The sequence below is a fragment of the Rhodopila sp. genome (genome assembly GCF_035548095.1).
Lineage (GTDB): Bacteria > Pseudomonadota > Alphaproteobacteria > Acetobacterales > Acetobacteraceae > Rhodopila.
The window spans coordinates 228017-283714 of sequence record NZ_DASZUV010000004.1; the positions used below are offsets into that span (position 1 = coordinate 228017).

Annotated in this window: 57 protein-coding genes and 2 tRNA genes (2 of these 59 only partly in view); 28 read left to right on the forward strand and 31 right to left on the reverse strand. The window is 67.5% G+C overall.

Annotated features, from left to right (window positions below; genetic code table 11):
- Positions 1-519 carry the 3' portion of an ADP-forming succinate--CoA ligase subunit beta gene (gene sucC, locus VHC04_RS05315; protein WP_325678756.1) on the forward strand. 678 nt of this gene lie to the left of the window's left edge, so the window shows 519 of its 1197 coding nt (coding positions 679-1197); the start codon falls outside the window, past its left edge; the stop codon is at positions 517-519.
- Entirely contained in the window at positions 520-1395 is an 876-nt protein-coding gene (gene sucD / locus VHC04_RS05320) for a succinate--CoA ligase subunit alpha (protein ID WP_325678758.1), read from the forward strand.
- On the opposite strand, the gene VHC04_RS05325 is transcribed toward sucD, so the two are convergent.
- Entirely contained in the window at positions 1396-1671 is a 276-nt protein-coding gene (locus VHC04_RS05325) for a hypothetical protein (protein WP_325678760.1), read from the reverse strand. It lies immediately after the preceding gene.
- Complete coding sequence (locus VHC04_RS05330; protein ID WP_325678762.1) at positions 1671-1943, reverse strand: GNAT family N-acetyltransferase; 273 nt, start codon at positions 1941-1943, stop codon at positions 1671-1673. Before VHC04_RS05330 ends, VHC04_RS05325 begins: the two co-directional genes overlap by 1 nt.
- A 138-nt stretch (positions 1944-2081) precedes the next feature.
- Here VHC04_RS05330 and VHC04_RS05335 point away from each other — a divergent pair, with 138 nt between their 5' ends.
- Positions 2082-2816 (forward strand): RibD family protein, encoded by a 735-nt coding sequence (locus tag VHC04_RS05335; protein ID WP_325678764.1) that lies wholly within the window; start codon positions 2082-2084, stop codon positions 2814-2816.
- Between the two features lie 144 nt (positions 2817-2960).
- Positions 2961-4301, forward strand: coding sequence for a sulfotransferase (locus VHC04_RS05340; protein WP_325678766.1), 1341 nt, complete (start codon positions 2961-2963; stop codon positions 4299-4301).
- A gap of 196 nt (positions 4302-4497) precedes the next feature.
- Here VHC04_RS05340 and VHC04_RS05345 read toward each other — a convergent pair whose 3' ends face one another.
- Positions 4498-5751 carry an ABC transporter substrate-binding protein gene (locus VHC04_RS05345; protein WP_325678768.1) on the reverse strand — a complete coding sequence of 418 codons (1254 nt, stop codon included), beginning with the start codon at positions 5749-5751 and terminating at the stop codon, positions 4498-4500.
- A 210-nt stretch (positions 5752-5961) separates the two neighbouring features.
- On the opposite strand from VHC04_RS05345, the gene VHC04_RS05350 reads away from it, so the two are divergent.
- Both VHC04_RS05350 and VHC04_RS05355 read left to right on the forward strand, forming a co-directional pair.
- Positions 5962-6336 carry a nuclear transport factor 2 family protein gene (locus VHC04_RS05350; protein ID WP_325678770.1) on the forward strand — a complete coding sequence of 125 codons (375 nt, stop codon included), beginning with the start codon at positions 5962-5964 and terminating at the stop codon, positions 6334-6336.
- 51 nt (positions 6337-6387) lie between these two features.
- Positions 6388-7752, forward strand: a complete 1365-nt coding sequence (locus tag VHC04_RS05355) for an MmgE/PrpD family protein (RefSeq protein WP_325678772.1) — start codon at positions 6388-6390, stop codon at positions 7750-7752.
- 34 nt (positions 7753-7786) lie between these two features.
- Here VHC04_RS05355 and VHC04_RS05360 read toward each other — a convergent pair whose 3' ends face one another.
- Together VHC04_RS05360 and VHC04_RS05365 are read right to left on the reverse strand one after the other, a co-directional pair.
- Entirely contained in the window at positions 7787-8194 is a 408-nt protein-coding gene (locus VHC04_RS05360) for a 6-pyruvoyl trahydropterin synthase family protein (protein ID WP_325678775.1), read from the reverse strand.
- A 106-nt stretch (positions 8195-8300) separates the two neighbouring features.
- Entirely contained in the window at positions 8301-9296 is a 996-nt protein-coding gene (locus VHC04_RS05365; RefSeq protein WP_325678777.1) for a zinc-dependent alcohol dehydrogenase, read from the reverse strand.
- Between the two features lie 36 nt (positions 9297-9332).
- On the opposite strand from VHC04_RS05365, the gene mdoH reads away from it, so the two are divergent.
- Together mdoH and VHC04_RS05375 are read left to right on the forward strand one after the other, a co-directional pair.
- Complete coding sequence (gene mdoH / locus VHC04_RS05370) at positions 9333-11081, forward strand: glucans biosynthesis glucosyltransferase MdoH (RefSeq protein WP_325678779.1); 1749 nt, start codon at positions 9333-9335, stop codon at positions 11079-11081.
- 162 nt (positions 11082-11243) lie between these two features.
- Positions 11244-12659: an MDR family MFS transporter gene (locus VHC04_RS05375; RefSeq protein ID WP_325678781.1), complete on the forward strand. Its 1416-nt coding sequence runs from the start codon at positions 11244-11246 to the stop codon at positions 12657-12659.
- Positions 12660-12765: 106 nt separating this feature from the next.
- On the opposite strand, the gene VHC04_RS05380 is transcribed toward VHC04_RS05375, so the two are convergent.
- Positions 12766-13341 carry an HdeD family acid-resistance protein gene (locus VHC04_RS05380; RefSeq protein ID WP_325678782.1) on the reverse strand — a complete coding sequence of 192 codons (576 nt, stop codon included), beginning with the start codon at positions 13339-13341 and terminating at the stop codon, positions 12766-12768.
- A gap of 235 nt (positions 13342-13576) precedes the next feature.
- On the opposite strand from VHC04_RS05380, the gene VHC04_RS05385 reads away from it, so the two are divergent.
- Positions 13577-14905 carry a globin-coupled sensor protein gene (locus VHC04_RS05385; RefSeq protein ID WP_325678783.1) on the forward strand — a complete coding sequence of 443 codons (1329 nt, stop codon included), beginning with the start codon at positions 13577-13579 and terminating at the stop codon, positions 14903-14905.
- A gap of 7 nt (positions 14906-14912) precedes the next feature.
- Here the strand turns inward: VHC04_RS05385 and VHC04_RS05390 are convergent, their stop codons facing one another.
- The 5 genes from VHC04_RS05390 to VHC04_RS05410 all read right to left on the reverse strand — a co-directional run bounded on the left by VHC04_RS05390 (position 14913) and on the right by VHC04_RS05410 (position 20436).
- Positions 14913-15863, reverse strand: a complete 951-nt coding sequence (locus tag VHC04_RS05390; RefSeq protein ID WP_325678785.1) for a DMT family transporter — start codon at positions 15861-15863, stop codon at positions 14913-14915.
- Positions 15847-16263 carry a hypothetical protein gene (locus VHC04_RS05395; RefSeq protein ID WP_325678787.1) on the reverse strand — a complete coding sequence of 139 codons (417 nt, stop codon included), beginning with the start codon at positions 16261-16263 and terminating at the stop codon, positions 15847-15849. The genes VHC04_RS05390 and VHC04_RS05395 overlap by 17 nt, the downstream gene beginning before the upstream one ends.
- Positions 16260-17024 (reverse strand): aldolase, encoded by a 765-nt coding sequence (locus tag VHC04_RS05400; RefSeq protein ID WP_325678789.1) that lies wholly within the window; start codon positions 17022-17024, stop codon positions 16260-16262. Before VHC04_RS05400 ends, VHC04_RS05395 begins: the two co-directional genes overlap by 4 nt.
- Positions 17025-17330: 306 nt before the next feature.
- Entirely contained in the window at positions 17331-18368 is a 1038-nt protein-coding gene (locus tag VHC04_RS05405) for an amino acid ABC transporter substrate-binding protein (RefSeq protein ID WP_325678791.1), read from the reverse strand.
- 22 nt (positions 18369-18390) lie between these two features.
- Positions 18391-20436, reverse strand: a complete 2046-nt coding sequence (locus VHC04_RS05410; protein WP_325678793.1) for a tetratricopeptide repeat protein — start codon at positions 20434-20436, stop codon at positions 18391-18393.
- A gap of 392 nt (positions 20437-20828) precedes the next feature.
- On the opposite strand from VHC04_RS05410, the gene VHC04_RS05415 reads away from it, so the two are divergent.
- Positions 20829-21839, forward strand: a complete 1011-nt coding sequence (locus VHC04_RS05415; protein ID WP_325678795.1) for a YeiH family protein — start codon at positions 20829-20831, stop codon at positions 21837-21839.
- A 136-nt stretch (positions 21840-21975) separates the two neighbouring features.
- Here the strand turns inward: VHC04_RS05415 and VHC04_RS05420 are convergent, their stop codons facing one another.
- From VHC04_RS05420 to VHC04_RS05435, 4 genes are all read right to left on the reverse strand, one after another.
- Positions 21976-22446 carry a hypothetical protein gene (locus tag VHC04_RS05420; protein ID WP_325678797.1) on the reverse strand — a complete coding sequence of 157 codons (471 nt, stop codon included), beginning with the start codon at positions 22444-22446 and terminating at the stop codon, positions 21976-21978.
- A 193-nt stretch (positions 22447-22639) separates the two neighbouring features.
- On the reverse strand, positions 22640-23545 hold the full coding sequence (locus VHC04_RS05425; protein ID WP_325678799.1) for an SH3 domain-containing protein: 906 nt from the start codon (positions 23543-23545) through the stop codon (positions 22640-22642).
- Between the two features lie 256 nt (positions 23546-23801).
- Positions 23802-24212, reverse strand: a complete 411-nt coding sequence (locus VHC04_RS05430) for a DsrE/DsrF/DrsH-like family protein (RefSeq protein WP_325678801.1) — start codon at positions 24210-24212, stop codon at positions 23802-23804.
- Positions 24202-25020, reverse strand: a complete 819-nt coding sequence (locus VHC04_RS05435) for a HesA/MoeB/ThiF family protein (RefSeq protein ID WP_325678803.1) — start codon at positions 25018-25020, stop codon at positions 24202-24204. The genes VHC04_RS05430 and VHC04_RS05435 overlap by 11 nt, the downstream gene beginning before the upstream one ends.
- A gap of 255 nt (positions 25021-25275) precedes the next feature.
- Between VHC04_RS05435 and VHC04_RS05440 the strand changes: the two genes are divergently transcribed.
- Entirely contained in the window at positions 25276-25638 is a 363-nt protein-coding gene (locus VHC04_RS05440) for a Rap1a/Tai family immunity protein (protein WP_325678806.1), read from the forward strand.
- A 41-nt stretch (positions 25639-25679) separates the two neighbouring features.
- On the opposite strand, the gene VHC04_RS05445 is transcribed toward VHC04_RS05440, so the two are convergent.
- The gene (locus VHC04_RS05445; protein WP_325678808.1) at positions 25680-26840 is read right to left on the reverse strand and encodes a deoxyguanosinetriphosphate triphosphohydrolase; all 1161 of its coding nucleotides are present in this window, start codon (positions 26838-26840) and stop codon (positions 25680-25682) included.
- A 65-nt stretch (positions 26841-26905) separates the two neighbouring features.
- On the opposite strand from VHC04_RS05445, the gene erpA reads away from it, so the two are divergent.
- Entirely contained in the window at positions 26906-27238 is a 333-nt protein-coding gene (erpA, locus tag VHC04_RS05450) for an iron-sulfur cluster insertion protein ErpA (protein WP_325678810.1), read from the forward strand.
- A gap of 276 nt (positions 27239-27514) precedes the next feature.
- Here the strand turns inward: erpA and VHC04_RS05455 are convergent, their stop codons facing one another.
- Complete coding sequence (locus VHC04_RS05455; protein WP_325678812.1) at positions 27515-28075, reverse strand: nitroreductase family protein; 561 nt, start codon at positions 28073-28075, stop codon at positions 27515-27517.
- Positions 28076-28226: 151 nt separating this feature from the next.
- Here VHC04_RS05455 and VHC04_RS05460 point away from each other — a divergent pair, with 151 nt between their 5' ends.
- From VHC04_RS05460 to VHC04_RS05480, 5 genes are read left to right on the forward strand one after another with little or no spacing between them, the layout of a single operon-like run.
- The gene (locus VHC04_RS05460; RefSeq protein WP_325678814.1) at positions 28227-28799 is read left to right on the forward strand and encodes a hypothetical protein; all 573 of its coding nucleotides are present in this window, start codon (positions 28227-28229) and stop codon (positions 28797-28799) included.
- The gene (locus VHC04_RS05465) at positions 28796-29209 is read left to right on the forward strand and encodes a hypothetical protein (protein WP_325678816.1); all 414 of its coding nucleotides are present in this window, start codon (positions 28796-28798) and stop codon (positions 29207-29209) included. The genes VHC04_RS05460 and VHC04_RS05465 overlap by 4 nt, the downstream gene beginning before the upstream one ends.
- 11 nt (positions 29210-29220) lie before the next feature.
- The gene (locus VHC04_RS05470; protein WP_325678818.1) at positions 29221-30501 is read left to right on the forward strand and encodes an MFS transporter; all 1281 of its coding nucleotides are present in this window, start codon (positions 29221-29223) and stop codon (positions 30499-30501) included.
- An 18-nt stretch (positions 30502-30519) separates the two neighbouring features.
- A complete protein-coding gene (locus VHC04_RS05475) occupies positions 30520-31716 on the forward strand; it encodes a pyridoxal phosphate-dependent aminotransferase (protein WP_325678819.1) in 1197 nt (398 codons plus the stop codon).
- Positions 31713-32411, forward strand: a complete 699-nt coding sequence (locus tag VHC04_RS05480; protein WP_325678821.1) for a hypothetical protein — start codon at positions 31713-31715, stop codon at positions 32409-32411. Before VHC04_RS05475 ends, VHC04_RS05480 begins: the two co-directional genes overlap by 4 nt.
- A 111-nt stretch (positions 32412-32522) precedes the next feature.
- On the opposite strand, the gene VHC04_RS05485 is transcribed toward VHC04_RS05480, so the two are convergent.
- The 3 genes from VHC04_RS05485 to VHC04_RS05495 all read right to left on the reverse strand — a co-directional run bounded on the left by VHC04_RS05485 (position 32523) and on the right by VHC04_RS05495 (position 34020).
- Positions 32523-32780, reverse strand: a complete 258-nt coding sequence (locus VHC04_RS05485; protein ID WP_325678823.1) for a hypothetical protein — start codon at positions 32778-32780, stop codon at positions 32523-32525.
- Between the two features lie 118 nt (positions 32781-32898).
- Positions 32899-33861 (reverse strand): hydroxymethylbilane synthase, encoded by a 963-nt coding sequence (gene hemC, locus VHC04_RS05490; RefSeq protein ID WP_325678825.1) that lies wholly within the window; start codon positions 33859-33861, stop codon positions 32899-32901.
- Between the two features lie 83 nt (positions 33862-33944).
- Positions 33945-34020, reverse strand: a tRNA-Thr gene (locus tag VHC04_RS05495).
- A gap of 199 nt (positions 34021-34219) precedes the next feature.
- On the opposite strand from VHC04_RS05495, the gene VHC04_RS05500 reads away from it, so the two are divergent.
- The 7 genes from VHC04_RS05500 (at position 34220) to VHC04_RS05530 (ending at position 43626) form a co-directional block, all read left to right on the forward strand.
- Positions 34220-34654 (forward strand): nucleoside deaminase, encoded by a 435-nt coding sequence (locus VHC04_RS05500; RefSeq protein WP_325678827.1) that lies wholly within the window; start codon positions 34220-34222, stop codon positions 34652-34654.
- Between the two features lie 10 nt (positions 34655-34664).
- Positions 34665-36725, forward strand: a complete 2061-nt coding sequence (locus tag VHC04_RS05505; RefSeq protein ID WP_325678829.1) for an FUSC family protein — start codon at positions 34665-34667, stop codon at positions 36723-36725.
- A 320-nt stretch (positions 36726-37045) separates the two neighbouring features.
- Positions 37046-38980 (forward strand): proton-conducting transporter membrane subunit, encoded by a 1935-nt coding sequence (locus VHC04_RS05510; RefSeq protein WP_325678831.1) that lies wholly within the window; start codon positions 37046-37048, stop codon positions 38978-38980.
- Positions 38980-39897 (forward strand): NADH-quinone oxidoreductase subunit H, encoded by a 918-nt coding sequence (locus VHC04_RS05515; protein WP_325678833.1) that lies wholly within the window; start codon positions 38980-38982, stop codon positions 39895-39897. Before VHC04_RS05510 ends, VHC04_RS05515 begins: the two co-directional genes overlap by 1 nt.
- Entirely contained in the window at positions 39897-41486 is a 1590-nt protein-coding gene (locus VHC04_RS05520; protein WP_325678835.1) for a hypothetical protein, read from the forward strand. The genes VHC04_RS05515 and VHC04_RS05520 overlap by 1 nt, the downstream gene beginning before the upstream one ends.
- Positions 41486-43105 carry a nickel-dependent hydrogenase large subunit gene (locus VHC04_RS05525; protein ID WP_325678837.1) on the forward strand — a complete coding sequence of 540 codons (1620 nt, stop codon included), beginning with the start codon at positions 41486-41488 and terminating at the stop codon, positions 43103-43105. Before VHC04_RS05520 ends, VHC04_RS05525 begins: the two co-directional genes overlap by 1 nt.
- Positions 43105-43626, forward strand: coding sequence for an NADH-quinone oxidoreductase subunit B family protein (locus VHC04_RS05530; RefSeq protein ID WP_325678839.1), 522 nt, complete (start codon positions 43105-43107; stop codon positions 43624-43626). Before VHC04_RS05525 ends, VHC04_RS05530 begins: the two co-directional genes overlap by 1 nt.
- Before the next feature lie 39 nt (positions 43627-43665).
- On the opposite strand, the gene VHC04_RS05535 is transcribed toward VHC04_RS05530, so the two are convergent.
- The 5 genes from VHC04_RS05535 to hpnA form a co-directional block, all read right to left on the reverse strand.
- A complete protein-coding gene (locus VHC04_RS05535) occupies positions 43666-43851 on the reverse strand; it encodes a hypothetical protein (RefSeq protein WP_325678841.1) in 186 nt (61 codons plus the stop codon).
- Between the two features lie 138 nt (positions 43852-43989).
- On the reverse strand, positions 43990-44826 hold the full coding sequence (hpnD, locus tag VHC04_RS05540) for a presqualene diphosphate synthase HpnD (protein ID WP_325678843.1): 837 nt from the start codon (positions 44824-44826) through the stop codon (positions 43990-43992).
- 17 nt (positions 44827-44843) lie between these two features.
- The gene (gene hpnC / locus VHC04_RS05545) at positions 44844-45686 is read right to left on the reverse strand and encodes a squalene synthase HpnC (protein WP_325678845.1); all 843 of its coding nucleotides are present in this window, start codon (positions 45684-45686) and stop codon (positions 44844-44846) included.
- Positions 45683-46798: a glycosyltransferase gene (locus tag VHC04_RS05550; protein ID WP_325678847.1), complete on the reverse strand. Its 1116-nt coding sequence runs from the start codon at positions 46796-46798 to the stop codon at positions 45683-45685. The genes hpnC and VHC04_RS05550 overlap by 4 nt, the downstream gene beginning before the upstream one ends.
- 11 nt (positions 46799-46809) lie before the next feature.
- Positions 46810-47853, reverse strand: coding sequence for a hopanoid-associated sugar epimerase (hpnA, locus tag VHC04_RS05555; RefSeq protein WP_325678849.1), 1044 nt, complete (start codon positions 47851-47853; stop codon positions 46810-46812).
- A 153-nt stretch (positions 47854-48006) separates the two neighbouring features.
- On the opposite strand from hpnA, the gene VHC04_RS05560 reads away from it, so the two are divergent.
- Positions 48007-48996, forward strand: coding sequence for a lysylphosphatidylglycerol synthase domain-containing protein (locus VHC04_RS05560; RefSeq protein WP_325678851.1), 990 nt, complete (start codon positions 48007-48009; stop codon positions 48994-48996).
- Between the two features lie 41 nt (positions 48997-49037).
- On the opposite strand, the gene VHC04_RS05565 is transcribed toward VHC04_RS05560, so the two are convergent.
- Positions 49038-49784, reverse strand: a complete 747-nt coding sequence (locus VHC04_RS05565) for a class I SAM-dependent methyltransferase (protein WP_325678853.1) — start codon at positions 49782-49784, stop codon at positions 49038-49040.
- 176 nt (positions 49785-49960) lie between these two features.
- Positions 49961-50470 (reverse strand): eCIS core domain-containing protein, encoded by a 510-nt coding sequence (locus VHC04_RS05570; protein ID WP_325678855.1) that lies wholly within the window; start codon positions 50468-50470, stop codon positions 49961-49963.
- A 358-nt stretch (positions 50471-50828) separates the two neighbouring features.
- On the opposite strand from VHC04_RS05570, the gene VHC04_RS05575 reads away from it, so the two are divergent.
- Positions 50829-51227, forward strand: a complete 399-nt coding sequence (locus VHC04_RS05575; RefSeq protein WP_325678857.1) for a VOC family protein — start codon at positions 50829-50831, stop codon at positions 51225-51227.
- 266 nt (positions 51228-51493) lie between these two features.
- Here VHC04_RS05575 and VHC04_RS05580 read toward each other — a convergent pair.
- Positions 51494-51569: transfer RNA gene (locus tag VHC04_RS05580), tRNA-Glu, on the reverse strand.
- A 107-nt stretch (positions 51570-51676) separates the two neighbouring features.
- On the reverse strand, positions 51677-51988 hold the full coding sequence (locus VHC04_RS05585) for a hypothetical protein (protein WP_325678859.1): 312 nt from the start codon (positions 51986-51988) through the stop codon (positions 51677-51679).
- A gap of 39 nt (positions 51989-52027) precedes the next feature.
- On the opposite strand from VHC04_RS05585, the gene VHC04_RS05590 reads away from it, so the two are divergent.
- Together VHC04_RS05590 and rpoH are read left to right on the forward strand one after the other, a co-directional pair.
- On the forward strand, positions 52028-53023 hold the full coding sequence (locus VHC04_RS05590; protein WP_325678861.1) for an RluA family pseudouridine synthase: 996 nt from the start codon (positions 52028-52030) through the stop codon (positions 53021-53023).
- A gap of 237 nt (positions 53024-53260) precedes the next feature.
- Positions 53261-54169, forward strand: coding sequence for an RNA polymerase sigma factor RpoH (gene rpoH / locus VHC04_RS05595; protein WP_325678863.1), 909 nt, complete (start codon positions 53261-53263; stop codon positions 54167-54169).
- Between the two features lie 83 nt (positions 54170-54252).
- Here rpoH and VHC04_RS05600 read toward each other — a convergent pair whose 3' ends face one another.
- Both VHC04_RS05600 and VHC04_RS05605 read right to left on the reverse strand, forming a co-directional pair.
- Positions 54253-54684 carry a hypothetical protein gene (locus VHC04_RS05600; RefSeq protein ID WP_325678865.1) on the reverse strand — a complete coding sequence of 144 codons (432 nt, stop codon included), beginning with the start codon at positions 54682-54684 and terminating at the stop codon, positions 54253-54255.
- A 49-nt stretch (positions 54685-54733) separates the two neighbouring features.
- Positions 54734-55698, reverse strand: the 3' portion of a protein-coding gene (locus VHC04_RS05605) for a hypothetical protein (RefSeq protein ID WP_325678867.1). It continues 1009 nt past the right edge of the window; 965 of the gene's 1974 nt are visible here — the last part of the coding sequence; the start codon falls outside the window, past its right edge; its stop codon occupies positions 54734-54736.

A 55698-nucleotide genomic window follows, 5' to 3' on the forward strand; every position in this document is an offset into this window, starting at 1 on the left:
TTCGACGACAATGCCCTGTTCCGCCATCCGGAGCTGGAAAAGCTGCGTGATGAGAGCGAGGAAGACCCCAAGGAGCTGGAAGCGGCGAAGTTCGAGCTGAACTACGTGGCTCTGGACGGCAATATCGGCTGCATGGTCAACGGCGCCGGCCTCGCCATGGCGACGATGGACATCATCAAGCTGTACGGCATGGCGCCGGCCAACTTCCTGGACGTGGGCGGCAGCGCGACGAAGGAACGGGTGACCGCGGCCTTCAAGATCATCCTGTCCGACCCAAACGTGGAAGGCATCCTGGTCAATATTTTTGGCGGCATCATGCGCTGCGACATCATCGCCGACGGCGTCGTCTCCGCCGCGCGCGATGTGCAGTTGTCGGTCCCTCTCGTGGTCCGGCTCGCCGGCACCAATGTGGAGCTGGGCAAGCAGATCCTCGCCCAGTCCAACCTGCCGATCGTCGCCGCCGACAATCTGGAGGACGCCGCCGAAAAGATCGTCAAGGCCGTGAAGGAGGCCGCCTAGATGTCCGTCCTCGTCAACCGCGACACCAAGGTGATCTGCCAGGGCTTTACCGGCGCACAGGGCACCTACCATTCGGAACAGGCAATTACCTACGGCACGAAAATGGTCGGCGGCGTGACCCCTGGGAAAGGCGGCACCACCCACCTGGGCCTGCCGGTCTTCGACACGGTGTATGAGTGCCGGGAAAAGACCGGCGCCGATGCTTCGGTGATCTACGTGCCGCCGCCCTTCGCCGCCGACGCGATCCTGGAAGCGATCGATGCCGAATTCCCGCTGATCGTCTGCATCACCGAAGGCATTCCGGTGCTGGACATGGTGCGGGTGAAGCGGGCGCTGTCGGGCTCAAGGTCACGCCTGATCGGGCCGAATTGCCCGGGCGTCATCACGCCGGACGAATGCAAGATCGGCATCATGCCGGGTCACATCCACAAACGCGGCACGGTCGGCATCGTCTCCCGCTCCGGCACGCTGACCTATGAGGCGGTGGCCCAGACCACCGCGGCCGGCCTGGGCCAGACCAGCTGCGTGGGCATCGGCGGCGATCCGGTGAAGGGCACCGATTTTATCGAGGTACTGGAAATGTTCCTGGCCGACCCCGAGACGAAGCAGATCGTGATGATCGGCGAGATCGGCGGCCAGAGCGAGATCGATGCCGCCGAATTCCTGGCGAGGAACAGCGTGAAGAAGCCGACGGTCGGTTTCATCGCCGGCGCCGCCGCCCCGCCCGGCCGCCGCATGGGCCATGCCGGCGCCGTCATCAGCGGCGGCAAGGACACCGCGGCCGCGAAGATGGAGGCCATGCGCGCGGCCGGTATCCATGTCGCCGACAGTCCCGCCGCCTTGGGCAGCACGATGCTGGCGGTGCTGAAGGGCTGATCAGCCGTCTTTGAGGGCGCGCACAGCGGCCACACCCTGGGGTGTCAGCTCCAGGTGCCAGTGGCACTGCAGCGCGCCCTCGGGCAGACGGACCGGGTCATAGACCAGCCCCGCGGCGACCGCGCTAGCAACACTGCCGCGCCAGTCCTCTGGCGTGGCCGCCACATCGGCGGCCTCGGCCATCAGCAGGCTCATACCACTGTCAGCATCCGGTGCGAGCAGCCTCCGGCGAAACGCCGTGCGCAGCACCACCTCGGTCAGCGGAGAGATCGCCATCACGCAACCAGCCCGGCGTAAGCCGGATTGCGCTTGATGAACGCAGCGATGAATTCGCACGCCGGAGTCAGACGCAGCCCGCGAGCCCGGATATCATCCAGCACCGATCGCGCCAGGGCGGTCCCGATTCCCCGACCGGCCAGGGCCGGCGGCACTTCGGTGTGCATCAAGCTGATGTGATTGCCCTGTCGCACATAGGTGACGAAGGCCGTGACCCCATCCACAACCATCTCATATCGATTGCGAGCGGGATTATCGGTTGCGTCGGGCATGGATGATACTCCTCTCTTGCCGAACCGGCCTGGATGGCAATCTCCCAGGCGCGCCGTCTCTTTCGGTAAATCGGTGCGCCGCTCGCCGGTGCAACTACCCTCTGGAGGCACCTCCTTGCCCGTAAAGCGTCACCGCGCATGAGCCGGCCCAGCCTGATGGAACTGGCACTCAGCACCGTTCGCGACGCGCCGCCGGACCGCCCTTTCGTGGTCGCCCAGCTCGGCCAATCGCTGGATGGACGCATCGCCACCGTCTCCGGCGACAGCCGCGGCATCAACGGGTCCGATGCACTGGATCACCTGCACGCGCTGCGGGCGTCGGTCGACGCCGTGGTGGTCGGCGTCGGCACCGTGATCGCCGACGATCCGCAGTTGACAGTGCGCCGGGTCAGCGGCCGTCATCCGGCGCGGGTGGTGATCGACCCGGCCGGACGCGCTCCCGCGCACTCACGTTGCTTCCAGGCGGGCGCCGAGCGGTTTCACGTCACCACGCCGGGAACCGAAGCGGAGACCGATGCCAATCCGATCATGCTGCAAAGCACCGGCTCCGGCATACCGCCGCGGCGGATCGTCGATCACCTGTTTGGCCTTGGCTTACGGCGTATCCTGGTGGAGGGCGGCGCCGACACGCTGTCCCGCTTTCTGAACGCCGGCATGGTGGACCGCCTTCATATCCTGATGGCACCCGTGATCCTGGGCTCCGGCAAGGCCGGCATGACGATGGCGCCTGTCGCCACCGTGGCACAGGCGCTTCGCCCCGCCACCCGGACCCATGTCTTTCCGGACGGCGATGTATTGTTCGACTGCGACCTGCGTACGGCGGGAGGTCAGGGCTCCAGTGTCGGCATTAAGTCACAACTGCGTGAAATATGACGAAGGCGACAGTCCACATTACGGCCACGACACCAGGACTTGCCTGACAGTCCGGTGCCGCCTGGCAGTCTTTGTGTCACATGCGGCACGCAGGGTTACAAATCGGTACGCCACCCGTCACGCGGATGAGGTGGATATCCGGCCATGTTGTTTGGATGGATTCGGGTGCCGCCTGCCGGCACGATCACTGGCCTGGCGCAGGCGGAGCTACGTATCTGGAAAGCAGCGTGCCTATCCCGGTCGTCGCTCCCTAGTCTCGTTCCGCTACTGGCCGCATTGGGCTACATGCTCGGCCCGTGGGACATCATCCCAGCGCATGTTCGGTATGTCGGCCATCTGGATGAGGTCTCGATCGTCGTAGCGGGCCTGCTGACCGCTCGCGTGTGTCTTGCGCCGGACCTGGTCATGGCTGCCTTCGGCGGCGCCACGGACGCAACCGCTTCGGGCTTCCTGATTGCGTGTCTGCGAACGCGCCGCCGCGCGATCCGCCTGGTGGATCACACCCGGTTTTGCCTCCGCCGCGTCGGGGCCCGGCTGGCCCGGGCACTGCGGCAGCGACGTGCCGGCACGATCCTGTTCGAGGCATTGGGCTATCGGATCTGGTGGCGGCTGCGTTCCGTCGGGCGTCGCGCTGTCTCTGAAAGCGACGCTCTGGTGGTGGTCGGCGGTTCCCCGCGCAGCGGCACCACCTTGTTGCGCACGATGCTCGGGCGGCACTCGATGATCGTATCGTCACCTGAAACGACCGTCTTTCTGCCACGCGTCACGTCGCCCGACGATCTGGCCGAGCGGCTGGGCTGGGACGCTCGTGAGATTGCGACGTGGCAACGTGAAAGCCGGTCACAGACCGAGTTCATCATCCGGTTCCAGACCGCCATGCTGGAGCGGTCCGGCAAGGCCGTCTGGCTGGAGAAGACGCCTCGCAACGTATCCCGCTTCCGCTTTGTCCGGCGTCATTTTCCGCGCGCCAAGCTGATCCACATTGTGCGCGACGGGCGCGATGTCGTCTGCTCGCTGCGGCGCACGCCATTCGCACGACTGGATCATGCGGCGCCGGACAGCGTTGCCGCCGCGATCCGTTGCGCAGTGCAATGGCGCGGCTTCGTGGAAGCCGGGCTGCGAATGCGCGGTGATCCCGGATATCACGAGCTGCGCTACGAGGACCTGGTGACATATCCGGAGCGGACACTGCGCGCGCTGCTGGCATTTCTGGGCCTGCCCTGGGAAGAGACAGTCCTGTCCGGACGCTCCGACATCGGCGCGACCCCTGACGCGGTCGCCGCGGGCGGCGCGATCTTTGATTCGTCATTCGGCCGCTGGCGGCACGACCTGTCGACCGAGGACAGGCGGGCGCTGGGGGTGCTGATCGGCGCCACGCTGGTGGAGTTGGGCTATGAGCGGGGGCTCGATTGGTGCGGCACTTCATCGGACCGCCAGAATGACCGCTTTGCCGCGCCGGCCGCCGACCGCGCGGCGAGTGCCTGAAGCATGACAGGGTCAGGTTGACCCTGTCTTCAACACTTTGATTCAACAGCGCGATTTACGCCTTCTCACCGCCGGCTTCAGGCGATCGCGCTCCCAGGTCACCATGGGTTCATAGGGCCCCGCCGCGGGCTGGCATTTCGAAGCGAAGCAAGACGCGGACGCACCGGCGAAACCGCTGATGCGCCCGCCTCGTGGTTCAGCTGTGGATCAGCGGGCAACCGCCGGCGTTCAGCGGACGGAAGCCTTCGTCGGCCGGCGTGATATGCAACAACTTATAGTAGTCCCAGGCATATTTGCTTTCGGACGGCTTCTTCACCTCATACAGATAGACCGGGTGCAGCGCGCGCCCGTCCTCACGGATCCTGCCGGTACCAAACGCGTCATCGTCGGTCGGCATTGACTTCATCTTCGCGACCGTGGCGGCACCGCTCTTCTTCGCGTCGGCGATGCCCATGGCGGCCACCGCCTTCAGGTAGTGATACACACCGGCATAGCAGCCGGCCTGGCCCATGCCGGGCTTCATACCGCCGATATGCGGCTGCAGGCGCTTGGTGAAGGCGCGCGTTCCGTCATCCCGGTCCCAATAGAATGTGTTGGACACCACGATCCCCTGCGCGGCCTGCAGGCCCAGCGCGTGCACATCACTGATGAACAACAGCAAGCCGGCCAGCTTCACACCTTTTTGCGCAATGCCGAACTCGCCGGCCTGCTTGATGCAGTTCACCGTGTCGGATCCCGCGTTTGCCAGCCCGATCACCTTGGCCCCGCTGGATTGCGCCTGGATCAGGAAAGAAGAGAAATCCGCGGTCTGCAGCGGGGCCAGCGCATTGCCCAACACCTTGCCGCCGGCCTCCTTGACGAAGTTGCTGGTATCCCGCTGCAGCGCATGGCCGAAGGCATAGTCAGCCGTGATGAAGAACCAGGAATCGCCGCCGGCCTTCACCATCGCGCCCCCGGTGGAATGCGCCAGCATCCACGTGTCCATCGTCCAATGAATGGTCGTCGGCGCGCATTGGGAGCCGGTCAGGTCGGCGGTCGCGGCGGGGGAGTTGATGTAGACTTTATTCATCTCCTTGCAGACCGACGCCACGGCCAGCGCGACGGCGCTGTTCGGCACATCGACGATGCAGTCGACGCCATCCCGCTCGATCCACTGCCGAACCAGCGCCGCGCCGATATCGGGCTTGTTCTGGTGATCCCCGCTGATCACCGACGCCGGGATGTCGCGCCCGGCGGCCTTGCTGTCGGTGATCGCGAGCTTGACCGCCTCGATAGCCACCGGTCCGCTCAGATCACGGTAGATGCCGGACTGATCACCCAGCACGCCGATCTTGAGGGAGGAATTCTGCGCCCGCGCCGAGCGCCAGGGCACGGTCGCCGCCAGGGGGACGATCGCCGCCAGGGGGGCGGCCGCCGAGGCAACGAGCAGATGGCGTCGGGTCGGGCTCATTCGTTTGCTCCTTCGTAAATGTCGGCCGCGTAACCCAGTCCGAATTCAGCGGCAAGTGACGCTCATACAAAGAAGGGGGATATCCCGGCGAGGGGGCGACCGGCCGGGCGCAAGGGCAGGCCTCGTCCGGCCGGCACCGCCTGTATCCGCGCGTTGTCGCCCGCGCGCACAGGCGGTACGCTAGGCCGCAACAGTTCAGGGAGAGCCGGGATGACCGCAAGGACGGATGATTACGACGCGATCGTGCGCACTGTTCAGCTTTACGTCGATGCCTTCAACGACAACGACATCGCCAAGCTGCGACAGGCGTTTGACGAGGATGCCTGGATCTACTTCGTCGACGCCGCAGGCCGTCTGCACAAGAGCCGCATCTCGGACAATTTCGAACGATGGGCATCGCCACCCAGTGCCAATGTGGTAGGTCGTTTCATTTCCGTCACACAGGTCGGCGACGCGGCGTCGGTGCAGCTCAGTTTCGATTCCTTATCAAACCCGTCACAGGGTTGGATCGATTTTCATTCCCTTCTGCGCGTCGACGGCGTCTGGAAGATCACCAACAAGACCGCGACGCATTGCAGCCGCTGACCTCGACGGCTCGCCGCCCCGGCTCTACAGAGGCGGGCAAGGAGGAACCGCATGACCACCAAGGCACTCGCCGATTTCGTTGCCGGGCTGCGCTATGACGACCTGCCGCAGCCAGTCGTCACCCAGGCCTGCCGCCTGATCCTGGACGCGGTCGGCTGCGCCATTGCCGCCTGGACCGAGGATCCGGCCAAATCGCGCCTCGCCCGGGACATTGCGGCCCTGTATCCGGGCTCGCCAGGCGCCGGCGTGATCGGCATTGACGGCATTGCCGCCCAGCCGGCCTTCGCCGCACTGGCCAATGGCATCCTGGCCAACGCCGCCGATAATGACGACACGCATAAGCGGGCTCTGCTGCATGTCGGGTCTGTCGTTGTCCCGACCGTGCTGGCCCTGGCACAGACGGAACGATTGAGCGGGCGGGAGACGATCCTGGCCCTGGTCGCCGGCTATGAGGTCGCGGTGCGCGTCGGCATGGCGGTGATGCCGACACATTACCGCTTCTGGCATTCCACCGCGACCAACGGAACGTTCGGTGCCGCCGCCAGCGCCGCCAAGGCGTTCGGACTGGATGCCGACGGCTGCCGCCGCACGCTGGGCCTGGCCGGAACCCAGGCAGCCGGCCTGAATACGTTCTTCGAATCCGGCGACATGACCAAGAGCATCCACCCCGGCAAGGCCGCCCTGAACGGCATCCTGTCGGCACAGCTCGCCCGCCTCGGCGCCACCAGCCCGCCCGGGATCCTGGAACATCCCAAGGGTTACCTGGCCGCCTTCTCCCTGGAACCGAAGCCGGAGGCCCTGGTGGCCGGCCTGGGCACCGAATGGGAAATCCTGCAGAACGGCTTCAAGTATTTCCCGTCGATCCTGGCCAGCCATTCGCCGATCCAGGCGACACTTGCGCTGGTAAACCGTCACCCGATCGACCCGAACCGGATCGTCCGCATCACCAACGAAACCTATCGGACCGTGACGACCCATTTCTCCAGCAAGGAGGTCGGCTCGGTGATGGCCGCTCGCGTGTCCGTCCCTTATTGCATCGCCATCAGCGCGGTCGACCGGGTGCTGGGCCAGGCGCAATTCGCGCCGGCACGCATCGACGATCCGCTGGTGCGGCAAGTACTGGCGCGGACCGAGGTGATCGCGGACGAAGCCTTGGACAAGCTCTATCCTGCGAACTTCCCTGCCCGCGTGACGATCACCCTGGACAACGGGGAGTCCTTCACCGAAACGGTCTTGCTGCCAAAAGGCGACCCTGGTGCGCCGCTGACCGATCAGGAACTGGCCGACAAGTTCCGCGACAACTGCAAGGGAATGCTGCCGGGGGATCGCGTGGAGCAGCTGCGCGAGGCGATCATGCGGCTGCCGGATGCGGCTTCGGTCACCGAGCTGATGCGGCTGGCGACACCTGCCGGATAGGGTCCGTGAGGCGCTGGAGCCTGGATATGCGCCGTCAGGCTCCGCTCAGCGCCGCCTCGTACCATGCGCGGGCCAGCGGCGTCTCACCCAGAGTGACCCGAATGCCGCTCAGGGCCTCGGCGCCATCGCCCAGCTCGCCACGGCGGATCGCGGCACATATCTCATGGTGTATATGGCGGCATAGAAACTCGGTCGTCGTCAGCACACCGGCGAATTGTGGCAGCACATCCAGGTCCTGGTAGTGCAGCGGTGCCAGCACCGCCTTCAGCACCGCCTGCGCGCGACCAATATCCACCACCACGTTGTGGCGGGACAGCGCCGGGCCCAGAAAGGCTACGTCCACGACGAAGGTCGCGCCATGCTTGTTCGCGGCCGGTCCGAAGAACGAATCGGGCAGTGAATGGGCCACCATGATCGATTCACGCACCTCGACGGCGAACATGCGGACCTCCCGGTTCGGTGCGCGATCCGCCGAGGCCAACAGCCGGCCGGCGTGACCGCGCGAAAGACGTGACGCATGGCGCCCCGCATGGCGCCCCTCGGCGGGGTCAGGCCGGCCCCGTCGCCGCCTCGCTGGCACCTGGGTAGCGGATGACCGGGGCGAGGCCAAGCGCGCCCTGGGCCAGCACGGCCGGCAGGCGCCGAGGCGCATCGCCGAATTCGATCGTGCCACGCGTCAGCACATCCAGCCGCGCATCGCGCAGCAACGCCAGCGCCGCCGCCAGCCTCCGCGCATGCGGCCAGCGTGGCCGCCGACCGGGGGCGACCATGCCGACCTGCGAGGCGACCAGACGCAGGCGGCGCGCATGGAAGGCGCCCCCCAACGGGACGGCAACCGGCCGGTCGCCATACCAGCTCAGCTCGATGACGGCCGCCTCGACGCCGGCACAGGTTAACGCCGTCGCCAGCCCGGCCTCGGTGGCGCTGGCATGGAACACCACGTCGCAATCGGCCGGCGCGGCCGACGGCTCGGCAAAGCATACGCCCAGGCTACGGGCCATCTCGGCCCGGGAGGCGTCGATATCGCAGACCGTGACCTCGGTTCCCGGAAGGCGACTGGCGAGGTAGGCGATCAGAAGCCCCACCACGCCAGCACCGATCACGGCGATCCGATCCGCCGGCCCGGCATCGGCGTCCCAGAGCGCATTCAGCGCCGTCTCCATATTCGCGGCCAGTGTGGCACGGCGGGCAGGCACACCGTCCGGCACCGGGATCAGCATGCAGACCGGCGCGTCGAACCGGCTCTGGTGCGGATGCAGGCAGAACACGGTCCGCCCCGTCAGGCCCGGTGGACCAGCCTCCACGACGCCGACGGCGCTGTAGCCATATTTCACCGGGAACGGGAAATCACCCGCCTGCAACGGTGCCCGCATCCGTGTCCACTCCGACGCCGGCACATCTCCGCCCAGCACCAGCCGCTCGGTTCCCCGGCTGATGCCGGAGAACAGCGTGCGGACGCGGCCATGACCGGACACGAGCGGCGGCATGGCCTCGGTCCGCACAGTCACGGCGCCTTCGGCTTCATACCAGATGGCGCTTGCCATCACCGAATCCGGGTGCATCTGTCCAGCAAAGCCGAAATGATCCTGCCCGTCACCCCATCCGTCCTGCGCCGCCGGCGTCTGGGCTTCGCCTCCGTCACGCTGCTGACCTGGGCGGGATTCCTGTTCCTGCTGGCACGCGCGCTGGGGCCGTCCTGGTTGACAGCGGTCCTGGTGGCCTGTGCCGCCGTGTTCCTGCCATGGAGCGTGCTAGGATTGTGGAACGGTGTGATCGGCCTGGCGTTGCTGCGACACCGTCCACCCCCCTGCCCCGGCGGACCGGTCACGCTGCGCACCGCCATCGTGATGACGCTGCGCAATGAGAATCCGGACCGCGCCGTCGCCCGGCTGCGGATCATCGCCGACAGCCTGCGGGCGGCCGCCGTCGACGGTTTCGCCTTCTTCCTGCTGAGCGACACCGATATTCCCCGCATCGCCATGCGCGAGGCAGCGGCCGTTGCGGCGTGGCGTCTGGCATCGTGCCATCCGGAGCGCATCCACTATCGGCGGCGCACACGGAACACCGGGTTCAAGGCCGGCAACATCATGGATTTCTGCCGCACGCAGGCCGCCGGATTTGATCTGATGCTGCCGCTGGACGCGGACAGCCTCATGAGCGGCCCGGCGATCCTGCACCTGGTCCGGCTGATGCAGTCTCATCCACGCATCGGCATCATCCAGGGGCTGGTGACCGGCTTGCCCGCGACATCGGCTTTCACGCGCATCTTCCAGTTCGGCATGCGCGCGGGGATGCGATCCTACACCTTGGGCCAGGCCTGGTGGACCGGCGATTGCGGGCCGTTCTGGGGACATAACGCCATCATCCGCATCGCTCCCTTCCGCGACCATTGCGCCTTGCCGATCCTGCCCGGGCGTCCGCCATTGGGGGGCACGATCCTGTCGCACGATCAGGTCGAGGCGGCGCTGATGCGCCGAGCGGGTTGGGAGGTGCGGCTGCAGCCGGTCGCTGGCGGATCGTACGAGGACAACCCGCCAACGCTGATCGACTATGTCCGCCGGGACCTGCGCTGGTGTCACGGTAACCTGCAATACCTGAGACTGCTGGCGCTGCCGGGCCTGTATCCGGTCAGCCGCTTCCAGCTTGTATGGGCGGTGCTGATGTTCATCGGCCTGCCCGCCTGGACCGTGATGATCGCCCTGCTGCCCGCGGCGGGTGCGGTGATCTCGCCGCCCCATCCAGGCTGGCTGGCCGTGCTGTACGCGCTGTTTCTGTTGATGGATGTGGCGGCCAAGCTGGCTGGTTACCTGCACAGTGCCGTCGCGCCAAGGCGCGTGGCCCGCTATGGCGGACGGACCCGGTTTCTTGCCGGCGCGGCGGTGGAGATCGTGTTCGCCTGGCTGAAATCCAGCATCACCGCGTTCCGCGCGACGATCTTCATTCTTGCGCTCATGACCGGTCACGCCACGGCATGGACGGCGCAGCAGCGTGATGCCCGGACCGTGTCATGGCGCGAGGCCGCGCGGATGTTCTGGCCGGAGACCGCCTTCGGCGCGGTATTCCACGCCGCTCTCTGGCTGGCCGCGCCGCATCTGGTCCCCTGGGCGCTGCCCTTTACCACGGGTTATGTGCTGGCCATTCCGTTCGCGGTGACGACCGCGCACCCCGCTCTCGGCCGGTGGTGCACAAGGCTCGGGCTGTGCGCCATCCCCGAGGAGATCCGGCCGCCGGCCGAGATCGTGGCAGTGACGGCGGAACAGCCGCCGCACGGCGCGCCTCACCCAGACGTGAGCGCACCCCAGCCGCGCACCCAGTCGTCTTGCCTCTGAGCCTGCCCTGTCCGACGCTGTCGGAGAAACGGTCCAAGACACACACGGTCCAAGCCACACATCGAACGCATGCCGCAAGACCATTCCGCCCCCGCCTCGGCGACCATCGCGTTGCCCGCGCCCATGCCGGTCCGGCGTAACCTCGTTCTAGCCGCATGCTTGATGGCCACTTTCATGGCCGCTGTCGAAAGCACCATCGTCGCCACCGCCATGCCGACCATCGTCGCGGATCTCGGCGGCTTCAACCTGTTCTCCTGGGTGTTCGCGGTCTACCTGCTGACCCAGGCCGTCACCATCCCGGTCTATGGCCGCCTGGCGGATGTCTATGGCCGGAAGCGCGTCTTCTATGCCGGCGCCGGCCTGTTTCTGGTCGGCTCCACATTATGCGGTTTCGCACCGTCGATGGTCTGGCTGATCGCGGCACGGGCTCTGCAGGGCTGCGGCGCCGGCGGCGTCCAGCCCATCGCGATGACGATCTGCGGCGACATCTATACGCCGGCCGAACGCGCGCGGGTGCAAGGCCTGATTTCCTCGGTCTTCGGCATTGCTGCGGTGGCCGGGCCCTCCCTGGGTGCCTGGCTGGTGGAGCACGCGGCATGGCAGATCGTGTTCTGGGTCAACCTGCCGATCGGGGCCGCCGCCATCGTCATGATCGCCAGCTTCCTGACCGAAACGGTCGAACGCAAGCCGCACCGCGTCGACGTGCTGGGCTCCGTGCTACTGGCGATCGGTATCGGGGCGCTGATGCTCGCGCTGATCCAGCGCGCGGATTTCGGCCCCTGGATGACGGCTTCCGTGATCGCGGCCGGGCTGTTGGCCCTGGGGGTGCTGGTGGCGCATGAGAGCCGCACGCCCGAACCGATGCTGATGGGAAGCCTGCTGCGCGAACGGGTGATCCTGATCGGATCGGTCGGCAGTGGCCTGGCGGGGGCCGTGATGATGGGAATTTCCGCATTCCTGCCGACCTATGTCCAAGGTGCGATGGGACATAGCGCGATGATGGCCGGCCTCGTGCTGGGGGCGATGTCGGTCACCTGGGCGCTGGCCAGCATCTTTGGCGGACGGATCATGGTGCGCACGACGTATCGGCTGGCAGCGGTCGCCGGCGCGCTGGCCCTGGTGGCGGGCTGCACATGGCTGGTGCTGATGACCCCCGAACGCGGGGTCGCCTGGGCGACCGCGGGATCGCTGGTGATCGGCGTCGGGATGGGCTGTTGCAATACCGCGTTCATCGTGTCGATCCAGGCCGCCGTGCCCTGGAACCGCCGTGGCGCGGCCACGGGCTGGTGCCTGTTCCTGCGATTCATCGGACAGGCGATGGGGGCCGCCAGTTTCGGTGCCGTGTTGAACGCCACGATCGCCGCGCGCCTGCCCGAGGCCGCCCATATGCTGGACCACCTTCTGGAACCGGCACAGCGGGCCATGCTACCAGCCGCCAAGCGGGCGGCGCTGGTGGAAGTCGTCGCCGCCGGCCTGCACAATGCCTATTGGCTAGGGATCGGGCTCTCGATCGTGCTGCTGGCCCTGGTCAGCTGCCTGCCACCCCGCCTTAGTCCGGCGGGGCAACCGCTGCGCTAAGGCATGACAGGGTCAGGTTGACCCCATCATGCTTTATCAACTCTTTGATTCAAAGGCGTGATTCACGCCTTCCAACCGCCGACTCAGGTGATCGCACCCTAGGACCCTACTGCGCGTGAGCGTGCCGGCCCAGGCGGCGCAGCGCCAGGCCGAACTGCAGCCAGGTGAAGCCCTGGATCAGCAGTTCCACCGCGATCAACGTTCCCAGCACCCACAGCCCCGATCCCGGGAAGGTGGAATACAGCATCAACGCCAGGATCAGGCTGATCACGCCACTCAGCACCAGCAACCACCAGCTGGCCATCTCCCGATGCCGAAACCCGACCATGATGCGGATGATGCCGCCAACCGCCAGGGCCGCGATCACCATCAGCGTAATGACCAGCGAGCCCTGGACCGGCTCCTGCATGATCAGGAAGCCGCCGATCACGTAGATGATGCCCATCAGCAGGTTCAGGCCGAAAGAGGCCCAGGTCTTCGTCATGAACGCATGGACGATCTGGAAGATGCCGCCCACCAGCAGCATCGCGCCGATGAAGATGACACTTACGATGGTGAATGCCACGACGTCGACCAGGGCAAATATGCCGAACAGAACCAGCGCCACGCCCAGAGCAACGAACCAGCCCCATTTCGAGGTGAGATGGAGATACCCCAGACCATGGGGGGAATTTGACGTCATGTCCGACATCGAGTCCGTCCTTGTTTCAGTTCGGCTACCGGAACAGCGTATCGGGCAACAGCCTTGGCGCGTTTGGTCGGCCTCCGGACGCCTTGTACCCGACTGCAAGATGTCCGGCAAACGCCGCGTCGCCGTTAATGAATACTTAACCCGCTCGTCCTAGACGTGCTCCGGCCAAAATAATTCGGAACCGGACCGCGCCATGCAACGAAATTCTCCTTCGCTACCGGAGCAGATGACTGAACGCCTGCGTTTCCTTCAGTTCTCCGAAGACGATCGCGCCGCGCTCCATGCCTTCCTGCCGACCCTGCATGAGGGGCTGCCGACGATGATATCGGCATTCTACGACCATCTGTGCCAGTTTCCCGTGCTCGCGGCGATGTTCGAAAGCAAGGCGGTCATGGAACAGAAAGGCGCCGCCCAGGCTCGGCATTGGGAAGCGATGTTCGCGGCCCGATTCGATCAGGACTACCTGACATCGGTCACGCGCATCGGCCAGACCCACAGCCGAATTGGCCTGGAACCGCGCTATTATATCGGGGCGTATGGCTTCGCGCTTTCACATCTGCATGCGCTGGCGCTGCAGCACCCGGCCAGGCGGTTATCGGTAATCTCCCCCAAACCGGCGCCGTTGATCACGGCGATCAACAAGGTGGTCATTCTGGACATCGACCTGGTGATCACGGTCTATCTGGAACAGAACCGCATCACGTATCAGGAACGGTTGGCAGGCCTGGCCGGCACGTTCGAGCGTGAGCTGTCCCCGATCATCGCCGAGCTCGCGGCGCAGGCGCAAACCATGCGCCGGGCTGCCGATACGATGACCACGGTCGCCCATGATGCCAGCGAGCAGGCCGCCGCGGTCGCTGCGGGAGCCGAGGAAGCGTCGATGAACGTGCAGGCCGTGGCGAGCGCGACGGAGGAGTTGCACGCCTCGGTCGAGGAAATTAGCCGCCAGGTGGCGCAATCGAACGAGATCACCACGGGCGCGGTGAAAGCTGCCGAGAACACCAACGCCTCGGTGCATGAGTTGGGCGCGGCGGCGCAGAAGATCGGCGACGTGGTGTCCCTGATCAGCAATATTGCCGCGCAGACCAACCTGCTGGCGCTGAACGCGACCATTGAAGCGGCGCGCGCCGGCGATGCCGGAAAAGGGTTCGCCGTCGTCGCATCCGAGGTCAAGGACCTCGCCAGCCAGACCGCCAAGGCGACCGAGAGCATCACCGCCCAGGTGACGGCGATGCAGGCGGCGACACAAACGGCGATCAAGGCGATCGAGGGCATCGTCGCGACCATCGGCACGATCAATCAGATCGCCGGCACCATCGCCGCCGCGGTGGAGCAGCAGGGCGCCGCGACGCAGGAGATCGCGCGCAACGTGCAAGAAGTGGCAAGCGCGACGCAACTGGTTTCGGCCAATATCGGCGGCGTCGGGACAGCCGCCAGCACGAGCGACACCACGGCAAGGCAGGTGCTCGATACGGCTGTCAGGCTGGGCGAGCAGGCCGGCGACCTGCGCACGCATGTCGACGAGTTCCTGGGAAAGCTGCGTGTCGCCGCCTGAACCCGCGTCAGCCGCGCGCCGCCAGGGCGACGCCGGACAGGGTGAGGACGAGGCCGGCTATCTGGCGTGGGGAAAATGTCTCCCCCAGCAGCAGGCTGGAACCGATCACCCCGACGACGGGCGATACCAGGACCGTTGTCGCCGCCATGGAAGCCGGCACCAGCCGCAGCGCGCGGAACCAGGCCAGATAGGCCACCGTCATGGGCAGGGTGGAGATATAGGCGACCGCTCCCCAGCCCGGCAGCGTCATGCGCCCCCAGTCCCGGGTCTCGGTCGCCGCCAGGGCCAGGAGGGGGATCATGCCGAATGCCGCCTGCCACGCGACCGCGGTTGCCGGCGGCAGGCGCAGCGGGTGCTTTTTCGCCAGCACGGTCGCCAACCCGAACAGGACCGCCGCGGCCAGCGCCATCAGCGCGGCCGGCAGCTTCTCCCACGTTGCCTCGGCATTGTCGGCCCCGACCAGCAACGCCACACCGGCCAACGCCAATACAAGTGCAACCAGTTTTGCCGGCGTCGGCCGTTCGCCCAGCATCGGCCACGCCAGCAGGGAGGCCCAGACCGGGAGGGTATAGGTGATGGTGACGGCCTCGGACGCCTTCAACCAGACCAGCGACCCGGTCGTCAGCACGATGAACAGGCCGTAGTTCAGCATCGCGTAGACGAGCAGCCGTACCCATTGGTCGGCCGGCGGCGCCACTCGCTCGCGCCGCACCAGCGCTACGGCGAAGGCGACGAGGCAGCCAAGGATGCCGCAGACCGCCCGAGCCGAGAATGGCGGCAGCAGCCCGAACAGGTACTTGGTTTGCGGCCAGGTCAGGCCCCAACTGCATGCCGTGAAAAGAACCAGCAGGACGCCTTCGGTACGGGCGCTGATGAAGCTTCGGGCGAACCCGTAGGTCCCCGAACCCGTGGATGTGGGCCTCGTCGCCCCCGGTCCCGATTCAGCGGACGTAGACACGAACCTGGCTGCCGGTCAGGCCCGGGTCGGTCCGCACCCCCAGATGGATGCGGCTGGCGGGCACCCCGTCACGCATGATGGCGCGCATCACACCCAGCCCGTTGGCCTGCGCCGCCGTGGCCGCCGACAGGTCTTTGACGACGCTGACCACGTCGAATTGCACATCGGCATACCGCGCGACCGCCGCGCGGACCGCGCTGTTCAGCAAGCCCGCATAGTCCGGCGTCTCTCCATCCTGATAGTCGATGGTGACCAGCGGCGTCCGCGGGTCCACCCGCACCTGGGGTGGAGGCGGCGTCTGCGCCTTCGCTTCGGGAGCAGGCGCAAAGGTGTTCTGATCGATCAGCGTGCAGCCGTTGAAGCTCAGCAGCGCCAGCAGGAAACACAGGCGTCGGGTCACTGGCGGTACTCCGGCTCCTCACGGTCCAGCAGGCGTTTGATGCTGTTCAGATGCAGATCAGCCGATGGGCGGCCGCCTTCATGTTTCATCTGTTCGGCGGTCCGTTCGGCGATCTGGCGCGGCACCGGCACCAGCCGCCGGCCGGTTGCCTCGGCCAGACGCTGCACCTCGGCCGCGCGCTCCAGATAATACAAGTCGTCCCACGCCTTTGCGATGGTCGGCGCCAGCACCAGCACGCCGTGGTGGCGCATGAAGACGATATCCGCGTCACCGACGCTGTCCGCGATGCGGTCGCCTTCGGACTCGTCCAGCGCCAGGCCGTTATAGGCGTCGTCGACCACCGTCCGACCGTAGAATTTCAACGCGGTCTGCCCGGCCCAGGCCAGCGGTTCCCCTTCCACCATCGTCAGCGCGGTGGCGTTGGGCATATGCGTGTGGAATGCGGCACGCGCCCGCGGCAGCCGCGCGTGCAGGCGGGCGTGGATGTAGAAGGCGGTATCCTCCGGCACCCCCTCCCCGGCGATGACGCGCCGATGAAAGTCGCAAACCAGCAAGCGGGAGGCGGTGATCTCGGCGAACGACCAGCCATCCGGGTTCACCAGGAACAGGTCGTCACGACCGGGCACCATCAAGGACAGGTGGTTGCAGATCCCCTCATGCAGCCCCATCCGGGCAGCGGCCCTGAAACAGGCGGCAAGATCGACACGGGCATGCCAGACCGCTTCGGAATCGAGGTCGTTGTGGCGCAGGATGGTGGTCATGGGCGGCAACCTTGCAGGAAGGCGCCTGACGGGCAAGGGCATCGCTGGCATCGGGAAAATGACAAGATCGAGCGGATCCTGTCATCATCCGCGATCTTCGAGCCCGACATGCGCTCGATGCCTTCCGACCCTCAACCCGCAAGGATCACCTGCCTCCTCCCCGTCCGTCGTCAGGGAGGTGCCTGGTCGCGGTCATCCTGCCGGCGGGATGCCGCCAGCCCCGGCCGGCCCCGAACTGCCGAGCCCTAGCGTTGCCGGCCCTGGGGTTGCCGGCCCTGGATTGCGCCCCCGGGGCTGAGAGACGTGTCAGCGCATCGGCGGCGGATATTGCAGGCCGCCCTTGGTCCATAGGTTGTTGATCCCGCGCGGCACGCCCATCGGCGTAATGTTGCGGTCCCAGATCTCACCGAAATTGCCGACGGCCTTGATCACGTTGTAGGCCCATTTGTTGTCCAGGCCCAATGCCTTCCCAAGATCGCCTTCCAGTCCCAGCAGGCGGCGCACCTCCGGGTCGTTCGAATTCATGAAGCTGTCGACATTGGCCTGGGTGATGCCTTTTTCCTCGGCCGTCAGCAGCGCCACGAACGTCCAGCGGATGACGTCGAACCATTTGTCGTCACCCTTGCGGACCATCACGCCCAGCGGTTCCTTGCTGATGATGTCGGGCAGCAGCACCAGATCATCCGCCTTCGGGCCCTGGCTGAAGCGGAACGTCGCCAGCGCGGACGCATCCGTCGAATAGGCGTCGCAACGGCCGGACAGAAAGGCGCTCTGGATCTCGGCCAGGTCCGCGATCAGGATCGGCGTGAACTTCATTTTATTGATACGGAAGTAATCGTTGATCGCCAGCTCCGTGCTGGTACCCGGCTGCACGCAGACCGTCGCGCCGTCCAGTTCCTTGGCGCTTTTCACGCTCAGTGACTTCTTCACCAGGAAGCCGGTGCCGTCATAGTAGTTCACCCAGGCGAACATCAGGCCCAGGTTGGCCTCCCGCCCCAGCGTCCAGGTAGTGCTGCGGGACAGCATGTCCACCTCGCCGGACTGCAGCGCCGTGAAACGGTTCTGCGTCGTCGTCACAACGAACTTCGTCTTGCTGACATCGCCCAGGACAGCCGCCGTCACCGCCCGGCAGCTATCGGCGTCCAGGCCCTTCATGACGCCTTGGCTATCCGGCAGCGAAAAGCCTGGCACCGTGCCAGCCATTCCGCACAGCAACTGGCCGCGCGCACGGATCGCGTCCAGCGTCGCAGACCCCGATCCGTCAGCCATGGCGGGCTTCAATCCGCCGAGCGCGGACAGCAGGCCAACGGCAAGCGCCGCGGCGTGCGCGAACCTCGATCTCATTCTTTTCTCCCGACGACGTGAATCAAGACGCGGGCCGAGTGTGCGGTGCGTTCCGCGTGAGATCAACGGAAGATTTCTCAGCCGGCATGACCACGTGCAGGACCGCGGCGCGCTCCGCCTCGGGGAGTCCGGCAAGGCGCAGCCCCTCGGCATAGCGCTGCATATCCTGGGGCCGTTGGAGCGGCACGCGACGCATCGCCGCCTCGATCGAGAACCCCGGCTCCATGCGCAACAGTCGCCGCAGCACCTCGGCCGCCTCACGCGTCCGTCCCATGTGACCGAGGGCGGCGAGATAGCCCCGATAGGCGGGGGTGAACCAGGGATTGAGCTGGATGGCACGGCGGCCGACCTCCACCGCGGCGGCATAATCGCCGCGCATCAGGTGCGGCATCATCAATGCCATGTCGAAGAAGAAGACGTGCGGGTCCGACGGTGACAGACGCCGGGCCTGGCTGATGCGCGCCAATCCCTCCTCATGATTGCCAACATAGGAATGGGCCAGGCCGGAAAAGCACCAGGCGATCGCCAGGTTCGGGTTCAGGCTCAGCGCCCGGTCGTGCAAGGCGATCGCTTCCTCCGGGCTCTGGCCGAGATAGCCGCGCACATGGCCCGCCAGGGACAGCGCGCGCGCATCCATCGGGTCCAGCATCACGGCACGTTCCGATAACGCGGCCGCCTCGGCGGCGCAGCGAGCCGGATCATCCGCCCAGCCCTGTCCGACGCATAGCAGGTTCCATTGGGCGAGCCAGCCATGCGCGACCGAGCTGTTCGGGTCAGCCTGCAGTGACGCCTCCAGCAGGCGGCGGGCGTCCAGGAACGCCGGTCGCTCCAACCGGTACAGACCGGGCAACGCCTGCAGCAGCAGATCCTGCGCGGTCAGGTCGTCGCGCCTGCGCCCGGCGGTGCGGCGGCCTTCATGCGCCATCAGTTCGGGATCCACCTGCGCGACGATCGCGGCACCGATCTCATCCTGCAGCCGCAGCATGTCGGTCGTGTCGCGATCAAACCGAGCGGCCCAGATGATCTCGCCGCCGGCGCGCAGATCGATGAGGCGGGAGGTGATACGCAGCCGGGTACCGGCCCGCTGGATGGTGCCATCCAGCACCACGTCCGCATCCTGCGCCGTCTCTCCGGAACCGCCACTGCCTGGGCTCCACAAGGAGCCCGGGACGCAGGACATCCAGCGGAAGCGGGCCAGGCCGGCGGAGATCTCTTCGGTCAGGCCGGCTGCGAGCCCGTCATCCTGAACGTCGCCCAGCGGCCGGATCGGCGCCACGCAAAGCCGCACGATGGTACGGTCCCGTATGGTACGATCCCGTGTGGCGTCCGCGCGCAGGGGCGTCGAAGGCGCCGCGGCTGCCGGCCGAGGGGTATCGGCGGCGTTCGGCGTGATGCCGGCCTCGGCGCGGATGCGGCTGATCAGGTCCTCGGTTTCCGGCGACGGGCCGACCTCGCCCAGCTCCGCCAATGCCGCCCGGCAACGGTCATAGGCCGCCACAGCCATGCTGCGGTCGCCCCGATCGGCATGTGCGCGGATGATCGCCCGCCAGGCACCCTCATGGGCCCGGTCGATCTGCAGCAGGTGCTCGGCGATGCCCAGCGTTTCCGGCGGATCCTGTGTGCGGCTCAACAGGCCCTCGGCGATGGTGCGGCCGATCCGGGCAAAGCGGGCCCGCTCCTCCTGCAGCCAATGATCGAAGGCGGGGTCCAGGCCGTTCAGGTCCTCCAGCAGGGTATCCTTGAACGGCGCCAGCAGGTCGGTTCCGGGCTGGGTGGCCTGCAGCAGGGCGACTGCGTCCACCACGATGCCGCCGCCACGGAATGTCAGGTTGTGACGGTCGGGCACGAACAGGTGGCTCCAGGAATAACCAAGGACATCCTGCAGTTCGTGCACACACTGGCGCAGCGAGGCACGCGCCTGCTCCTTTTCGCGGCGGCTCCACAGCAAGGAGGCGATGGTCAGACGCAGGACCGGCTTCGGGCTGGCCAATGCCAGGATTGCCATCATCGCACGCGTCTTGCGGGTGCGTGGCAGCAGGCTGCGGCCGGTGTGGTCCCGGACGCTCATCTGGCCGAAGAGTCGCAGCGTCAACCGGGCGCGGTCGCCAGATTCCCGGGCCTCTAGGCCAGCGTGCCGCGTTCCGTCCAGAATCTGTTCGCCCTCTGCTAATCAAGGGTAACGAAGACAGCGACTTCAACCACTGGATGAAGAATTCTGAAACATTTAGTCCATCACGCGAGTTACATCAATATGTATGATGATTTTGGGTGATTTTGATATTTGATCACAACCATTCAAAGTGTTGATGCGGACCCGCGGAATGCGCGACCCAGCTATGTCCAGAGCATAGGTTTCCCCGGGCCGTGACATCGGGATGTGGTTCATCCACACTTCACGCCGTCTCGGGGAGATGTTTTGTGGCGGTTCAAGGCGCAACGCTGTCGACGGATTCATCCAACATGGCGCGTAGCCAGTTGCTGCGTGGCGGAGGGCTGCTGCTGTGCATTGCCATCGCCGTCGCCGCCGAGGGACTGGGGAGTCTTGTGCCGCTGGTGGGCGCTCCGCTGTTCGCGATCGCCATCGGCGTGCTGATCACCAACGCGATCCCCGCGGTGCCGCGGACCAAGGCGCTGCGCATCGGCGAGGTGAGCAAGCTGGCCCTGCGCGGCGGCATCATCCTGCTGGGGGCAAGCCTGGACCTGGGCGTGATCGTTCGTACCGGCCTCGACTCGCTGCCGCTGCTGGCGGTTACCATGACCGCGGGCCTCGTCTGCGCGCTCTGGCTCGGCAGGTCTCTGGGCATCGACTGGCGCATGCGCTGCCTGATCGGCATAGGCACGACGATCTGCGGCGCATCCGCGATCGCCGCACTCGCACCGGTGATCAAGGCGCGGGCCGAGGAGATCGCCTATTCGGTCACCGTCGTCTTTTTCTTCAACATGGTGGCCGTCTTCACCTTTCCGGCGCTCGGCCACTTGATCGGGTTGTCCGACACCGGCTTCGGGGTCTGGACCGGAACAGCGGTCAACGACACCTCGGCCGTGGTCGCCGCCGGCTTTGCCTTCAGCCAGGCAGCCGGCACGACCGCGACGATCGTGAAGTTGACACGGACGACGCTGATCATCCCGCTGGTGTTGGGCTTCGGCCTGGCGTTGCCCTTCCTTGACCCGGCGGAGCGCGGTTCTTCCGATGGCCTGGCCAGGCGCATCTACGCGGCGATCCCGATGTTCATCGTGATCTTCGTGCTTGCGGCCGCCGCCAATACGATGGGTCTGATCGGACCCTATGCGCCGGCGATGCAGACGGCAGGACGTTGGGTGATGGTGGTGGCCCTGGCCGCCGTGGGTCTTCAAGGATACTGGCGGGCCTTCGTCGGTTCGGGGGCTCGACCGCTGGTACTGGGCCTGATCACCTGGGCGGCGGTGGCGCTGTCCAGCCTGGCGATCCAAACCTGGACGCACACGCTGTAGCGGAGATCACGCGGCCCGGCTCCGCCCGGGCTGATAAAGCATGACAGGGTCAGGCTGACCCCGTCATGCTCTACCAACTCCTTGATTTAAAAGCACGATTCATGCCTTTCAACCGCCGGCTTCAGGCGATCGCGCTCTAGACTTGCACCAGGCGCATGCAGCCGGCGCGACGGCCGGCCACGAACAGGAACTCGGCGATCTGTCCCGCCAGCGGCTTTGCGGTGGTGCGGCATACCATTGTCAGGTCACACAGTTCCTGCGTGGCGTCCGCCGCCCCCATCAGTATCGGATCGCCGTGCGTCAGCACCATGACCGGCAGATCGCGGTCATACAGAGCGACCATCCGCATGATGTGAAAGCCATCCTGCTCCCCGGCCTCGACATCGGTGATCACCGCCATCGGCCGATGCTCCCGCAGGCTCGTCAGCAAGGTGTCATCCCCGGCCACGACCTGCACGCCGAGATCGAAGAATCCGCACACTTCCTCGAGCCGATCCACGGTATGAGGGGTGTCGCTGACGATCATCACCAGCGCCTGGCGATCGGCCGGCGAGGCGCCGACGCTTGAAAGGTTACGGGAGAGTTGGACCGGCGCGACCATATTCATGGAGGTTGCCCTTCTGCACGTGATCCCGTCTTGTTTCGGGATGGCGACAGTGTGCGGGGCATGCCGGTTCCACGAAAGCCGCGGAACGGGGATTTCCGCGTCTGAGGCCGGGATTTCCGCGTGAATAACCGTGAATTGGCGACGCGCATCCGCCGCCCGCCTCAGGGATTGCCCGCCTCAGGGATTGCCCGCCTCAGGGATTGATCGCCTCGTTGGGCAAGGCGCCCCAGAACTGGGCCCGTCGCAGATAGCCGCGATAGCCGCTCGTCTGCACATAGCACCAGTCCGATGCCGCCTCACAGCTTCGAATCCGGCCGATGACACCTGGCTTCAGGATCGCGACCGCCGAGGCCGAGTCGGATGGGTCGGAGCGCAGCGTGGCGTCCTGCTTCTGCACGATGAAGCTACGCCGGCCCATCAGGGTCGCCTGATGCACCCACCCCTTGATGCCGTCCGGATCCTCCACCCACCGCCAGTTTTCGAACTCGCGCTGGATTTCCACCGGTAGATCGCGCCGCTTATAGACCCAGACGATCCGATATCGGGACCCGGGCCCGACCCGCATATTGACCTCATCGGCGCGCAACGAGACGAAACGCGGGAGTTTGGACGCCTGGCCTTCCGGCTTCTCGGGGTCCGGCAGCTTTTCCCCGCTGTCCGATTCCGCCTCCGCCGCCGTCTCGGGTGGCGCCGCCTTGCTGGCGGCCGCCGCGGCACCGGCGGCGGCAACCGGCTTGGCCGGCTGCCTCGCCTTGCCAGTCTTGTCAGTCTTTTCGGTCTTTGCCGCCTTTTCGGCTGCCTTGTCACCCCTGGCGGCCGGCTTGGTCCGGCTGGGTTCCGATGCGGGTTTGATCACCGGAGCCGATGGCGGCGCGCGGCCACCGCCAGTGACCGGCGTGCGCGGGGCGGCAGAGGGCGGCGTCGGTGTCGACTTCGGTGCCGGATGGACCGGCACCTGAAGCGTGCCACCGGACGGCGGCGATTCCGCCCGTGCTGACTGCGCCCCCAGCAGCGACACGCATACGAGCATCAGCGAGGCGGCAGGCGAGAAGCCGAAGCGCATGGTCGACCCGTGCCGGAACGACGCGAGTCGCGTCAAAATCTTCGTTCTGATTATCAGGGCACCATCCATAGCGCCGGGCACATACCAAACACGGCGACGCACGGGCACCCCGTGTTTGGCTCTCGCAGGCGGGGGATCCGGCACACGGGACCGGAGCCTCGCCGCTATTCCAGGTCTTTCCAGCCCTGCGGCCGGGAGCGCCGAACCGGTGCATTGACGAACTGTAACCCGCCGGCAAGGTCCCTCCCAATTGGGCCGATCGTCACGGCCCGGACCATGTCGCGGCGTCGGGTCAGATCGAGACGATCTGGCCGGGGCCGACCGCCGACAGGAACGTCGCCACGCCCGCCACCTCAACCGCCGGCAGCAGGGATGCCTGGTCCAGTGCCTCGGCGCGCAGGCCGGCCTCACAGGCGATCAGACGCACCCCCAGTTCCAGGCAGGCATCCCGCAACGTTGCCAGTCCTGCCACGCCGCGTGATTCGATCCGGGCCTCCCTCTCCACGCCTTGCAGACGGTCCGCGCCGGCCATCAGCGCGATGCATCCACGGTTGGTCGCGAACAGCACGACCGTGCGGCCCAACGCGGCGGCGCCGGAGGCCAGCAGGAACGCAAAATGCGCACGGTCATGGCTGTCCGATAACAGGATGATGCCCAAAGGCGCGGAGAGAGGCGCGGAGGCGGCCCCCGCCTCAGAGGGCACAACAGGCCTCCGAGGGATGGGAATGGCCACTCAGGTCATGGATGGTGGCGTCGGGTCCGCACGCGGCACAGGCCGGATCCGGGCGCAGCTTGATGGTGCGGAAGCGGGTCGCCAGGGCATCCCAGACCAGCAGGCGCCCGGCCATGGTATCGCCGATTCCCAGGATCTCCTTCAGAACCTCGGTCGCCTGCAACGTGCCCATGACGCCGGTGACCGCGCCGAACACACCGGCCTCGCTACAGGTCGGCACCACGCCGGGCGGCGGTGGTTCGGGATAGAGGCAGCGATAGCACGGGCCGCCGGCATGCGGCTTGAACACCGATAGCTGGCCTTCGAACCGCAGCACAGCGGCGGATACCAGCGTCTTCCGCGCCAGCACGCAGGCATCCGACACCAGAAAGCGCGTCGCGAAATTGTCGGTGCCATCGCAGACCAGATCGTAATCGCCGACCAGGTCCAGCGCGTTGGATGCGTCCAGGCGGAGGATGTGCGGCTCGATGCGCACACCGGGATTGATGGCCGTGGCGGCTTGGGCGGCCGACTGCACCTTGGCCATGCCGATCCGGTCGGTGGTGTGCGCAATCTGGCGCTGCAGATTGGACAGTTCCACCACGTCGGCATCGACGATTCCAATGGTGCCGATGCCGGCGGCGGCCAGATACAGCGCCAGCGGCGAGCCGAGCCCCCCGGCGCCGACCAGCAGGATTCGGGCCGCCTTCAGCTTGGCCTGGCCGATCCCGCCTACTTCGGGCAGCAGGATGTGGCGCGAATAGCGCTGGATGTCGTCTTCGGTAAAATCGAGGTCCATGAGGGAAAGAATAGGATGAGAAGGGCGCCGGTGACAGGGGTGCCGGTGACAGGGGTGCCGGTGATAGGAAGCCATGGCAGGAAGCCGATGGAAGGCGCCCTGACCAGGCTGACAAGGACGGCGGATCGCGCGCGCGGGCCCGCGCCGCCTGTTTTGCCCGCGTCGCGCGTTTTTGTCCGAGGTCTCGTCGCGGAGACGCTGCACAGCGCCGGCATTTCTGGTCTATGTCAGCGCCGCCAACCGGAGAACGTCTGCATGATTCGTCTTCTCGCGTCCGTCCTGCTGATCGGCCTGTCGGCCTCGGCCCTGGCAGCGGAGCCAATCACGATCCGCACCGGGACCGCCGGCGAACTGGCCAATGCCTGCGCTGCGAACCCGAAAGAGCCTGGCGCCGACGCGAGAATCAATTTCTGCCATGGCTTCGCGCAAGGAGCGATCACCACGCAACTCCGCACCGGCGGTGACAAGAAGCCGTTCTGCTTCCCCAACCCGGCGCCGAAACGCACGGAAACGATGAATGAATTCGTCCGCTGGGTTCGGGCCGATGGCAGCCGGGCATCGTTGAATTCGGCTGACGGGTTGTTTCAGTTCCTGGCGCAACGCTATCCCTGCCCCTGAAGCATGACAGGGTCAGGTTGACGCTCCGATCGGGTACCGGTTCACCCGTTGAAGGAGATATCCGTCAACCGCCGGTGCTCATCCATCGCGTAGCGGTCGGTCATGCCCGCCACGTAGTCGCCGACGATGACGGCGCAGCGCTGCGTTCCAGGCTCCCCTGCCCGCGCCCGCCAATCGTCCGGCAGCAATGTGGGATCGGCCAGCAGCAGCCGATAGACTTCCTCCGTCAGTCGCCTTGCCTTGGCGGACATCCGGTTGACGCGCCAATGCCGGTACATACGGGCGAACAGAAAATCCTTGATCACCTGATTGGCCTCGGCCATCGCCGGGCTGAACGACACGACGCGCTGCCTGGCGCGCCGGATCGCGTCCGGGCCGACCGGGTTCAGCTTGGCCAGCCGCCGCGAAGTCTCGGTGATCAGGTCGGTGACCATCGCATCGATCACACGCCGGATCGTCTCGTGCCGCAGCCGCGGCGGTGGGACGTCGAGGCTGGACATGCGTGCCGCGGCCACGGCCTCCCCCACCACTGGCAGGTGCCGCAGATCGTCAACCGTGAACAACCGCGCGCGCAGACCATCGTCCAGATCATGGCTATGATAGGCGACGTCATCCGCGATGGCGGCAATTTGCGCCTCGGCGCTGGCGTGGGTGTTCAGGTCGAGTTTGTGCCTGTCGTTATACTCGGCAATGTAGGGCGGCGGGTTGCGCAGCGGGCCGTTGTGCTTCACCAGGCCTTCCAACGTCTCCCACGTCAGGTTCAACCCGTCCCATCCGGCGTAGCGGCTTTCCAGCAGGGTCACCACGCGCAGGCTCTGGGCGTTATGGTCGAAGCCGCCGAACGGCTTCATCGCGACGTTCAGCGCCTCCTCCCCGGCATGGCCGAACGGCGGATGGCCCAGATCATGCGCCAGCGACAGCGCTTCGGTCAGGTCTTCCTCCAGTCCCAGCGCGCGCGCGACGGAGCGGGCGACCTGCGCCACCTCGATGCTGTGGGTCAGGCGGGTACGGTAGAAATCGCCCTCATGATTGACGAAGACCTGCGTCTTGTATTGCAGTTTCCGGAACGCCGAGGAATGGATGATCCGGTCGCGGTCTCGCTGCCAGGGCGAACGGGTGGCGGCCTCTGGCTCCGGGTGCAGCCGGCCGCGTGCGTGGGCGGGTGAGACGGCGTAAGGCGCGGTCGGGGGCCGAAATGACATGACCGGTGGTTACACCGCGGCGGGGCGGGCTTCAATTCCAGCGCAACCGCCCCTATCTTCGGTTCATGCAACAGTTCGTCGTGACCGACCGCGCGGCCGCGCGGATCGCCGAGATCATCACTGACACGCAGGCCGGGGACGCCGCCTTGCGCGTCGCCGTGCTGGCCGGTGGGTGCAGCGGGTTTCAATACCGGTTCGAGCTCGACAAGGATTCACAACCGGATGACCTGGTGATCCGACAAGGTCCGGCAAAGGTAGTCGTCGATCCGGCCAGCCTTGATCTTCTGGCTGGTGCCGAACTGGACTTCGTGGATGAATTGATGGGCGCGCATTTCGCGGTCCGCAACCCGAACGCCACGTCCGCCTGCGGTTGCGGCACCAGCTTTTCCGTGGACTGAGCAATCCCAGGCGGGCAGTCCCGAGTGACTTCGTTAGCCAGCGGTTAACCTTCCCGTCTTCAAAACGGCAACGGCGGCCAGAATCCCCTGGCCGCCGTTTCGAAGGAGGCAGTCGGTGGCAACAACCCATCGCGCTACCTTGCGGAAGATAGTGATCATCTTGATCATCAAAATCAAGATCAAGATGCGTCAGCGTCTCTCGATTGAGGAACGGGCCGGGCGGCGGCTGACATGCTCGCCCGGCCTACTCCTTCGCCGTCGGCGGCGGGCCTATCGTCAGCCCTGCCAGGTACGGACGAAATCAACGGCCTGGGGTCGCGGGATCGGCGACGAGCCGCCGGTCCGCGTGCCGATATACAGGAAGCCAACGATTTCGTCCGCCGGATCCAGCCCCAGAGAGGTCTTCACGAAGTCATCATACGCCGGCGCCCCGGTCTTCCAGACCGCGCCATATCCCAGCGCCGGGGCTGCCAGCATGATCGTCTGCGCCGCCGCCGCGGCCGACGCGATCTGCTCCACATCCGGAATTTTCGTCCCTGGCTTCAGCTTCGCGGCCACCACGATGATGACGGGCGCACGGAAGGCTTTCTCCCGCTCCCGCTGCAACTCCGGTTCCGTCACCGACGTGTCCCGCCGGCGCAGCGAATCCGCCAGCAGGTCGCCGAACGCCGCGCGCCGGTCCTCGGGGATCACGACGAAGGCCCACGGCCGCAGACGACCATGGTCCGGCGCCCGCACCGCGCTGGCAAACATCCTGTCCAGCTCCGCGCCCGACGGTCCCGGCGCCTCCAGCTTCAGGGCCGACTCCCGCGTCAGCATCAAACTCATCGCATCCATGAAAACCTCCTCCGGAAACCCGCGTGCCGGCCCACATGTCGATCCACTGGCCCTCAACGTGCGGTCGATCCCCCTGCCCGGCAAGGCTCGCCCGTACGATCCGGCACACGCAAGGCTGGCGTGCCTCGGCCGCGCGGTCCATGCGGACCCGATGAGCGGCACGCCTCATACGCGCCGAACCGGCGAGCGAATCATCCGAGCCAACGGTGGCCCGCGCGGTGCGATCACGTACGACATCGACCTCGCGCCGGAGGATATGCCCGCGGTTTGCAAGCGCGACCTGGAGCTGGCCTGGTACGCGGCGCGCGATGCCGCGATCGCCGATCAATGGGATTCCGTCCGGGCGTTTCGCTTCAACCGGCCGGATGGCAGTCATACCGATCTGGCGCTGGCCGACCGTGACGCCCGATGCTGGGCAGGCGCGGTGGACCGCACGGTCGGGCTGACGAGCCCCGGCGGCATGTCGCTATGTCTGCGTCTGCTGGCGCTGGTCGACCTGCTGGCGCGGGCCGCCTGGGCCCGGCCGCTGTTCAGCCTGGCCCGCGACGGCGCCGAATTCCACCCGGCCCTGCTGCGCGCCGCGGCAACTCACCCCTTGACCCAGGACGCCCGTTTCGATGAAGCGGGGTTCCGCCTGCGGCTCAAACGATTCGCCACAGGCTTCCAGCTGGAGCCGCCCCCCAAGGACGGTGCCCGCCACCGCCTGTCAGGAGCCTCTTTATGAACCGCCTGCCCGCCGCCCTGCTGCCCGCCGCCCTGCTGCTAGCCGCCACGATGTTGGGCGGTTGTGACGTCCCGGCGCCACTGCGCAGCCAGCCTCAGTCCGACGCCCAAACGAGGGCCGCCTGCCGCGAGCGCGCGAACCAGGTCTTCGACCAGCAGAATCGCGGTGCGATCTTCAGCGGTCAGTCGCAGGCCAACATGCCATTCTCGGCCAACTGGACGCCTGACGTGCCGAACCGGGGATTGTCGCAGCAGTTCGGCTTCAACCAGATCGTCAACGACTGCGTACGCAACACCGGCACCGAAACGACTCGGACCAGTCCCGGCTCCGGTACGCCGGCGGCGCCGGCCCAGGCTTCCCCGTCGCCCGGCGAGAAGACGGCGTTGCCGCCGCCGGCCGCGCAACCCTAAGCCCGCCGCGCATGGCCGGCTTGTCCGCGATCGGCGGCGTGCTGGCCCAGCGGAACGCCCGCATCTACTATTCCGGCAGTGTCGTCTGCTGGACCGGGTCCTGGATCCAACGGATAGCCACGGACTGGCTGGCGTGGGAGCTGACCCAGTCGGCCCTGTGGGTCTCCGTCATCGCTTTCTGCAACCTCGCGCCATCGGTCGTGATCTCACCGGTCGCCGGCGCCATCGCGGATCGCGTGGACCGGGTTCGCCTCACCATGGCCAGCCAGTTCGTATCGGTCTCGCAGGCCGTCATCCTGGTCGTGCTGGTAATCACCGGACTGATCCGGATCGAGCTCATGGCCCTCCTCACCTTCTGCAACGGCACCGCCGAGACGTTCGCGCAACCTGCTCGGCAGTGCCTGATTCCAGGCCTGGTGCCGCGCTCCCACTTGCCCGGCGCAGTGGCGCTGAATTCGCTGACATACAATGCCGCGCGGTTCATCGGGCCGGCGATATCAGGTCCGATGATCGCGCTGTGGGGCGTGGTTCCGTCGATCACCGTGAATGCGTTCGCCTTCGCCTATGCCAGCCTCACCATGGTTCTGCTGCGGCTGGATCCGGCGATCCGGCATGGCACGCCGACCGGTGCGTCCATCCTGCGCGATGCGACTGACGGCATGCGATACGTCGCCCGCCATCGCGGCATCGGGCCGGCGATGCTGTTCGCCGCGACGGTCGGTGTCACATTGCGGTCGGTGCCGGAAATGCTGCCGCCCTACGTCGCCGACATTTTCGGGCGTGACGCCCGTGGCCTTGCGACCCTGGCCAGTACGATGGGATGCGCTGCCCTGATCGGCGGCTTCCTGATCGCGATCCGGGGCCGCGTGAACGGTTTGACCCGGATCGCCGTCGGCTGCGGCCTGGTCCTGGCGATCGCCACCGCCGGGTTCGTTGCCACCTCCAGCTTCACTGTCGGAGTCATCTGCATCGGCGCGATCGGGGCGGCGACCACGATCCACGGCATCTCATGCCAGACGCTGCTGCAAAACAGCGCCTCGCCCGGCATGATCGGCCGTGTTCTCAGCACCTGGGGCATGATCACGCGCGCCGCCCCGGCGATGGGGGCCCTCGCCTATGGCATGGCATCCGAGTTCCTGGGCCTGCGCATCCCCGTCCTTGTGGGCGCGACCTTGTGCGTCGGCATGTTCATCTGGACCTGGGCGCGGCTGCCCTCGATCGCCATCGCTCTGGAAGGGCCGGTGCCGATCGCCGCCGCCATCCCGTCCCGGCGCCGGCGGGCCGCCGAATAGCCGCTTGGAATAGCCGCCATGCCAGAGGCTGCGCCACCCGGCCCGCCATGCCATATCACTACCATGGACATCACCCGCATCCCCGGTTCGCGAATTGTCGAGGTGGCCCGCCTCGCCTTTTCCATCCCCGACGTGGATTTCCTGTGCTTCGGCGAGTCCGACCAGCCGAGCCCGGCCGCGGCACGTGACGCTGCGATCCGGGCACTGGAGGATGGCGAGACCCGCTATCCCGACGTGCGGGGGCTGCCCGCCTTGCGCACCGCCTTGGCGGCTTATCTGTCCGGCCTGCATGCGAAACCGGTGGCGGACGACCGTATCCAGATCACCGCATCCGGCATGGCCGCCTTCTCCATCGCGCTCGCCGCGGTGGTGCGGCCCGGCGACCGCGTGGTGATGCACAGCCCGACCTGGCCCAACATTGCCAACGCGCTGCGCCTGCGGGGCGCGATCGTCGAGGAGCTGGACCTGACACCGCAGCCGGATGGCGGCTTTGCGCTCGACCTCGACCGGCTGGACACGATGATGGCGGGCGCTCGCGCCTTCGTCCTGAACTCGCCCGGCAACCCGACCGGTTGGACCGCAACGGAAACCGAATTGCGACAGGTGTACCAGATCGTGCGGCGACACGGTGCCTGGCTGCTGTCGGATGAGGTCTATTCGCGTCTGGTCTATGATGGCCGCCGTGCCGCGCCGTCGGTGCTGGATATCGCCGGCCCGCATGACCGGGTGATCGTCTGCAACAGCTTCTCCAAGGCCTGGGTCATGACCGGCTGGCGCCTGGGCTGGATGGTCGTGCCGGAGGGCAGTGCCGACGCGATCGCCGACCTGGTGGAGGTGAGCCATTCCGGCGTCGCCCCGTTCACCCAGCGGGCGGGAATCGCGGCGATCCATGATACGGGAACGGTTGAGGCGTTTCGGCAGCATTGCGCCACAGGGCGGGCCCTGGCCAGCGAGGCACTGGCCGGTCTGAACGGCATTCGCTATCGGCCGCCTGACGGCGCCTTCTATGCGTTTCTGCAGATCGAGGGTCTGCGGGACAGCCTGGACATGGCGAAGAGGCTGGTCAGCCGGCATGGCGTCGCCGTCGCGCCCGGCTCGGCCTTCGGAAGCGCCGGAGAAGGCTGGCTGCGCGTCTGCTATGCGCAGTCGGCGGCAAAGATGGCCAGGGCGATGCAGCGCCTGCGCGATGGGCTGCGTGCCGAGATGCGGTCATGAGCGCTCCCTCGGTTGCCAACCCCACCTGCGGCCTGTGCGGCGCGCCAGCACGCCGGCCGTTTCGCGCTCCGCAGCCGGAGATCGCGCCGGACCTGGACATGCGCCCAGGCGAGCCGGCCCGCTCCACCTTGCCCGACTGGATCCAGACCTGCCGGAGTTGCGGGGCCGCCGCGCCGGACCTGTCCGCCCTGACGCCGGCGGCACGCGGGGTGGTGGACTCCCCCGCCTATGCGGCGTTGACCACCTCGGCGCTCGAGGAAACATTGCCGTTTCGCCGCTGGGCGCTGATCTGTGAACGCAGCGGCGATACCGCCCATCAGGCCGAAGCACTGCTGCAGGCCGCCTGGGCCGCCGACGACGCCGCGGCGATGACCGAAGCGGCACGGCTTCGTGCCGAGGTCGCGGCTCTTTGGGCGGGCGCCAACGATGTCGAGACCGGGTTGCGCCGGCTGGACGTTCTGCGGCGGGCCGGCGCGTTCGAGGAGGCTGATGCCTGGGCCGATCACATGGCGGCGGTGACGCAGGAGGAGACAGCCGCCGCGATCATCCGCTTCCAGAAAAGCCGGATTGCGCACCGGGATATCGGCCGCCACTTGATCAGCGCCCCGATGCCGCCTCCCGCTCACGCGCCGCACGTTTCGCACGGCAAGCGCGCGACGACCGGCTTCTGGTCCCGGCTGCTGGGACGATCCTGAGGTGTGCTCGCCTGAAGCCGGCGGTCAGAGGGCGCGAATCGCGCTCCTGGATCAAGGAGTTGATAAAGCAGGATCGGGTCGGCCTGATCCTGTCTTGCTCTATCACAGCGCCTACAGCTGAAACGCCTGCCAGACGGCGACCGCAAGGCAGGCCACGCCCAGTATCCCGAAGACCACCGTGCTGTATGCAGGCAACATCTCCAGTGCGCCGAACACCAGGTAAATGCCGGCCAGCGCCATGGAGCCGAGCGCCAGCAGGAAGCTGGCTCGGAGGACGGAGATGGCGCTGTCGCGGAAATAGAACCGTTTCACCGACAGCAGGAACGCCAGCAGGTATGGGATGATGATGAAAGTGTGCGTCTCCGACATGCCGGGCGGTCTACGACGTCGGCCGACGCCATACCAGAGGATTGCGGCGGCCGCGGTTGGGGCGTCACTCAGAGCCGGCTGGTGCCCGCGCGGCGGAAGGGACCAGGCGCGTCCGCTGTCAGGCGAACAGATCGGCCGGGGATTCGGCTCGCAGCCGGTCCCCCAACGCCATGCCGAGCCGTACGGCATCGCTTCGCGGCCCGGTTTCTGTTCGCCGCAGCAAGAAACTGCCGTCGACCCGGGCAACCAGACCCGTCATCCTCACGGTGCCTTCCGGCAATAGATCCGCGTACCCGGCCAAAGGTGTGCGACAGGAACCGTCCAAGCGGGCGAGCATCGCCCGTTCCGCGTCGGCGGCCACACGGCTATTGGCGTCCTCGATCAACACAAGCCTGGCGCGCAGGTCGGCATCGCCGGCGCGCACGGTGATGCCGACGATTCCCTGCGCCACGGCGGGCAGCATCAAGGCCGGGGGCAGCGGTCGCGCCTGCGAGACGGCCATGCCCAGCCGGTTCAGTCCCGCCATCGCCAGCAGGCTTGCCTGGCAGACCCCTTCCGCAAGCTTCCGCAGCCGTGTCTCCACATTCCCACGCATTACGGTGATCCGCAGATCCGGCCGGCGGCGCAGCAACTGCGCCTGCCGCCGGACCGACGAGGTGCCAACCAGCGCACCCGGCGGCAGCGCCGCCAGCGGATCGTCTGCCGCACCGTCCAGCGCCGGACCGAGGATCAACGCATCCCGCGGATCCTCGCGCCGCAGCACGCAGCCCAGCACGATGCCTGGCGGCAGCTCCGTCTCCAGGTCCTTCAGGCTGTGCACGGCGAAATCGATGCGGCCGTCCAGTAGCGCCTCATGGATCTCCTTGGCGAACAGCCCCTTGCCGCCGATCTCGGCCAACGGCCGGTCCTGCACGGCGTCGCCCGTCGTGGCGATGACATGCTCGACCAGACGGTTCGGGCCGGCCAGATCCGGACAGGCGGCCGCCAATTGCCGGATGAAGCCGCGCGTCTGGACCAACGCCAGCGGCGAGCCTCTTGTGCCCGCGCGTAGGGGCCGGTCCCTGGTAGCCGCAATGTTCATGGCGGGTGTTTAGCACCAAGCGGTGCGACCGCAATCGAGGCGTTCGAGAGGATTGGTCTGCGCCGAACCTGCCCTTGGCGGAATGGTGCCGCAGGAGGGACTTGAACCCCCGACCCACGCATTACGAATGCGTTGCTCTACCAACTGAGCTACTGCGGCAGCGAAGCCGGGATAACGGCCCTTCATCGTAACCGACGCTGATGTCGAGGCAAGACCGGCTGCCTCTTGTCGGCGTCAGCGCGCCCTATACAGCCGCGACGCGAGCCAGGCAACCGACTATCCTGCACCCATGTCCCCTTTGCTCGATGATCCCGCGCGGAATGCTCCACCCGATGATACCGGCTGGTCCGGCGATCCGATGACGCTCGCTCTGCGGCACGCCGCCGACGCCGCCACATGCGGCGAGGTCCCGGTCGGCGCGGTGGTCCGAGCAGCGGACGGCACCATCCTGGCCGCCGCGGCCAATCGGACGGAGCAGGACAGCGACGCGTCGGCCCACGCGGAACTGCTTGCCCTGCGTGCCGCCGCCGCACGACGGGCCAGCCCGCGCCTGCCCGATTGCGACCTGTATGTCACCCTGGAACCCTGCCCGATGTGCGCCCAGGCCATCAGCCTGTTCCGCATCCGCCGGCTGGTATTCGGCGCATATGATCCGAAGGGCGGCGGAGTCGATCACGGCGCCCGGGTCTTCCAGGCCGCCTCTTGTCACCACGCGCCGGAAATCATCGGCGGCGTCCGCGAAGCCGAGGCGGCCGTGCTGCTGCGTGGCTTCTTTCGCGACCGCCGCTCCTGACCGCACCGGCATGGCCACAGCCACCCAGTCCGCACGGGGCCTCCGTCACCTCGCCGTCACGGTGGACCTGCGAGCGATCAGCCTGTCGGAAGGTATTCGGGCCGGCCTGTCGGTGGCCGCGATCCTGGGCCTTGCGGAACTTCTGGGCCTTGCGCCGCTGCGCGAGGCCGCGCTGGCCGCGTTGCTGACCTGCCTATGTGATCCAGGCGGTCCGATCCGCCGCCGTGGCCCCATGCTGCTGACCTTCGCCGTACTGGGCGCCGCGGTGCTCGCCGGTTTCGGAGTGCTGCGCGCGCTCGGGCCGGTGGTGGCCGTCGGAGTCGGCACGATCGGCCTGTTCGCCGCCTCCTTCGCCCGCGTCTATGGCCAGCCGGCGCAGCAGCTCGGGGCATTGCTCAGCGTCGTGATGATCCTGTCGCTCGACTACCCGATCACCAGCCTCCACACCGCCTCCTATCTGGCCGCCGCGTTTTTTGGCGGCGCCTTGTGGGCGACGCTGCTCACGCTGGTCATCTGGCGGATCTATCCCTATGCGCCGGCGCAGCGCGCGGTGGCCGATACCTACCGCCGGCTCTCGTTCCTCGTTCGCGAACTCCATGCGTTGGCGCGCAGCGACACCGCCGTCTCCGCCGACTGGGACGCCCATGCGCGGGCCCGGCGCAGCGAGCTGCGCGACGCGATCGAAAAAGCCCGCGCCATCGTTGTCGACACGCTTCGCGCCCACGGCACAGGCAATAACCGGGCGGCGCAAAGCCTCCTGCGGCTGGAGACCGCAGATCAGATCTTCGGCTCGTTGCTGGCGCTCAGCGACCGCATGGAGCGTGACGAACCGAACGAGCGCGCCGCCGCCGCACCTGTTCTCCGTCGCTTGCGGCCACTGCTGCTGACATTCGCCCGGATCATCGTCACCGACGACCCGCATGCCCATCGACGCGTCGCCCGCAGCATCGACGCCATCGCCCGGGACGCGGCGGCGATCCCGGCGGGCAGCACCCTGCGTGCCATCGTCGATCGGATCGGCGAGAGGCTGCGTATCGCCCACACGATGGCGGTTCCGGCCAATTTCGACCCCGGGGTGACGCTGGGCGGCCAACAGCTGCCCTGGCGACAGCGCGTGCTCGCACCACTGCGCGACAATCTCAGCCTGCGGTCCGCCACCATGCTGCATGCGCTGCGCATCGTGATCGTCGCGTTTCTGGCGCTGAGCTACACCATGGTCCGGTTCAACCCGTACGACCACTGGCTGACCATCACCGTGGTCGCGACGATGCAGCCCTATTTCGCCCTGACCTTGTCGCGGGCGATCGAGCGCGTGCTGGGCACCGCCGCTGGCGGCATGATCGCGGCCGGCGTAGGGATGGTGTACACGACGCCGTTGTCGATGGCGGCGGCGATCTTCCCGCTGGCGGTTGGCGCCCTTGCCGTTCGCGCGGTCAGCTTCGGTCTGTTCATGATGGCGTTGACACCGCTGGTCGTATTGCTGGTGGAGACCGGCCGGCCAACCGCCGCCGGTTGGGAGATCGCCATGATGCGAGCCGCGCTGACCGCGGCAGGCGGGATCATCGCGGTGGGGGCCAACGCCCTACTGTGGCCACACCGCGAACCGGCGCTGCTGGCCCCCTCCGTACGTTCGGCGATCCTGGCGCATGCCCAATATGCGGATGCAGCCTTCGCCGACCTGCTGGCGCCTGGCCTGCTGACCCGCACCGTCAGCCGCCGAGCCGCCGGCCTGGCGAGCAACGCGCTGGAGGCCCAGATCAGCCGCGTCCTGGTGCACCCCGGCCGCAGTTCTCACGATCAGTTGGAGGCCGCCTTGGTGGTCGACGCCGCCCTGCGGCGCCTGGCCGGCCGCATCGCCGCCATGGCGCTGGACCCGCAGCTTGCCGCCGCGCCGCCTGAGGAACTCGGCCTGTGGCGCGCCTGGATCAGCGACAGCCTGACAGCACTGGGCCGAGGCGCGACCACCGTGGCACCACGACCCTCTACCGGTGAGACGGACGCGCTGAGCCGCATCGCTCGGCAGATCGAACTGATGGCCGGCACCATGGAGCGCCTGCCCCAGGCGGCCTGACCACCCGGCCGCCGGAGCATGACGCCACCGGAACATGAGAGGGTCGGGCCGATCCTAATCACGCTCTGGATCATGCTCTGGCAACTATCTGGTCCTGCGACATGATTGAGATGTCTTCTGGCCGCCGTTCCCGAGAGCCCATGCTTTCGGATGAGACTGCCCGGTCTCTGACATCCGGCCTTTCTGCATGATAATTACCAAAAAAAACGATAGCCCATCGGCTTATGGGTCTTGCTCCGGCGCACCTGATACATTTGTGACCTCAGCCGCCTTCGCCCCGCATCGCCGCGACTCCGGCGCCGGGTGATACCTTCAAGGCCTTGAGTGATCCGTTCCTCCTGTTGTTGCTCTGCCTCATCGTCGCCGTGTTGTTGCTGGGCGCGATCGGGGCTGTGCGGCCGGACCGGGGCCTGCCCCGGGCGGCGGCGATCCTGTGCGGAGGCGGCGCTGTGCTGACCGCGCTGATGCTGCTGTTCCGGGCCGACCCGGCCGCGTTGAGCCAGGCCGTGGCGCTGCCCCCGCTGACGTCGCGGGTGCTGGCCGACGCGGTCAATCTGCCGTTTCTGTTTGCCCTGCTGCTGTCCGGGGCGATCATGCTGGCGGTGACGCCGTCCTGGCCGAGGGCATTGACCGTGGGTGGTCTGGCACTGGCGATTCTGGGCGACGGCGTGGTGCCGATCGGCGTCGGGCTGACCGTCGCCAGCCTTGGATTGTGGCGCGCGGCACTGGATGACCGCCCGTCACAGCGACTTCCGTCATCGCTGATCCCGTCACCGCTGGTCCCGTCACTGCTGGTCCTGGCCGTCCCCGCTGTCATGCTATGGTTTGGCATCGCCGCTCCCACCACGGCCGCGGCCATGGGTCCAGGGTTCGCGGCGATCCGTGCCGCACCGGCGGACGGGCTGCGCGCGGCCTTCTCTGCCGGGCTCGCTCTGGCAGCCGCCGCCGCGGTGCTGGCACCCGTGTGGCGGCCGCCTGCCGGATCGGGGCCGGAGCGCGACCTTGCGATTCCGGCCGCGCTCTACCTGCTGACCCGCCTGCTGATCGACCTCCCGGGCCCCATGACGCAGGCATGGTGGGGGTTCGCGCTCCTGTTGACCGGCGCGGCAACGGCGGTCATCCAGGGCTGGCGTGCGGCGGGCGCGCCGGCACTTGCCGACGGCATCGGCTCCCTGGTGCGGCTGCATGCCGGCTTGGCGATCGCCGCGCTGGGCGCCTGTGTGATCGCCCGCGCGGCGGACCTGCCGGAGGCCGCCGCCTTTGGCCTCAGCGCGGCCATGCTGGCCGTCTTGGGAACGATGCCGACAGGCATCATCGCCACGGCAATGGCGGCCCTGATCGCCGATAGTGCCGGCACCGACCGGCTGGCCCGCCTGGGCGCGCTGATCCAGACCATGCCTGTCGGCGCCACGATAATGGCGGCCGCTCTGCTCGGCCTGGCAGCCGTGCCGCCCGGCACCGGCTTCGCCAGCCTTTGGCTGCTGTTCGAGACGCTGCTGCACACACCCCGTACTGGCGGCTTGTTCGCGCAGATCCCGATCGCCCTGACCGCCGCCTGCGCGTCGGCCGCCTTCGCCCTGGCCGCCGCATCGGCGTTTCGCATCGCCGGCATTGCCCTGCTGGGCCGGCCACGCACCGCCAGGGCGGCCGGCGCGGTCGAGATCCGCCGGATGCCGATGGTCGTGCTGGCCACCGCCACCGCCCTGGCGACGGTCATGGGCCTGTTGCCGGGCCTGACTCTGCGGGCGCTGGCGCATCCCCTGATCATCGGGCTGACCGGTGTCGATCTGGATACCCGGCTCCGCTGGGCATCCTTGTCCGCGACCGCCACGTCACCGGGCTATGCGACCCTGCCCATCCTGGCCCTGGTGCTGCTGGTCACCGGCGGCGTGATCCTGTCGACGCGGCGGTATCGCGCGGCCACGCGGCGGTCCACGGTCTGGACGGATGGACAACCGGCATCCCCGGCCCTGCCATTCGGTGATCCGATGGCGCAGTCGGCCGGCACCGGCTTTCGGCCGGCATTGCCGAAGGTTTTTCCCGCGGCGCTGATCCGCTTCCCGCCACGCCCGTCGGCACGGGCAGAGTACGCGGAAGATCGGTCGTCGCCGTTGGCATCTTCTCAGCGCTCTGGCCGCCGTGTCCGCCTCCCCTCCGCGCGGCGCCTGTCCGCGCGAGGCGGACTCTGGGCCATGCTGCTCAGCCTATCCGTCCTGTTGCTGGCGACGGCGGTTCTTGGGCCGAGCGGGCCCTGATGAACGCGGTGATCGCCCTGATGGCGCAGCTGGTGCATCTGGCGCTGGTCGCGGTGGCCGCCCCCGCGGTCGCCAGCGGGCTGGTGTGGCTGGACGCCCGCCTGGCCGGGCGCACGGGACCACCACTGATGCAGCCGGTGCGCGAGTTGATACGCCTGTCGCGTAAAATCCCGGCGGTACCCGAGAACACGTCGCCGGTGTTCGTCCTGGGCCCGTCGGTCGGTCTCGCCGCGATCATCGCCGCGGCCGCGCTTGTGCCCTCCTTCAGCCTGGGAATGGCGCTATCGCCATTGGCGGACGGCCTGGTCGTGGTCAGCCTGCTGACCATTGCCCGGATCGCCGCGTGCCTGACCGCGCTGGACATCGGCACCGCCGCGTCCGGCCGCGCCGCCGAGGCCCGCACCGCGCTGGCCATCCTCGCCGAACCGGGCCTGCTGCTGGTCGTCTTTGCCTTGGCGCTGATGGGGGGCGGCTTCAACCTGGATCAGATCATCGGCCAGCAGCGTGACGGGTTGCTGCTGCCGGCCTCGGCCTCGGCGGTCGCCCTGGCCTGCCTGCTGACGCTGGCATTCGTCGATGCCAGCGCCGCCCTCCCCGACCTGGCGGCGGAATGCAGCGGGATCGACCTGGCACTGAGCCGCGCCGCCGGCTGGCTGCGGACGGTGGTATGGATCAATTTGCTCGGTGCGCTGTTCCTGCCGATCGGCATGGCCGGCCCGTTCGCCGGACCGCTCGGCTGGCTGCTGGCAATCCTGGCCTGGGCGCTGAAGCTGGCGGCGGCGACGCTGGGCCTGGCGCTGGCGCGTACTTTCCTCGGCCGTCCGGGGCGGCAGGGCTTGTCGAACCTGCTGGGGATCACGGCGCTGATCGCCTTGTTGGCCACGCTGATCGCGCTGTCCGGCGTGGGATCCGCATGATGCCCCTGCTGCTGCCGCTGTCGCAGGGCGCCGCCGGTATCGCGCTCGTGATCGGCCTGGCGCTGCTGGGCACACGCCAGGTCGCCGCGGCGGTGCATCTGCTGTGCGTGCAGTCGCTCGCCGTCACCATTGCCGCACTCGCGCTGCAGGAGCCGGTCATCGCGGCGCTGACGCTGCTGGTGAACGCGATCGGCGCCACCTGGGTGCTACGCCGGATGATGCCCGGCTTCGGCATGATCGCGGAGCCATTGGGCAGCCCCCAACTCGGCATTCTGGGCGGCGCTGCCCTGGCGGTGCTCAGCCAGGCGCATGGCGATGCCGCGCAGCCCTTTGCCGTGCTGTTGCTGGCGCTGCTGCTGGCCGCGACACGCCGCCATTCCATGGTCCATCTTGCCGCGCTGATCGCCGCGCAGAACGCCGGCGCGCTCGCCGCCGTGCGGGCTGGCATCCCGCCTTTGCTGGTCGGCCCCTCTTTCCTGGTTCCTGTTCTGTTCGCCGGCGCATTGGGAGAGGACCGGCTGCGCCTCGCCTGCTTCGAGGCCGGCCGCCGGCTGCGGCGGTTCCTGGGCTGGGGTCACGTGATGGTCGCGGTCCTGCTGCTGATGGCGGCGCTGGCGGCCCCGCTCGACGGCATGGGTGCGATCATCGCGCCGTTGACGGCCGGGTGGGGGATCGCCATCGCCTGGGCGGAACGGCGGCGGCGGCGCGGCTTGCCGGACCGGATCGCCGATCTCGTGCACGTCGCGGCGATGCTGATGGCACTCGCCGGACAGGCGCCCTGGATCGCCCTGCCGGCGCTGACGGTCGCCGGCGCGGCAGCGCTGTTTCCGACGGTCCGGCGCAGGCTCGACGCGTTGAAGCTGACCTGCCTGGGCGGCAGCGTCGCCCTGTTCGGCCTGTACGCGATGCCATTGGAGGAGCCCGCGATCGCCTTTGGCGCGCTGATATTCGGGGTCGCCGCGATCGTCGGGATGGTGCCCGGTCTGGCGGCAGTCGCCGGAACCGTGCTGCTGCGGCTCAGCCTGCATGGTCCGTGGTCGCCCGCGGCGTCGCCCGTGCTGAGCGTCCTGTGCGTCACGGTGATGCTGGCTGCCGGCGTCACGCTCCTGCTGTCCAACCGCGGCAATCATCCGGCCACATTGCTGCGGATCGTCCAGGCCGCCATGATCGGCATCGCACTGACGCGACCCGAAACGCAGGGTGCCGCATGGGTGCTGATCCTGCTGCTGATCGTCACCGAGGCGGCGATGGCGCTGGTCCGGTATGACGATCCGGCAGCCGCCGGCAAGCTGGCCGCGACCGCCGCCCTGGCTGGCGTGCCGCCCCTGGGGCTGTTTCCCGGGTTGATCCTGCTGATCGCCGGCCTGGCGCCGGTCGAACCCTGGCTGCTGGCGCCGGTCGGCGTTGCCTCGGCCGGGGCGATGTGGGCCGGGCTGCCGCGGACGCCGCTGCGCCCAAGCCGCCTTGCGATGCCGTCAATCACCTGGCTTCCCATCGCGGCGCCGATCGCCGCCTGCCTGGCGCTCAGCGCCGTCGATCCCGTCAGCATGCTTCACTGGCTGGCGGCTCTGCTGGGCGGCATGCCCTGATGCCCGACGTCGTCATGGATGCCATCGAGATCGTCCCCTGCCGGCCCTGGCCACGCCACGTGCTGGCGCCGGAGACATGGGCGGCATTCATCAGCGAGGTCCCCGCCGCCGGACTCGTGCTGACGGCGCTGTGGGCGGACACGCAGCAGGTCCATGCCCTGTTCCTGGCGCCGGCTGCCCTGACGGCGTCGACACTGACGGCGCCGACCCTCGCATCGCCGACCCTCGCATCGCCGACCCTGCCTTCGGCCATTCCCCCGTCGGCCCGGGCGTCGACGAGCCCGACGTCAGCGGACGGAGCATTGGCGGCCCCGCCAGCCATCGCGATCTCCACGGCGGTCGAGCATGGACACTACCCGGCGCTGTCACCTGTCCTGCCGGTGGCCGCCCCCTATGAGCGGATGCTGGCGGACCTTTGGGGCCACGTCGCCGAAGGCGCGGTTGACCCCCGTCCCTGGCTTGACCACGGACAATGGACGCACATGCATCCGATGGCGCCACGGCCGATCCCCACGCCCCCGGCTTCGGAATTCGACGGGCTGCTGGAGACCGAGGAGCCGCTGATGCAGCTGGGCCTTGGTCCGATCCATGGACGGATCACCGAGGCGGCCCGGCTGATGCTGCTGGTGCGGGACGGCACCGTTGCCGTCGCCGATCCGATGCTGGGCTTCTGCCATAAAGGGACGCTGACCCTCATGCGCGGCAAGTCCCCCCGCAACGCCGCCCGTTTCGCCGCTCGGCTGTCCGGTGATGCCACTGTCGCTCACGCCCTGGCCTTCGCCCGCGCCGCCGAGGCCGCACAGCAGGCGGAACCTCCGCCACGCGCACGCGCCTTGCGCGGCGCAATGCTGGAGCTTGAGCGGGTGGCGGGGCATCTGGACACATTGGGAGAGGTCGCCCGCCTGGCCGAGACGCAAGCGGTGTGGACCCGGTGTGGCCTGCTGCGCGAACGGCTGCTGCGCGCCAGCCAACGCGCGTTTGGCCACCGGCTGATGATGGATTGCGTCGTGCCCGGCGGCGTTGCCCTGGACATCGACCCCTCCGGGGCGGAGGTCATCCTGCGCGCCCTGGGGGAGATCGCCAACGACCTGCCGTTGCTGCGCCGCCTGCATGACGGCACCACCCTGGCCGGACGGCTGAACGGCCTGGCGCGGGCCGATCTCGCGCTGATGCGCGCCTGCGGGACCAGCGGTCCGGTGGCCCGCGCGTGCGGGGCGTCCTTCGATGCCCGCCTGCTGGATCGCGCCGGAACCTTCGGCACGGTGACCGCGCCGCCTGATGGAAGCGGCGATGCGCTGTGCCGCCAACGCCTGCGCATCGAAGAGATCAGCGTCAGCCTGGGGCTGATCGCCGCCGCGCTGCAAGCCCTGCCGGAAGGTCCATTGACCGTCGCCCTGCCACACGACAGCGGCGAGGGCTTCGGCTGCGCGGAATCGCTTCGTGGCGATGTGTGGCACTGGGTGCGCCTGGACCACGGGCAGATCGCCGCCTGCTTTGCCCGCGATCCCGGCTGGGCGCTGTGGCCGGCCGCGCAAGCCCTGCTGCTGAACACGGGCGTCGAGGATGTGGACCTGATCCGGGCCTCTCTCGCACTGCCTGCCTCCGGGATGGATCTGTGATGGCCGGTTATCCAGAGGACCTGACACCGCTGCCAGCCGAAGGCGTCCCCGACGCCGAGACCATTGCCGCGCTGTCCGCGAGGTTGGACGCGGCGGCGCAGCGCCGGCTGGGACGCAGCCTGGCGCTGCGGCACGTCAACACGGGGAGCTGCAACGGCTGCGAATTGGAGCTGCGGGCACTGGAAGGCGTGCTGTACGACCTGCGCCGCTATGGGCTGCGGTTCGTGGAAAGCCCCCGGCATGCCGATGTACTGTTGGTGACGGGGCCGCTGACACGCAATCTGCACGCGGCGCTGGAGCAGGCTTACGATGCCACGCCGGATCCGAAATGGGTCGTCGCCATCGGCGACTGCGCGGTGGATGGCGGGGTCTTCAAGGGAAGCTACGCCGTACTGGGCGGTGCCGGGCTGTCGGTGCCGGTGGACCTGACGATCGGCGGGTGTCCGCCGCCGCCCGAGCGGATCCTCTCGGGCCTTCGGTCATTACTGGAAGCCAATGCGGAGACGGACCGAACCGGCTGACCGCAACAGCCGGTTGGCCGAACGCTCCGGACGACGATATCAGCTCGCCGCCGTGGCGGGCTTGGTCTTGTGCGACTTGTGCGCGCTGGTCTTCTGCACCGAGGAGTGATGCTTTTGCTGCGTCTTGGCGTGCGCCGAGGTGGCGATGACGGGCGACAGCACCAGCGCCGCGGCCGGCAGGATGACGGCGATGGCAGTGGTCAGGCGTTTGCCGAGGATTTTCACGACCGGAAGCTCCAACGAAAGGGACATGCATTTGGTTGATAGTCGGGGTGAAGGACTCACTCTAACCGACTGATCCCACGATGATCGGGCACCTGTCAGGAATCAAGGGAAATCACATGCCGACGGATGCGTCGATCGCTAAATCAGGCCGTAGCGGCAAACCAGCCACAACTTGCGCCACTTCGGCAGGCTCACCCGCTGCTCCAGCCGGGTCCAGCCGCGCTTTTCAAGCTCGGTCAGGATGGCATCATAGGTCGCCCCCATCAGGCGGGCGGGCTTCATGGCGGTTCGATCGCAGGCACGCATTTCCGCCGCAGCGGTTCGAAAATAGGTGTGCGCCTGCCCGGCGAGACGGCGGCACACCTCCGGCAGGCCGGGTGCCGTCAGCGCCGCGGCGGGATCCGCGGGCACCCCGGCATCCTGAAGATATTCAGCCGGCAGGTACAGGCGGCCGCGTTGCGCGTCCTCATGAATATCGCGCAGGATATTCGTCAGTTGCAGCGCGCGGCCCAGCGCATGCGCCACGCGGTCGGCGGCGGGCGACGCATCACCGAAGGCACGCACCGACAGCCGCCCCACCGCCGCGGCGACCCGGTCGCAATACAGGTCCAGCACAGCCAATGGCGGCGCGACGATCACGGTCTCGGCGTCCATCTCCATGCCGTCTATGACGGCGATGAAATCCTCTGCCCGCAGGCCGAAACGGGGCGCGGCGACAGCCAGCACGCGGGTAACGGCATCGTCCGAGCGGCCCTGGTAAAGGCCGGCGATGCGGTCTCGCCAGGCCGCGAGCGCAGTCCGCTTTTCGGCCAGCGTACCCTCTTCATCGGCGATGTCATCGACGATGCGGCAGAAGGCATAGATCGCGTACATGGCGTGACGCCGGTCCGGCGGCAACACGCGCATGCCATGATAGAAGGACGTGCCGGCCGCCTTCACGATCGTTTCAATGGTGTGCAGATCGGCGTCTGACACGTCCAGGCCAGCCGAACTCACAGGCGCAGCATCGACAGAAGAAGGCTGATGACGGCATCACTTTTCGTCAACTTTACCCGTTTCGCAATCGGGTCGTTCTTCATCAGCTTGTCGGTCAGACGTAGCGCCAGTCCCAGGATCACCGCCGTCTCCAGCCGCAAACGGACCGTACTGGCGATCTCCGGCAGTTCCGAGGCCGCCTGGTTCAGCCGGTTCACGCGATCCAGCAGCGTATTGAAAACGCGGCGCAGATTCGGCGTCTCGGCCGGCCGGCGCAGATCCTCGACAGAGCAGTTGAAATGCCGCAGCAGCGACAGCGGCAGATAACACCGGTCCAACATCGCCAGGTCGCGGGTGCAATCCTGCAGATGATTCAGAATCTGCAATGAAATGCACAGCGCGTCCGATGCAGCCCAGCACTCATGCGCCTCCCCGTGCAGATCGAGCACGTAGCGTCCGACCGGCACCGCCGAGTAGCGGCAATAGTCATACAGCTCGTCGATGGTTTCGTAGCGCAACTTCGTCGCGTCGCGGCGGAATGCGATCAGCAGCTCCCGCGCGTGGATCGGCGAAACCCGTGTCTCCGCCAGGCTGGCACGCAGCGCCGATGCGGTGGGCGAACCGTTTTCGCGGCGGCCCATCAGCACGTCTTCCATCACATCCAGACGCCGGACCTTCTCCGCGGCCGGCAGGTCGGGCGAGTCGGCGATGTCGTCGGCGTTCCGCGCGAAGGCATAGAAGCAGTGCATCGGCCGCCGATAGCGCCGCTCGATCAGCCGCGAGCCGACCGGAAAATTCTCGTCGCCCCGATCCTTGCCCGACCAGGTCTCGACATTCTCGATTTCGGCGGTCGCGCTCATGCCCTGTTCGCTTGATAGGTACGGCTTTTCCAGGCAACGCCGCGCCCGGTGTGGTGATTGATCGCCGCGGCGACGGTGGCGGCGGTGTAGAAAGCGGCGACCAGCGGCAGGAACGGCGCCCACAGCCAGGACCGCTGATAACGGGTCAGGGTCGGCAGATAGGACAGCGCCAGCATGGCCCAGGCCAACCCGCCGCACAGGCGGCCGAGCCCATGCCCGGCCATGGCGACGACCGGCGGCACGATCCAGGTCACCAGCATGCCCAGCACCGTCGCCACCAGCAGCAATGGCGAGTAGCGCAGCTGCACATAGGCCGTGCGCGTGATCATCCGCCAGATATCTCCCATGCCGGGATAAGGCCGCACGGACCGCGCCTGGGTCGCATGCCCGAGCCAGATCGGGCCGACCCGCTTGATGGCCTTCGCCAATGCCACGTCGTCGATCAACGCTCCCCGCACACCCGCGATGCCGCCGACCCGTTCCAGCGCCTGGCGGCGAACCAGGATGGTTCCGCCCGCCGCCGCCGCGGTCCGGCATGACGGCTTGTTCACCCAAGTGAAAGGATACAGCAACTGGAAAAAGAACACGAAGGCCGGCACCAGCGCGCGTTCCGCCCAACTGTCGCAGGCAAGCCGCACCATTTCCGACACCATGTCCAGGCCACCGGATTCCGCCTGGGCCAGCAGTGACGCCAGATGCGACGGGTCATGCACGATGTCCGCGTCGGTCAGCAGCAGCAGATCGGCGGCGCCGGCGGCCTCGATGCCCTGGTGGACCGCCCACAGCTTGCCGCTCCATCGCGCCGGCCGCGCCGCGCCGGTCAGCACGGTCAACCGCGGATCGCCCAGTGCGCGCGCGATGTCGCCGGTGCCGTCGCTGCTGCCGTCATCCACCAGGATGACATGGAACGGGCCGGCATAGTCCTGCGCGAGTAATGAGTGCAGGGACTCCCGGATCACCGGCGCCTCATCGCGCGCCGGCACCACCACCGCCACGGATGGCGCGGTGGCCGGGTGGCGGTGCGGAAGGTCCGGGCCGGACTGCCAGAAACGGCCATGCCCCAGCAGCAGATAGACCCAGATGGCCAGCGACATGACCGCCAAGAGGGTCATCGCCTGGCTCATCACTTTGGCGTGCCGCTGGGCTTGGGCACGCCGTCGGACTGGGGCGTCCCGCTGGGCTTGAGCATGCCGTTGGCACGAAACCAGGCCACTGCGTCCTCGATCGCCTGTCGCGCCGGGCGCGGCCGGTAACCCAGCTCCGCCATGGCCTTGGCGGACGAGTAGAACATCTTCTTGCGCGCCATCTTCAGATGATCGGTGGTCACCATCGGCGGAATGCCGGTGTATGGCGCCAGCTTTTCCAGCACGAAGGCAGCGGGCCAGACGACCGCCTCCGGCAGGCGGATGAAGGGCGGGCGGCTATGCGCCACCTGGGCCACCATGCGCAGGATGTCACGCAGTAGCATGTTGTCGCCGCCCAGGACGTAGCGCTCACCGATCCGCCCCTTTTCCAGCGCCAGGGCGTGACCCTCGCCCACGTCATCGACGTGGACGATGTTCAGGCCGGTATCGATATAGGCGGGCATGCGCCCCGCCGCCGCGTCCAGGATCATCTTGCCGGTCGGCGTCGGCTTGATGTCGCGCGGCCCCACGGGCCCCGCCGGATTCACCACGACCACGGGCGCCGCGTCCGAGCGAACCAGATCCAGGACCGCGCGTTCGGCGAGGAACTTGGAGCGCTTGTAGATCCCGACGAAATCCGCCTCATTGGTCGGGGTCGTCTCATCGGCCGGGGTGCCGTCGCCGATCTGGCCCAGCGCCGCCACCGAACTGCAATGCACGATCCGCTCGGCGCCGGCCCGCATCGCCGCGCGCACCATCGCCACCGCGCCATCGACATTGGCGCGCAGCATCGCCTGCGGATCAGGAACCCAGATCCGGTAATCGGCGGCAACGTGGATGACGTAGCGACAGCCCGCGGCAGCACGGGCCAGGGAGTCCGGATCGGTCAGGTCGCCGATCACCACCTCGGCATCCAGACCCGCCAGGTTGCGGCGATCACTGCCGGGCCGCGCCAACAGCCGCAACACGTGGCCGCGCGCCGCCAGCGCCCTGGCGACCGCGGAGCCGACGAAGCCGGTCGCACCGGTCACCAGACTCGTCATGATGCGATGCACCCCATGGTTCGAGGCGCCTGCATAGACGATGCCTCATATCGTTGAAAGACAGACGGCGGAGCGCGGTCCGGCAGGCGGAGAAGGCCGTATCCGCCCGAGCGCCCTTGCCCCCACCGCGCGGCGGGGGCAGAAGCCGGCGGCATGAAGCGCCTGTCGATCGCCCTCGCCCTGATCGGGGTGCTGGGTGCCCTGTTCCTGCTGTCCTATTTCGGCTTCGACAATGTCGTCTCCGCGGCCGGGCGGATCGGCTGGGGCGAATTCGCGCTGATCGTGGTCTGGCAACTGGTCCTGTTCGTCATCCTGGGGCTGGCCTGGGACGCCATCCTGCCGCGGCGTGTGCCCGGCCGTGCCTGGATCGCGATATGGGGCCGCATGGTGCGGGACGCGGCGACCAATTGCCTGCCGTTCTCCCAGGTCGGCGGCTTCGTGTTCGGAGCCAGGGCGGTCACCCTGCATGGTGTGCCGTGGCACACGGCGACCGCGTCGACCGTGGTCGACATCACGGCCGAATTCCTGGCGCAGATCGCCTTTACCGCCCTGGGCCTGGGCATTCTGCTTGCGCGGGCACCAAATTCGGCGCTCGCCATGCCGCTGGAGATCGGCATCGGCCTGGCGGTACTGGCGGCGTTCGCCTTCGTCTGGTTGCAGAAGGGCGCAGCCCCGCTCTTTGCCCGGCTGGCCAGTCGCATCGCCCGCAACCGCCTGGGCGACGCACAGGACCGGATGGAGACGCTGCAAGCCGAGATGGCGCTGATCTATGGCCATACCGGCAAACTGGCGCTGGGCTTCATGCTGCACCTGATCGGATGGATCGGCACCGGTGTGGCAGGCTGGATCGCCTACCGCGCGCTAGGCGTGCCGATCGCGTTCGACAGCGCCCTGGCGATCGAGGCGCTGCTGGCGGCCATCGCCGCGCTGAGCTTTCTGGTACCGGTCAATGCCGGCGTGCAGGAAGCGGGATATGCCGGCCTGGGCGCCATCTTCGGTGTACCGGCGGAGCTGTCGCTGGCCGTGTCGCTGATCCGGCGCGCCCGGGATATCGTGGTCGGCGTGCCCATCCTGCTGCTATGGCAATATGCCGAGGTACGGCGGCTGCGGACGAGCAAGCAAACCGCCACCGCGGGCCGCTGACGCGGCAAGCCGACCGCTGGCGCGGTCTCCGGCGCAGGCTGTTACCGCACCGCCTCCACCCAGTTGCACCAACCGGTCATCGACCAGAACCCCGCCAGGCGGGCGAAGGCGTCATCCCGCCGCAAGCCGCGGGCCAGCAATTCCTCACCCAGCAGCCCAGCCGCGATGGTACCGGAGGCGGTGACGCGAAATCCGGCATCGCGCAGGGCGATCCGCAGTTCCTCCATCGTCACCGGCCGGCGGTGTGTGGCGTCGTCAAAGAAGTTGGAGATCATCAGGTCGACGCCAAACGGCAGCAACGCCTCCCGCCGGGGCAGCCGGACGGAGGCTTCGCTCGGCCACTCGATATAGATGCGTCCGCCGATGGCCAGCCGCGAGCCGATCCAGGCCAGCAGCAATGCCGGGTCGCGAACATGCTCCACGATATGGCTCAGCAGTGCGGCATCGAAGGTAATGCCCGGAAAGTCGGGCAGCGCCTCGTCGAGGTCCAGGCATTCCCAGGAATCATAGCCATGCTGTTGCGGCGCCGGAGCCCGATCGGCGGCAAACAGGCGCAGATCGTGGCGCTGCGGATCCAGCCAGGCCTTCCAGGCCGGCAACCCGCCTGCCCCCGCGCCCACATCCAGAATCGAGGCGCCGGCACGAGCGGTCTTCACGAAACGGAAACGCGGGTGGAAACGCCAATATGCGGCAAGCAGCTCGCCGTCGGCGATGTCGAGACACGGCTGCAGCGCCAGGAGCTGCCGGGCGAGATCGGCGGGGTCCATGCCGGATTGCACCGTGATCATCGGTCGGCGCCTTTCGTGGGGGTGTGAATGGAGAGGGTACAGGGCTGGTGGTTAAGGATCGGTTTATCGTTGATCCCGGCGCCCGCGAGGATCGCGACACGGGTTGCCGGCGGGGCTGGCCTCGCGCAGCCGGGCTGCCTGAAACGCGGTGGCGATGCATGGACGGCGCCCGACCGTCAGCGCGGTCGCTGCGTCATCCAGGCCATGAAACGGTTCGCGTTGTCGATCGCTTCCTGCTCGACGGCCGCGCTGTCGCGCACGTAGCGGTCGGCGAAGCCGGCCACGCCCCAGCGCTGATACTGCATGACATGGGTCAGCTCATGCGCCCAGACCTTCAGGTCGGATTGCGCCAGGCGTTCCGACTTGAACAGCACGACATCGCCCAGCGTCATGGCCGCCGCGTCGCCATAGGTGAAAGCCAGCGCCGGCAGCGACAGCGGCCGAATACCGCCATCGGCGAAACGGGTCTTCTGCAGCAACGTGGCCGGAAAATATCCCAGCAGCGACCGATAGATGCCGGACGGCAGCGGGCGGACACCATCGGCGATCGCCTGCTGGCGCGCCTCATCGATCAACTCGGCCAGGGCGCGGCCTGCATACTCCAGCAGCGCCGGCGGGGCCCCGGCCAGATTGGGAGGGACAGGTTGGGCCCGAGCGGTCGCCCAGACGCTTAATCCGCCAAACATGATGGCTCGCCGCATGATGGTTGAATGGAACATCTCACGCATGACACTCTGGTCATTCGCCGCGTCGAAACGATGATCAGATTGTGGCGGAAACGCAGCCATGGGCGAATTTCATCGGACAACCTGGCGCGGCTGCGGTGCCGGTCCCGGGGCTTGGCAGACCGGTCCGGCCCAGGGCGACGCCAGACAGCCTCCGGCATTGGCTGCCCGCAGCGCGGGACGGGCTGGGCATCCAGCGCGGCAAACGCCGAGCCGGTGAGGCTTGGGCTTTCACCACGCCGGCGCGGAGCTATGATGGACAGCCCCGTCCATCATGCCCCTTAAGCCAGAGGAAACCATGACGAAGTATCTGCACACGATGATCCGCGTCAGCTCGCTTGAGGACACCATCTCCTTCTTCGCGGTACTGGGACTGCGCGAGATTCGCCGCCGCGATGACGAAAAAGGGCGGTACACCAATGTCTTTCTCGCGGCTCCGGGCGATGAGAATGCGCCTGTGGAGCTGACCTACAACTGGGATCCGGAGACCTACACGGGCGGCCGGAATTTCGGTCATCTCGCTTATGCCGTCGATAACATCTACGAAACCTGCAAGGCTTTCAGCGATCGTGGTGTGACGATCAACCGGCCGCCGCGGGATGGCCGCATGGCATTCATCCGTACGCCAGACGGGATATCCCTGGAACTTCTGCAGGCCGGCGATGCTCTGCCGCCAGCCGAGCCATGGGCCAGCATGAAGAATATAGGAAGCTGGTGAGGCTTCGGGTCCTTCGGCCTGGCACCAGCTCTCTGCCCGGAGCAGCCATCTGGCTTGCCGGTGTGGTCGTCGCCCTGGCGCCACCACCGGCCGGCTGAGCGTGTCGCGAAACGGGTGCGGCTGTGGGCGCCATCCCGACCTTGGCTCAGGCCACAGGATCCGTCGAAGCCATCGACGTTCCGTTCAATCCCGCCGTACCCAATTGCGATATTTAGTGGAATATTCGACGGATCGCCGGAATTGGTTGCTAACCCGCTGAAAAACCTTGGCGTCCCGTAGGGGATTCGAACCCCTGTTGGTGCCGTGAGAGGGCACTGTCCTGGGCCTCTAGACGAACGGGACCTCGGCCAAGGCGGCGGTGTCTACTCTGGAACCTCGCCCAGTTCAAGCGCCGATTTAGGCGGCTCGGCTCTGCCCATCGAGCTGCGCCCTCTGTCGGCACCCGGCGGTCACCGCGCCAACGAGATCCGCCCGGCTGTCACGCCGGTCCGCGGGTCGACCAGCACCACCCGGTCCGCGCCGCCGCCCTGCAACTGTACCGCCAGCCGGTCGGCCACAGCGGCGATTCCGGCGATCCGCGTCCCCTCCGGCTCCGGCAGCACGGCATTGAAGCCCACCGGCAACGCCGCGACAGGGACAAGCGGCTGGGTGGGAGCACCCGCCTTGCGCATGATGCCCACCAGCAGGCCGCCGGTCCCCAGGATGATCAGGACTCCCATCACGATCACGGCGATCTTCAGTGCCCGCATTCCGGACTCCATGCTTTCCCCTCCACGCCGATGCGCCTATCCCGCGTCCGTATGACGCAGGCCACATCCGCCTCTTCGCCGCTCCGAATCACCGCCGGCACGCGGGATGCGGGTCAGCGCGTCGACCGATTCATTGCGGACGCCATCGGCACGCTCTCCCGCTCCCGCGTCAAGACGCTGATCGAGGAAGGCCGCTTGACGGCCCAGGGCCGCCCGATCACCGAACCAGCCGACCCGGTGCGGGCCGGCGCCACCTACGTGCTGGATCTGCCGCCGCCCGCGCCGGCAACACCCCAGGCGCAATCCATTCCTTTCCCCATCCTGTACGAGGATGACGATCTGATCGTGCTGGACAAACCGGCCGGTCTGGTGGTCCACCCGGCGCCCGGCAACCCGGACGGCACATTGGTGAATGCGCTGTTGGCCCATGTCGGGCCCGGCTTCACCGGCATCGGGGCGGAACGACGGCCAGGAATCGTCCACCGGCTGGACAAGGACACCTCGGGCGTCATGGTCGTGGCCAAAACCCAGCTGGCCAACGACAAGCTGACCACCGCCTTTGCCACCCGGGACCTGGAACGAGCCTATCTGGCGGTGGTCTGGGGCGTACCCTCGCCCGGCTCGGGCGAGATCGAAGGCGCTATCGGCCGCGACCGGCGGGACCGTAAACGCATGGCCGTCCTCCCATCCGGCGGCAAGCCGGCGCTCACCCGCTACCGGATTCTGCGTGCCTGGAACACCCGGCTCAGCCTGGTGGAATGCCGGCTCGCAACCGGTCGGACGCATCAAATCCGTGTGCACCTATCCGCCCAAGGCCATCCCGTGGTGGGCGACCCGCTCTACCTTCGGCGCGTCCCGGCGGCGGCTCGGGGACTCCCCGCGCCGCTGCGCGGCCAGCTGCTCGACTTTCCGCGTCAGGCCCTGCATGCCGCCAGCCTGGGATTTACCCATCCGCGGACGGGCGAGAAACTCAGCTTTCACGCTGAGCTGCCGCCCGACATGGCGGCTCTGATAGACGCAATCGATCAAAATCCGCCGCAGGATTAACCGATCCGTAACCTTGACAGTACCATTCCAGTCCTGTATAAACCATCCATCACCAAGGGCGGATGCCCCTTGATGACTGGGACGTCCGGCAACCAACGCTGCCGAGTTTGGGGCGGATCGCCGGGACGTGATTGTCCTTTCCCGCATCCGGACTGGTAACAGCCAGCTTCAGGTAAGCGTCTTGCGCCGGAATTCCAGGGCAAGCCCCACCAGCCTGATGAACAAGGAGCCGAATTGATGGCCTCTGCCGTTCTGAACGTCGCCCCCGAAGGCAATCTGTCGCGGTATCTGCAGGAGATCCGCAAGTTTCCCATGCTGACGCCGGAGGAAGAACTCGCTCTCGCCCATCGCTGGCGTGATCACCAGGATATGGATGCCGCCCACAAGCTTGTCACCTCTCATTTGCGCCTGGTGGCGAAAATCGCCATGGGGTACCGCGGCTACGGCCTGCCGGTCGGGGAGCTGATCAGTGAAGGCAATGTCGGCATGATGCAGGCCGTCAAGCGCTTCGATCCCGATCGCGGCTTCCGCCTGGCAACCTATGCGATGTGGTGGATTCGCGCCGCGATCCAGGAATACATCCTGCACTCATGGTCGCTGGTGAAGATGGGGACCACCGCCGCGCAGAAGAAGCTGTTCTTCAATCTGCGCCGGCTGAAGGGCCAGATGCAGGCCATCGACGATGGCGACCTGCAACCGGAGCAGGTTGCCAAAATCGCTCGCACCCTGGATGTGCCGGAGCAGGACGTGATCAGCATGAACCGCCGCCTCGCGGCGCCGGATCATAGCCTGAACGCACCCGTCCGCGCCGACAGCGAAGGCGAGTGGCAGGACTGGCTGGTCGACGAATCGGACAGCCAGGAGGTCTCCATCGCCGACCGCGAAGAAATGTCCGGCCGCAAGGCCCTGCTCAGCAACGCGCTGAAGGCGTTGAACGAGCGGGAGCGGCATATCCTGATCGAGCGCCGGCTGAAGGACAATCCGACGACGCTGGAGGATCTGTCCCAGCAGTACAACATCTCCCGCGAGCGTGTGCGGCAGATCGAGGTGCGGGCGTTCGAGAAGCTGCAGAAGGCGATGAAGGCCCAGGTCGCCGAGCGCCGCATGAATGCCGGGAACCGGCAGGAAGCGCTCGCCTCAGCCTGAAACGGTCCCGGGCCGCGTTCGCGCGGCCGCATCAAAAGCGACCGGATGCCGAGGCGTGGAATGGTATCCGGTCGCCGGGCCGCTCATGTGAAAAACTCCCACTCCTCCTGCAAGGCCTGACGCTGCCGCGCCAGCCGCTCCAGCCTTGCGCGCGTGCGCCTGCCGTCCAGGGCCGACAGCACCATCGGCAGCGCGACTGTCAGCAGCACGCCTCCTCCCGCGAACAGCAGGACCGCCAGTATCGTGCGGATACCGGTCGCCATGGCCATGCATTGCCGCAGACCGTCGCAATCCAGCCATGCCGCGGTTACCGGACGCACGCTGCCCGCGGCCTCGAACAGCAGCACGGTACGCCCGATGGCGCGGCCGGGCGTCGGGTCCAGCCACAGGACCAGCAGGCCGGGCAGCAACAGCAGTAGCGCGGCCCCTGCAATGTCGGGCGCCGCCGCCACGATGGCGCCACCACACAATCCGGCCAGCAACAGCAGCAAGCCGCGCCCCAACCGCCCGATCATTGGACCGCCTGCCCTCGGCGTGGGCCGGGTCGGGCACCACCATCCAGGGTCATGGCAGCGCTGACAGGACCAGCATCAGGATCAGCACCGCCATGCCGACGGCCGCGGCGGTCTCTCGTCCGACTCGTGTGATCGCCAGCCGCCGCGCCGCCTCACCATCGCGCAGCAAGGTGATCTCCCGGTCGATGGCCATGACCAGTTCCGCCGCCTGCCGCGCACCCGCGAGGTCATCCGCCCGAGCCTGCGGATTCTCGATCAGGGCGAGAAGCCGGCCGACAAAGCCTTCGGCGGTGAGCTCCCCCAGCCGCGCAATCAGGGCGTCGCGTACGACCCGGTTGTGATAGGTGGTCAGTTGCCGACGCAGCCGGGCAGCCACCCAGGCCGCAAGTCCCGGCAGGGGATGCGCGGCGTATGCGTTCTGCAAGTCCCGCAGCAGGCCCAGCAGGCGGGCCTGCCGGGCATTGTCGTCCCGGCTGGCCAGCACCGCGGTCACGGTCGCCGCGACGGACCGGTTCCCCCGCGATGCCACGAAAGCCAGCATGTCCCGGGTCAGCAACTCCGCGTCGGCATCGCGCGTCGCTGCCGTTTCCAGAAACGCCATCAGGCTGCCCATGGTCATGATCCAGAGATCGGCCATGCCGGGGCCAATGCAGGGCATCAGCGGGTTCATGGCATAAAGCAGGCGGAGCGTTGCTCCCTCCCCGCCCCGCTGCAGATAGATGCGCGCCTGGCGCCCCTCAAACGAGTGCGGGAACTCGTCGCCCTGCGCGAACCCCGACGTCCGGGCTTCCCACTGGGCCGGCACGTCGTCGCGCAGCACCTCCTCCACCACCGCCACCAGGCGCGGGTTGGCCCGAAATCCCTCGGCCAGCAGAGCGCCCAGGGCGTTCGGCCAGAACAGGACGCCGCGCCAACAGCAGGGCATGTGCGGCTCAATCGTGACGATCGCCTGCATCAGTAGCCGCGCATCACCATCCGTGCCCACCGTTCCGTCCGCCGCCCGGACTCGCACCA

Coding starts and splice junctions, on each gene's coding strand:
- sucD (WP_325678758.1), top strand. CDS start 520: ATGTCCGTCCTCGTCAACCGCGACACCAAGGTGATCTGCCAGGGCTTT.
- VHC04_RS05325 (WP_325678760.1), bottom strand. CDS start 1,671: ATGGCGATCTCTCCGCTGACCGAGGTGGTGCTGCGCACGGCGTTTCGC.
- VHC04_RS05330 (WP_325678762.1), bottom strand. CDS start 1,943: ATGCCCGACGCAACCGATAATCCCGCTCGCAATCGATATGAGATGGTT.
- VHC04_RS05335 (WP_325678764.1), top strand. CDS start 2,082: ATGAGCCGGCCCAGCCTGATGGAACTGGCACTCAGCACCGTTCGCGAC.
- VHC04_RS05340 (WP_325678766.1), top strand. CDS start 2,961: ATGTTGTTTGGATGGATTCGGGTGCCGCCTGCCGGCACGATCACTGGC.
- VHC04_RS05345 (WP_325678768.1), bottom strand. CDS start 5,751: ATGAGCCCGACCCGACGCCATCTGCTCGTTGCCTCGGCGGCCGCCCCC.
- VHC04_RS05350 (WP_325678770.1), top strand. CDS start 5,962: ATGACCGCAAGGACGGATGATTACGACGCGATCGTGCGCACTGTTCAG.
- VHC04_RS05355 (WP_325678772.1), top strand. CDS start 6,388: ATGACCACCAAGGCACTCGCCGATTTCGTTGCCGGGCTGCGCTATGAC.
- VHC04_RS05360 (WP_325678775.1), bottom strand. CDS start 8,194: ATGTTCGCCGTCGAGGTGCGTGAATCGATCATGGTGGCCCATTCACTG.
- VHC04_RS05365 (WP_325678777.1), bottom strand. CDS start 9,296: ATGGCAAGCGCCATCTGGTATGAAGCCGAAGGCGCCGTGACTGTGCGG.
- mdoH (WP_325678779.1), top strand. CDS start 9,333: ATGATCCTGCCCGTCACCCCATCCGTCCTGCGCCGCCGGCGTCTGGGC.
- VHC04_RS05375 (WP_325678781.1), top strand. CDS start 11,244: ATGGCCACTTTCATGGCCGCTGTCGAAAGCACCATCGTCGCCACCGCC.
- VHC04_RS05380 (WP_325678782.1), bottom strand. CDS start 13,341: ATGACGTCAAATTCCCCCCATGGTCTGGGGTATCTCCATCTCACCTCG.
- VHC04_RS05385 (WP_325678783.1), top strand. CDS start 13,577: ATGACTGAACGCCTGCGTTTCCTTCAGTTCTCCGAAGACGATCGCGCC.
- VHC04_RS05400 (WP_325678789.1), bottom strand. CDS start 17,024: ATGACCACCATCCTGCGCCACAACGACCTCGATTCCGAAGCGGTCTGG.
- VHC04_RS05405 (WP_325678791.1), bottom strand. CDS start 18,368: ATGAGATCGAGGTTCGCGCACGCCGCGGCGCTTGCCGTTGGCCTGCTG.
- VHC04_RS05410 (WP_325678793.1), bottom strand. CDS start 20,436: ATGAGCGTCCGGGACCACACCGGCCGCAGCCTGCTGCCACGCACCCGC.
- VHC04_RS05415 (WP_325678795.1), top strand. CDS start 20,829: ATGGCGCGTAGCCAGTTGCTGCGTGGCGGAGGGCTGCTGCTGTGCATT.
- VHC04_RS05420 (WP_325678797.1), bottom strand. CDS start 22,446: ATGAATATGGTCGCGCCGGTCCAACTCTCCCGTAACCTTTCAAGCGTC.
- VHC04_RS05435 (WP_325678803.1), bottom strand. CDS start 25,020: ATGGACCTCGATTTTACCGAAGACGACATCCAGCGCTATTCGCGCCAC.
- VHC04_RS05440 (WP_325678806.1), top strand. CDS start 25,276: ATGATTCGTCTTCTCGCGTCCGTCCTGCTGATCGGCCTGTCGGCCTCG.
- VHC04_RS05445 (WP_325678808.1), bottom strand. CDS start 26,840: ATGTCATTTCGGCCCCCGACCGCGCCTTACGCCGTCTCACCCGCCCAC.
- erpA (WP_325678810.1), top strand. CDS start 26,906: ATGCAACAGTTCGTCGTGACCGACCGCGCGGCCGCGCGGATCGCCGAG.
- VHC04_RS05455 (WP_325678812.1), bottom strand. CDS start 28,075: ATGGATGCGATGAGTTTGATGCTGACGCGGGAGTCGGCCCTGAAGCTG.
- VHC04_RS05460 (WP_325678814.1), top strand. CDS start 28,227: ATGAGCGGCACGCCTCATACGCGCCGAACCGGCGAGCGAATCATCCGA.
- VHC04_RS05465 (WP_325678816.1), top strand. CDS start 28,796: ATGAACCGCCTGCCCGCCGCCCTGCTGCCCGCCGCCCTGCTGCTAGCC.
- VHC04_RS05470 (WP_325678818.1), top strand. CDS start 29,221: ATGGCCGGCTTGTCCGCGATCGGCGGCGTGCTGGCCCAGCGGAACGCC.
- VHC04_RS05475 (WP_325678819.1), top strand. CDS start 30,520: ATGCCAGAGGCTGCGCCACCCGGCCCGCCATGCCATATCACTACCATG.
- VHC04_RS05480 (WP_325678821.1), top strand. CDS start 31,713: ATGAGCGCTCCCTCGGTTGCCAACCCCACCTGCGGCCTGTGCGGCGCG.
- VHC04_RS05485 (WP_325678823.1), bottom strand. CDS start 32,780: ATGTCGGAGACGCACACTTTCATCATCATCCCATACCTGCTGGCGTTC.
- hemC (WP_325678825.1), bottom strand. CDS start 33,861: ATGAACATTGCGGCTACCAGGGACCGGCCCCTACGCGCGGGCACAAGA.
- VHC04_RS05500 (WP_325678827.1), top strand. CDS start 34,220: ATGACGCTCGCTCTGCGGCACGCCGCCGACGCCGCCACATGCGGCGAG.
- VHC04_RS05505 (WP_325678829.1), top strand. CDS start 34,665: ATGGCCACAGCCACCCAGTCCGCACGGGGCCTCCGTCACCTCGCCGTC.
- VHC04_RS05515 (WP_325678833.1), top strand. CDS start 38,980: ATGAACGCGGTGATCGCCCTGATGGCGCAGCTGGTGCATCTGGCGCTG.
- VHC04_RS05520 (WP_325678835.1), top strand. CDS start 39,897: ATGCCCCTGCTGCTGCCGCTGTCGCAGGGCGCCGCCGGTATCGCGCTC.
- VHC04_RS05525 (WP_325678837.1), top strand. CDS start 41,486: ATGCCCGACGTCGTCATGGATGCCATCGAGATCGTCCCCTGCCGGCCC.
- VHC04_RS05530 (WP_325678839.1), top strand. CDS start 43,105: ATGGCCGGTTATCCAGAGGACCTGACACCGCTGCCAGCCGAAGGCGTC.
- hpnC (WP_325678845.1), bottom strand. CDS start 45,686: ATGAGCGCGACCGCCGAAATCGAGAATGTCGAGACCTGGTCGGGCAAG.
- VHC04_RS05550 (WP_325678847.1), bottom strand. CDS start 46,798: ATGACCCTCTTGGCGGTCATGTCGCTGGCCATCTGGGTCTATCTGCTG.
- hpnA (WP_325678849.1), bottom strand. CDS start 47,853: ATGACGAGTCTGGTGACCGGTGCGACCGGCTTCGTCGGCTCCGCGGTC.
- VHC04_RS05560 (WP_325678851.1), top strand. CDS start 48,007: ATGAAGCGCCTGTCGATCGCCCTCGCCCTGATCGGGGTGCTGGGTGCC.
- VHC04_RS05565 (WP_325678853.1), bottom strand. CDS start 49,784: ATGATCACGGTGCAATCCGGCATGGACCCCGCCGATCTCGCCCGGCAG.
- VHC04_RS05570 (WP_325678855.1), bottom strand. CDS start 50,470: ATGTTTGGCGGATTAAGCGTCTGGGCGACCGCTCGGGCCCAACCTGTC.
- VHC04_RS05575 (WP_325678857.1), top strand. CDS start 50,829: ATGATCCGCGTCAGCTCGCTTGAGGACACCATCTCCTTCTTCGCGGTA.
- VHC04_RS05585 (WP_325678859.1), bottom strand. CDS start 51,988: ATGGAGTCCGGAATGCGGGCACTGAAGATCGCCGTGATCGTGATGGGA.
- VHC04_RS05590 (WP_325678861.1), top strand. CDS start 52,028: ATGACGCAGGCCACATCCGCCTCTTCGCCGCTCCGAATCACCGCCGGC.
- rpoH (WP_325678863.1), top strand. CDS start 53,261: ATGGCCTCTGCCGTTCTGAACGTCGCCCCCGAAGGCAATCTGTCGCGG.
- VHC04_RS05600 (WP_325678865.1), bottom strand. CDS start 54,684: ATGATCGGGCGGTTGGGGCGCGGCTTGCTGCTGTTGCTGGCCGGATTG.